General features: G+C 61.8%; 49 protein-coding genes and 1 pseudogene (1 of these 50 cut by a window edge). 32 read left to right on the top strand and 18 right to left on the bottom strand.

All coding sequences use genetic code 11. The annotated features are described in order from the left end of the window. Window position 1, top strand: partial view of a type I methionyl aminopeptidase gene (gene map, locus ABN482_RS14870; protein WP_349504713.1) — a 1-nt sliver only. It extends 794 nt beyond the left edge of the window; only 1 of the gene's 795 nt is visible here; its start codon lies off the left edge, out of view; only part of the stop codon is in view: it crosses the left edge, with 1 base visible at window position 1. Window positions 2–55: 54 nt separating this feature from the next. Here the strand turns inward: map and ABN482_RS14875 are convergent, their stop codons facing one another. Together ABN482_RS14875 and gltX are read right to left on the bottom strand one after the other, a co-directional pair. Next, window positions 56–964: a histone gene (locus ABN482_RS14875; protein WP_349504714.1), complete on the bottom strand. Its 909-nt coding sequence runs from the start codon at window positions 962–964 to the stop codon at window positions 56–58. A gap of 236 nt (window positions 965–1,200) precedes the next feature. Further along, the gene (gltX, locus tag ABN482_RS14880) at window positions 1,201–2,607 is read right to left on the bottom strand and encodes a glutamate--tRNA ligase (protein WP_349504715.1); all 1,407 of its coding nucleotides are present in this window, start codon (window positions 2,605–2,607) and stop codon (window positions 1,201–1,203) included. A 65-nt stretch (window positions 2,608–2,672) separates the two neighbouring features. On the opposite strand from gltX, the gene ABN482_RS14885 reads away from it, so the two are divergent. Then, window positions 2,673–5,183: a bifunctional acetate--CoA ligase family protein/GNAT family N-acetyltransferase gene (locus tag ABN482_RS14885; protein ID WP_349504716.1), complete on the top strand. Its 2,511-nt coding sequence runs from the start codon at window positions 2,673–2,675 to the stop codon at window positions 5,181–5,183. 6 nt (window positions 5,184–5,189) lie between these two features. On the opposite strand, the gene ABN482_RS14890 is transcribed toward ABN482_RS14885, so the two are convergent. Together ABN482_RS14890 and yjgA are read right to left on the bottom strand one after the other, a co-directional pair. After that, on the bottom strand, window positions 5,190–5,861 hold the full coding sequence (locus ABN482_RS14890) for an alpha/beta hydrolase (RefSeq protein ID WP_349504717.1): 672 nt from the start codon (window positions 5,859–5,861) through the stop codon (window positions 5,190–5,192). Beyond that, window positions 5,858–6,454 (bottom strand): ribosome biogenesis factor YjgA, encoded by a 597-nt coding sequence (gene yjgA / locus ABN482_RS14895; protein ID WP_349504718.1) that lies wholly within the window; start codon window positions 6,452–6,454, stop codon window positions 5,858–5,860. The genes ABN482_RS14890 and yjgA overlap by 4 nt, the downstream gene beginning before the upstream one ends. Window positions 6,455–6,533: 79 nt before the next feature. Here yjgA and pmbA point away from each other — a divergent pair, with 79 nt between their 5' ends. The 6 genes from pmbA to ABN482_RS14925 all read left to right on the top strand — a co-directional run bounded on the left by pmbA (window position 6,534) and on the right by ABN482_RS14925 (window position 11,637). Further along, window positions 6,534–7,943 (top strand): metalloprotease PmbA, encoded by a 1,410-nt coding sequence (gene pmbA / locus ABN482_RS14900; protein WP_349504719.1) that lies wholly within the window; start codon window positions 6,534–6,536, stop codon window positions 7,941–7,943. Between the two features lie 75 nt (window positions 7,944–8,018). Beyond that, entirely contained in the window at window positions 8,019–9,122 is a 1,104-nt protein-coding gene (locus ABN482_RS14905; protein ID WP_143857979.1) for a TRAP transporter substrate-binding protein, read from the top strand. Between the two features lie 194 nt (window positions 9,123–9,316). Further along, window positions 9,317–9,745 carry a 50S ribosomal protein L13 gene (gene rplM, locus ABN482_RS14910; protein ID WP_109060535.1) on the top strand — a complete coding sequence of 143 codons (429 nt, stop codon included), beginning with the start codon at window positions 9,317–9,319 and terminating at the stop codon, window positions 9,743–9,745. A gap of 12 nt (window positions 9,746–9,757) precedes the next feature. Then, the gene (gene rpsI / locus ABN482_RS14915) at window positions 9,758–10,150 is read left to right on the top strand and encodes a 30S ribosomal protein S9 (protein WP_349504720.1); all 393 of its coding nucleotides are present in this window, start codon (window positions 9,758–9,760) and stop codon (window positions 10,148–10,150) included. Between the two features lie 102 nt (window positions 10,151–10,252). Next, a complete protein-coding gene (locus ABN482_RS14920; protein ID WP_349504721.1) occupies window positions 10,253–11,092 on the top strand; it encodes a M23 family metallopeptidase in 840 nt (279 codons plus the stop codon). 143 nt (window positions 11,093–11,235) lie between these two features. Further along, entirely contained in the window at window positions 11,236–11,637 is a 402-nt protein-coding gene (locus ABN482_RS14925; protein WP_349504722.1) for a DUF4168 domain-containing protein, read from the top strand. A gap of 128 nt (window positions 11,638–11,765) precedes the next feature. On the opposite strand, the gene ABN482_RS14930 is transcribed toward ABN482_RS14925, so the two are convergent. After that, a complete protein-coding gene (locus ABN482_RS14930; protein WP_349504723.1) occupies window positions 11,766–12,410 on the bottom strand; it encodes a YitT family protein in 645 nt (214 codons plus the stop codon). Between the two features lie 293 nt (window positions 12,411–12,703). On the opposite strand from ABN482_RS14930, the gene icd reads away from it, so the two are divergent. Then, window positions 12,704–13,960 carry an NADP-dependent isocitrate dehydrogenase gene (gene icd, locus ABN482_RS14935; protein WP_349504724.1) on the top strand — a complete coding sequence of 419 codons (1,257 nt, stop codon included), beginning with the start codon at window positions 12,704–12,706 and terminating at the stop codon, window positions 13,958–13,960. A gap of 146 nt (window positions 13,961–14,106) precedes the next feature. On the opposite strand, the gene ABN482_RS14940 is transcribed toward icd, so the two are convergent. Next, on the bottom strand, window positions 14,107–14,445 hold the full coding sequence (locus ABN482_RS14940; RefSeq protein WP_349504725.1) for a TfoX/Sxy family protein: 339 nt from the start codon (window positions 14,443–14,445) through the stop codon (window positions 14,107–14,109). A gap of 102 nt (window positions 14,446–14,547) precedes the next feature. Here ABN482_RS14940 and ABN482_RS14945 point away from each other — a divergent pair, with 102 nt between their 5' ends. After that, window positions 14,548–15,513, top strand: coding sequence for an arsenic resistance protein (locus tag ABN482_RS14945; RefSeq protein WP_349504726.1), 966 nt, complete (start codon window positions 14,548–14,550; stop codon window positions 15,511–15,513). Here ABN482_RS14945 and ABN482_RS14950 read toward each other — a convergent pair. Further along, window positions 15,496–16,722 carry an MFS transporter gene (locus tag ABN482_RS14950; protein ID WP_349504727.1) on the bottom strand — a complete coding sequence of 409 codons (1,227 nt, stop codon included), beginning with the start codon at window positions 16,720–16,722 and terminating at the stop codon, window positions 15,496–15,498. The genes ABN482_RS14945 and ABN482_RS14950 overlap by 18 nt on opposite strands. A 226-nt stretch (window positions 16,723–16,948) precedes the next feature. Here ABN482_RS14950 and ABN482_RS16505 point away from each other — a divergent pair. Both ABN482_RS16505 and ABN482_RS16510 read left to right on the top strand, forming a co-directional pair. Continuing rightward, window positions 16,949–17,236 (top strand): annotated as a pseudogene (locus tag ABN482_RS16505) (response regulator); the annotation flags it as partial. A gap of 144 nt (window positions 17,237–17,380) precedes the next feature. Then, window positions 17,381–17,665 carry a winged helix-turn-helix domain-containing protein gene (locus ABN482_RS16510; protein WP_502877313.1) on the top strand — a complete coding sequence of 95 codons (285 nt, stop codon included), beginning with the start codon at window positions 17,381–17,383 and terminating at the stop codon, window positions 17,663–17,665. On the opposite strand, the gene ABN482_RS14960 is transcribed toward ABN482_RS16510, so the two are convergent. Then, window positions 17,632–20,544, bottom strand: a complete 2,913-nt coding sequence (locus ABN482_RS14960; RefSeq protein ID WP_349504729.1) for an ATP-binding protein — start codon at window positions 20,542–20,544, stop codon at window positions 17,632–17,634. The genes ABN482_RS16510 and ABN482_RS14960 overlap by 34 nt on opposite strands. A 51-nt stretch (window positions 20,545–20,595) precedes the next feature. Here ABN482_RS14960 and torT point away from each other — a divergent pair, with 51 nt between their 5' ends. Together torT and ABN482_RS14970 are read left to right on the top strand one after the other, a co-directional pair. Next, complete coding sequence (gene torT / locus ABN482_RS14965; protein WP_349504730.1) at window positions 20,596–21,774, top strand: TMAO reductase system periplasmic protein TorT; 1,179 nt, start codon at window positions 20,596–20,598, stop codon at window positions 21,772–21,774. 14 nt (window positions 21,775–21,788) lie between these two features. Continuing rightward, a complete protein-coding gene (locus ABN482_RS14970; RefSeq protein ID WP_349504731.1) occupies window positions 21,789–22,949 on the top strand; it encodes a hypothetical protein in 1,161 nt (386 codons plus the stop codon). Window positions 22,950–22,958: 9 nt separating this feature from the next. Here the strand turns inward: ABN482_RS14970 and ABN482_RS14975 are convergent, their stop codons facing one another. Then, on the bottom strand, window positions 22,959–23,261 hold the full coding sequence (locus tag ABN482_RS14975; RefSeq protein ID WP_109060547.1) for a helix-turn-helix domain-containing transcriptional regulator: 303 nt from the start codon (window positions 23,259–23,261) through the stop codon (window positions 22,959–22,961). Beyond that, a complete protein-coding gene (locus ABN482_RS14980) occupies window positions 23,242–23,592 on the bottom strand; it encodes a type II toxin-antitoxin system RelE/ParE family toxin (RefSeq protein ID WP_349504732.1) in 351 nt (116 codons plus the stop codon). The genes ABN482_RS14975 and ABN482_RS14980 overlap by 20 nt, the downstream gene beginning before the upstream one ends. Window positions 23,593–23,833: 241 nt before the next feature. Between ABN482_RS14980 and ABN482_RS14985 the strand changes: the two genes are divergently transcribed. Continuing rightward, window positions 23,834–26,500 (top strand): molybdopterin-dependent oxidoreductase, encoded by a 2,667-nt coding sequence (locus ABN482_RS14985; protein ID WP_349504733.1) that lies wholly within the window; start codon window positions 23,834–23,836, stop codon window positions 26,498–26,500. A 120-nt stretch (window positions 26,501–26,620) separates the two neighbouring features. Here the strand turns inward: ABN482_RS14985 and ABN482_RS14990 are convergent, their stop codons facing one another. From ABN482_RS14990 to ABN482_RS15005, 4 genes are all read right to left on the bottom strand, one after another. Then, a complete protein-coding gene (locus tag ABN482_RS14990; RefSeq protein ID WP_349504734.1) occupies window positions 26,621–26,911 on the bottom strand; it encodes a hypothetical protein in 291 nt (96 codons plus the stop codon). Between the two features lie 133 nt (window positions 26,912–27,044). Further along, on the bottom strand, window positions 27,045–27,431 hold the full coding sequence (locus ABN482_RS14995; RefSeq protein ID WP_143857994.1) for a HEAT repeat domain-containing protein: 387 nt from the start codon (window positions 27,429–27,431) through the stop codon (window positions 27,045–27,047). A gap of 164 nt (window positions 27,432–27,595) precedes the next feature. Continuing rightward, on the bottom strand, window positions 27,596–28,099 hold the full coding sequence (locus tag ABN482_RS15000) for a DUF411 domain-containing protein (protein WP_349504735.1): 504 nt from the start codon (window positions 28,097–28,099) through the stop codon (window positions 27,596–27,598). 14 nt (window positions 28,100–28,113) lie between these two features. Further along, window positions 28,114–29,484, bottom strand: a complete 1,371-nt coding sequence (locus ABN482_RS15005) for an amino acid permease (protein ID WP_349504736.1) — start codon at window positions 29,482–29,484, stop codon at window positions 28,114–28,116. A 227-nt stretch (window positions 29,485–29,711) separates the two neighbouring features. On the opposite strand from ABN482_RS15005, the gene ABN482_RS15010 reads away from it, so the two are divergent. The 6 genes from ABN482_RS15010 to ABN482_RS15035 all read left to right on the top strand — a co-directional run bounded on the left by ABN482_RS15010 (window position 29,712) and on the right by ABN482_RS15035 (window position 36,980). After that, complete coding sequence (locus ABN482_RS15010) at window positions 29,712–30,833, top strand: isochorismate synthase (RefSeq protein ID WP_349504737.1); 1,122 nt, start codon at window positions 29,712–29,714, stop codon at window positions 30,831–30,833. Next, a complete protein-coding gene (locus ABN482_RS15015) occupies window positions 30,830–31,468 on the top strand; it encodes an isochorismatase family protein (protein ID WP_349504738.1) in 639 nt (212 codons plus the stop codon). The genes ABN482_RS15010 and ABN482_RS15015 overlap by 4 nt, the downstream gene beginning before the upstream one ends. 87 nt (window positions 31,469–31,555) lie before the next feature. Further along, a complete protein-coding gene (locus tag ABN482_RS15020) occupies window positions 31,556–32,080 on the top strand; it encodes a sigma-70 family RNA polymerase sigma factor (RefSeq protein ID WP_109060555.1) in 525 nt (174 codons plus the stop codon). Between the two features lie 2 nt (window positions 32,081–32,082). After that, window positions 32,083–33,060 carry a FecR domain-containing protein gene (locus tag ABN482_RS15025; protein WP_349504739.1) on the top strand — a complete coding sequence of 326 codons (978 nt, stop codon included), beginning with the start codon at window positions 32,083–32,085 and terminating at the stop codon, window positions 33,058–33,060. Between the two features lie 93 nt (window positions 33,061–33,153). Next, window positions 33,154–35,601: a TonB-dependent siderophore receptor gene (locus ABN482_RS15030; protein ID WP_349504740.1), complete on the top strand. Its 2,448-nt coding sequence runs from the start codon at window positions 33,154–33,156 to the stop codon at window positions 35,599–35,601. Next, on the top strand, window positions 35,601–36,980 hold the full coding sequence (locus ABN482_RS15035; protein WP_349504741.1) for an alpha/beta hydrolase-fold protein: 1,380 nt from the start codon (window positions 35,601–35,603) through the stop codon (window positions 36,978–36,980). Before ABN482_RS15030 ends, ABN482_RS15035 begins: the two co-directional genes overlap by 1 nt. Before the next feature lie 72 nt (window positions 36,981–37,052). Here ABN482_RS15035 and ABN482_RS15040 read toward each other — a convergent pair whose 3' ends face one another. Beyond that, entirely contained in the window at window positions 37,053–37,460 is a 408-nt protein-coding gene (locus ABN482_RS15040) for a RidA family protein (RefSeq protein ID WP_109060559.1), read from the bottom strand. Between the two features lie 141 nt (window positions 37,461–37,601). Between ABN482_RS15040 and ABN482_RS15045 the strand changes: the two genes are divergently transcribed. From ABN482_RS15045 to ABN482_RS15055, 3 genes are all read left to right on the top strand, one after another. Then, window positions 37,602–38,525: a LysR family transcriptional regulator gene (locus ABN482_RS15045; protein WP_349504742.1), complete on the top strand. Its 924-nt coding sequence runs from the start codon at window positions 37,602–37,604 to the stop codon at window positions 38,523–38,525. A gap of 63 nt (window positions 38,526–38,588) precedes the next feature. Then, window positions 38,589–40,427, top strand: a complete 1,839-nt coding sequence (ilvD, locus tag ABN482_RS15050; RefSeq protein WP_349504743.1) for a dihydroxy-acid dehydratase — start codon at window positions 38,589–38,591, stop codon at window positions 40,425–40,427. Between the two features lie 29 nt (window positions 40,428–40,456). After that, complete coding sequence (locus tag ABN482_RS15055; RefSeq protein ID WP_349504744.1) at window positions 40,457–41,368, top strand: DMT family transporter; 912 nt, start codon at window positions 40,457–40,459, stop codon at window positions 41,366–41,368. Between the two features lie 15 nt (window positions 41,369–41,383). Here the strand turns inward: ABN482_RS15055 and ABN482_RS15060 are convergent, their stop codons facing one another. Beyond that, on the bottom strand, window positions 41,384–42,355 hold the full coding sequence (locus ABN482_RS15060) for a LysR substrate-binding domain-containing protein (RefSeq protein ID WP_349504745.1): 972 nt from the start codon (window positions 42,353–42,355) through the stop codon (window positions 41,384–41,386). 268 nt (window positions 42,356–42,623) lie between these two features. Between ABN482_RS15060 and ABN482_RS15065 the strand changes: the two genes are divergently transcribed. From ABN482_RS15065 to ABN482_RS15085, 5 genes are all read left to right on the top strand, one after another. Further along, window positions 42,624–43,907 carry an MFS transporter gene (locus ABN482_RS15065; protein ID WP_349504746.1) on the top strand — a complete coding sequence of 428 codons (1,284 nt, stop codon included), beginning with the start codon at window positions 42,624–42,626 and terminating at the stop codon, window positions 43,905–43,907. Between the two features lie 62 nt (window positions 43,908–43,969). Then, window positions 43,970–45,157: an L-rhamnonate dehydratase gene (gene rhmD / locus ABN482_RS15070; RefSeq protein WP_349504747.1), complete on the top strand. Its 1,188-nt coding sequence runs from the start codon at window positions 43,970–43,972 to the stop codon at window positions 45,155–45,157. A 19-nt stretch (window positions 45,158–45,176) separates the two neighbouring features. Then, complete coding sequence (locus tag ABN482_RS15075) at window positions 45,177–45,980, top strand: aldolase/citrate lyase family protein (protein ID WP_349504748.1); 804 nt, start codon at window positions 45,177–45,179, stop codon at window positions 45,978–45,980. Between the two features lie 43 nt (window positions 45,981–46,023). Next, on the top strand, window positions 46,024–47,457 hold the full coding sequence (aldA, locus tag ABN482_RS15080) for an aldehyde dehydrogenase (protein WP_349504749.1): 1,434 nt from the start codon (window positions 46,024–46,026) through the stop codon (window positions 47,455–47,457). 87 nt (window positions 47,458–47,544) lie between these two features. Next, the gene (locus ABN482_RS15085; RefSeq protein WP_349504750.1) at window positions 47,545–47,979 is read left to right on the top strand and encodes an immunity 26/phosphotriesterase HocA family protein; all 435 of its coding nucleotides are present in this window, start codon (window positions 47,545–47,547) and stop codon (window positions 47,977–47,979) included. On the opposite strand, the gene ABN482_RS15090 is transcribed toward ABN482_RS15085, so the two are convergent. Together ABN482_RS15090 and norR are read right to left on the bottom strand one after the other, a co-directional pair. Beyond that, window positions 47,965–48,264: a MafI2 family immunity protein gene (locus tag ABN482_RS15090; protein WP_349504751.1), complete on the bottom strand. Its 300-nt coding sequence runs from the start codon at window positions 48,262–48,264 to the stop codon at window positions 47,965–47,967. The two genes, ABN482_RS15085 and ABN482_RS15090, sit on opposite strands and share 15 nt — an antisense overlap. Window positions 48,265–48,271: 7 nt before the next feature. After that, the gene (gene norR / locus ABN482_RS15095) at window positions 48,272–49,855 is read right to left on the bottom strand and encodes a nitric oxide reductase transcriptional regulator NorR (protein WP_349504752.1); all 1,584 of its coding nucleotides are present in this window, start codon (window positions 49,853–49,855) and stop codon (window positions 48,272–48,274) included. Between norR and ABN482_RS15100 the strand changes: the two genes are divergently transcribed. The 3 genes from ABN482_RS15100 to ABN482_RS15110 all read left to right on the top strand — a co-directional run bounded on the left by ABN482_RS15100 (window position 49,854) and on the right by ABN482_RS15110 (window position 53,110). Continuing rightward, window positions 49,854–50,033: a hypothetical protein gene (locus ABN482_RS15100; RefSeq protein ID WP_349504753.1), complete on the top strand. Its 180-nt coding sequence runs from the start codon at window positions 49,854–49,856 to the stop codon at window positions 50,031–50,033. The genes norR and ABN482_RS15100 overlap by 2 nt on opposite strands. A 67-nt stretch (window positions 50,034–50,100) precedes the next feature. Then, the gene (gene ytfE / locus ABN482_RS15105; RefSeq protein WP_349504754.1) at window positions 50,101–50,787 is read left to right on the top strand and encodes an iron-sulfur cluster repair protein YtfE; all 687 of its coding nucleotides are present in this window, start codon (window positions 50,101–50,103) and stop codon (window positions 50,785–50,787) included. Further along, a complete protein-coding gene (locus ABN482_RS15110) occupies window positions 50,780–53,110 on the top strand; it encodes a nitric-oxide reductase large subunit (protein ID WP_349504755.1) in 2,331 nt (776 codons plus the stop codon). Before ytfE ends, ABN482_RS15110 begins: the two co-directional genes overlap by 8 nt. Window positions 53,111–53,234 lie beyond the last annotated feature (124 nt).

Here is a 53,234-nt window from a genome sequence, read left to right on the forward strand (position 1 = left end):
ATCAGACGATAAAAAAAGCCCGCTGGAAAGCGGGCTGATTTCGTGCCGTGCCCGATTACGGACGATTGCTGCTGGTCGGGAACGGCCAGGGCTTGGCACCGCTTGCGGGTTGGGCTGGTGCGGCATCCTTGGTGGCGGGCTTGGCCACCGGCTTCTTGGCTGCTGGCTTGGCTGCCGGAGTGGCTTTCTTGGCCGTCGGCTTGGCCGTGGTTGCCTTGGCGGCGGCTGCAGTTTTCCTGGCGGGTGCCTTGGCAGCGCTGGCTGCCGGTTTGGCTGCGGCAGCCACTGGCTTCTTGGCTGTAGCTGATGCCTTGGCTGTGGCGGCAGGCTTTGTGGCAGCAGCCGGCTTGGCCGCGGTCGTGGTTTTCTTGGCAGGTGCCTTGGCCGCAGCGCTGGCTGCTGGCTTTGCAGCAGCCACTGGTTTCTTGGCTGCTGCTGATGCCTTGGCTGTGGCGGCAGGCTTTGCAGCAGCAGCCGGCTTGGCAGCGGCCGTGGTTTTCTTGGCAGGTGCCTTGGCAACAGCGTTGGTTGCCGGCTTGGCAGCGGCAGCAACTGGCTTTTTGGCGGTAGCTGTGGCCTTGGCAGGCGCAGCCTTGGCCGTAGCGACAGGTTTGGCGGCAGGCTTGGTAGCGGTTGCGGTTTTCCTGGCAGGTGCCTTGGTGGTGCTGACTGCAGGTTTCACGGCGGTAGCGGCAGGTTTCTTGGCTGTAGCGGCTGCTTTGGCGGGAGCCGCCTTGGCTGGTGCGGCCTTGGTTGCTGCTGGCTTGGTTGCGGCAGTTTTCTTGGCGGGCGCGGATTTGGCAGGTGCAGCGGCGGCAACTGCTTTTTTGTCGGTTGCCGGCTTGGCAGGTTTGGGAGCGCTGGTGGCTTCAGTTTTCTTGCTGGCCTTGGCCGCTTTCTTGCTGGCCTTGTCGTCGGCAGCCTTGGCGGTTGCCTTTTTGGTCGCTTTTTTGGCTGTTGCCATCGTCATGCTCCTTGGAACCTGATTCTTAAATAATGCATTGGGGGGAAGAATGCAAGGATCAACAGTACATCTGTCATGCGCATTACGCAAGATTTACACCGCACTGTCATGTCGATCAGTGCGGGTTTGCATGGAAAATGCGGCTTTTATGCTGCCAATAACTGTATGGCGCGGTGGGTTGCAGATATTGCGGCGGCATTTCCATGGTTATTATTCTGGCCGCCGCAAGGATGGAATCAGAACTGTCGCAGGCGCGTCAGTACGGTTTCCTTGCCGATAATCTCGAGTACGGCATCGATCGATGGGGTCTGCGTCCTGCCGGTCACGGCCAGTCGCAGCGGAATGGCCAGCTGGGGCATTTTCAGGCCGTGAGCTTTCAGTACCTGCTTGATCAGGGCCGAAATGCTTTCCCTGGACCATTCGAGTGCATCCGCTTGGCTGGTGAAATCGGCCAGTGCCTGCCGTGCTGCCTCGGTCAGATGCTGCAGCAGCAGCTCTTCGCCGGGTTGCTCGGGCTTGCCGAAGAACAGCATGGCCGTGTCGGCCAGTTGTTCGAGGGTTTCCGCGCGATCCTTGACCAGTGCCACGACTGCCGGCAGCGAGGCCAGGGCCAGGTCGCCGCCGCGCGCAGTGATACGGGGAGCGACGCGCCGGGCAAGCTCATCGTCGCTCAGTTGGCGCATGTAGTGGGCGTTGACCCAGTTGAGTTTCTGCGGATCCCACTGTGCGGCCGACCGCGACAGGTTCTGGGCATCGAACCATGCCACGAATTCGGCGCGTCCGAACAGCTCGTCGTCTCCGTGGCTCCAGCCCAGTCGGGCCAGATAGTTGATCATGGCGTCGGGCAGGTAGCCCTGGCGGTCGTAATCCATGACGCTGACCGCACCGTGGCGCTTGGACAGTTTCTGTCCATCCGGACCGAGGATCATCGGCAGGTGGCCGTATTGTGGCAGCGGTGCGCCTAAGGCGCGCAGGATATTGATCTGGCGAGGCGTATTGTTGACGTGGTCGTCACCGCGCAGCACGTGGGTGATGCGCATGTCCCAGTCATCGACGACCACGCAGAAATTATAGGTTGGAGTGCCGTCCGGGCGGGCGATGATGAGGTCGTCGAGCTCTGTGTTGGAAAACACGATGGGACCCTTGATCAGATCGTTCCAGCCGGTGCTGCCTTCGGTCGGGTTGCGAAAGCGCACCACCGGCTTGCGGTCGGTCGGCACCGATGGCAGCACCTTGCCCGGTTCCGGGCGCCAGGTGCCGTCGTAGCGCGGCTTGAGGCCGGCGGCGCGGGCCTTTTCGCGCATGGCTTCGATTTCTTCGGGGCTGCTGTAGCAGTGATAGGCGTGTCCGGAGGCCAGCAGTTGCCCGACCACCTCGCGGTAGCGGTCCATGCGCTGCATCTGGTAGAAAGGGCCTTCATCCGCGTCCAGTCCCAGCCATGCCATGCCGTCGAGGATCGCCTGGACCGCCTCGGGCGTGGAGCGTTCGACGTCGGTGTCTTCGATTCGCAACACGAAGGTGCCTTTGTGATGGCGGGCGTAAGCCCACGAATACAGTGCGGTACGCGCGCCGCCCAGGTGGAGATAACCCGTCGGTGAGGGGGCAAACCGGGTGCGGACAGTGGCAGAGGATGCTTGGGTCATGGATAATGGCAACGCAGAGGTGGGTATACAACGGAAAACAACATTTTAGAGGAGTACAGCCTTCCATGTTGCGTCATGCGCTGGCCCCTTTGTTCGAACCGCGCTCGCTGGTGGTGATCAGCGACCAGGTTCTGCCGTACGACCAGTCACCGCCGATTCCCCTGCATGCCACCACTGTGCGCGTGCCGTGGTCGGCGCAGGGTGATCCCGACGATATCCGCAAGGCGCTGCAGGAAGCCGCCGCGGGACGAGGGCGTCCCGATCTGGCGCTGGTCTGCGTCGAGCCGACCCAACTGCCTCTCGTGCTCAATGCGCTGGCGGCCAACCCCGAGACGCTGCCTGGTGCCGTGATCCTGCAGCCGCACAACAGCCGCGATCCGGATCCGGCCGCAACCCGTGATTTTTCCCGTCTGTGGGCTCAGACCCATCCCTGCCTGTTGCTGGGACCCAATGCCTTCGGAGTGCAGCGTCCGCATGCTGGCTTCAATTTCAGCCAGCACCCGCACCTGGCACGCAGCGGCAAAGTGGCGCTGGTGGCCCAGTCGCGTTCGATCATGGCGGCCGTGATGGACTGGGCTGATGATGCCCATATCGGCCTGTCCACTGCGATCTCCCTGGGGGATGAGGTGGATCTGGGCATTCCCCAGGTGCTCGATTACCTGACCAGTGACTACCGTACCGACAGCATTGCGCTGTACATGGAAGAAACCGGCAATGCCCGTGAATTCATGAGTGCATTGCGTTCGGCTGCACGGGTCAAGCCGGTGGTCGTGCTCAAGGCCGGCCGCGCGCAGGATGGCAGCGGTGCCGATGCCGCCTTCGATGCGGCATTGCGGCGTGCCGGTGCGGTGCGTATCCGTTATTTTGTGCAGATGTTCTCGGCACTCAAGGTGCTGGGGTATGCACATCGCCCGCGTGGTCAGCGCGTGGCCATGCTGGCCAATGGCAATGGGCCGCCGCAACTGGCGCTGGACCTGGCCGGATCGCAGGCCCCCATCGTGCGAGCCGAACTGAGCGTGGCGACCTGCCGTGCCTTGCAGGCACTGCTGGAGCCTGATGCCGATATCCGCAATCCGGTCATCACGCGGGCACCGCTGACACCGGATATTATCCAGGAGGCGCTGAACCAGTTGCTGGCCGATGCCAATGTCGATGGCGTGCTGGTGCTTCTGACCCCGGATGCGCACACCAACATGAGCGAGGTTGCCAAGCGCCTGGCTGCCGTGACGCCGGCGGCTCGCAAGCCCGTGGTGACCTGTTTCATGGGCGACGCCGGCATGCGGCCCCTGCGGCGCATGCTCGACGATGCCGGCACACCGGCCTTCCGAACCCCGGAAACGGCCGCGGATGCGCTGGGCGTGCTGGCGACTCACCATTACAACCAGCAGTTGTTGCTGCAGATGCAGCCGCCGCTGCCTCCGCTTTATCCGCCCGATCGTGAGCAGGCACAGGCACTGATCGATCGCGCCCGAGAGGAGGGACGGACATGCCTGGCTGCAAGCGAGGTACAGGACATTCTGCAGGCGTTCTTTGCGCCCGTCGAGTGGCGCGACGATGATGACGCTGCCGATGGTCAGGTCGACGATGACAGCATTGCCCTGGCGATCCGGGTGGTACGCGATACCCGTTTCGGACCGGTGATCGGCTTTGGTGCAGGTGGGCGCCTGGCCCGGCTGGGTATGATCGGAGGTGGTGCTGGCGGCAGCCTGGATTTGCCACCACTCAACAGTTATCTGGCACATCAGATGATGGTGCGCAGCCGGATCTGGAAGCCGTTGCTGGCCAGTGAGTCCAGTCCGCAGGCGCTGGTCCGTCTGGAGCAGTTGCTGGTTCAGGTGTCCGAAGTGATTTCCGAATTGCCTGATATCGAATCACTGGTGCTCGACCCGATTCGTGTCGAGAATGATCATCTGCGTGTCGATGGCATGGAGATGCGCCTGAGTGCGCAGCCGGCAGGTTATACGCCGCTGTTGGGTGGGTATGCCCATATGGCGATTCATCCCTATCCTGCGCACCTGGTGCGCAACGAGGCTTTTGCGGATGGGCTGGCCTATACCATCCGCCCCATTCGACCAGAGGATGCCGAGGCCTTGCAGGACTTCGTCCGTGATCTGTCCGAGCAGTCACGCTATATGCGCTTCATCTCGGCCATGAAGGAACTGACGGACCGCATGCTGGCGCGCTATACCCAGGTCGATTATCACCGGGAGCTGGCGCTGGTGGCGACCATTCAGCAACCCAATCCGGCCCATCGCGGTCATCCTCACGATGTCATCATCGGTTTTGCGCATTATCTGCGTAATGCCGATGGGCGGGGGGCCGAGTATGCGCTGGTGATTGGTGATGACTGGCAGCGCCGCAAGCTGGGCTACTCGCTGATGCAAGGGCTGATCGAGGCCGCGCGACAGCAGGGGCTGGAATATATCGATGGCATGGTGCTGGCTGCAAATCGGCCCATGCTGACCCTGATGACCCGGCTCGGTTTTGTCAATGACCCGGATCCTGATGATCCCTCGATGCGGCGGGTCTGGCTGGATCTGGAGCCGCTGGCTCCAGTCCAAGATGGCAAGACCTGACCGCGTTCAGGCCAGAACGCGCTTGAGGAAAGTGCCGATCTCGGCGATTTCCTGGGCGCAGACCGAGTGCGGCATCGGGTAGGTGTGCCACTCGACGTGATAGCCCAGTTCTTCCAGCAGTGCACGCGATGTCTCGGCCCGCTGGATGGCGACGACAGGATCCTGGGTGCCGTGGGCCTGCAGGATGGGAACATCTGCGTTGGCCGGGCTGCGCTCTGCCGCCAGTGTCTGGCGCAGCGGCAGGTAACCGGACAGGGCGATCAGGCCGCCCAGGCGCTCGGCATGGCGCAGGCCGACCTGCAGGGTCATGGCGCAGCCTTGTGAAAAGCCTGCCAGCACGATGTGCCGGGCAGGGACGCCGCGCGCCTTTTCCTGTGCAATCAGCGCTTCAACAGCGGCCTGGGAATGGTGGATGCCGACGTCATCCTCGCGGGCCGTGCCATTGAATCCCAGAATGTCATACCAGGCACGCATGGCCATGCCATTGTTGATGGTGACAGGCATCACGCCCGCATGTGGAAAAATGAAGCGGATCGGTGGCATGTCCTCCAGGCCCAGTTCGGGCACGATGGGGGCAAAGTCGTGACCATCGGCCCCGAGGCCATGCAGCCAGATCACGGTGCGTTGCGGTACGGTGCCCGTATCGATGGTCACGGCATCAAGCAAACTCTGGGTCATGCTTCTTCCTCCTCGTCTTCGGCGGTGTCGGATGATGACGTGTCGCCCGGCTCCAGCTCTCGCAGTGCCTGGAACAGCGCGCGGTAGTGCTTGCGCTGGAGTTGCGAGCCTTCGGTCAGTGCGGCATTGCTGGCAGCCTCCTTGCGGGCGGCGCGGATCAGTGAACGCAGGTGCTGCACATCGGCACCCGGATACTGTGCCAGCAGGGTTGTCAGTGCTTCATCATCGGTCAGCAGGCGATCTCGCAGGCGCTCGGTGCGATGCAGCGAAGCGGTCGCTTCGCGCGAGCCATTGGCCCAGACATCGAGCTGCGTCCGGATTTCTTCGGCAGGTGCCCTGCGCATCAGCTTGCCGACATAGTGTGTCTGACGGCGCCGGCCTTCGCGGCTGGTGGTACGCTGTGCCAGCCGGATGGCTTCGTACAGCTTTTCTTCGAGTGGCAACTGGCGCAGCCGTTCTGGCGACAGGTCGATCAGATCCTTGCCAAGATCCAGCAAGGCCAGCATATCGCGTTTGACCTGGGATTTGCTGGGGCGGTCATAGACCGGGCCGGCATCCTGATCATCGTTGGGCGAGGGCGGAAATTCGTCCATAGGGGCAGCAGTAAGAATCTTATAGGGGTAAAGTTGGCTATCATACTCGCCTGTCCCAATTTTCCTGAAATCCATGAGCATGACTGATCAAGAGACGCCGCGCTCCCGCGCAGGCAAAAACCGGGTGCCAGCGGGCCTCCAGGGACTGGATATCGAGGCTGGCCAGGCTCGTTTCCGGGAGGCGGTCGAGACGGTGCTGGGATATGCGCGCGAGCTGGGTGCCAGCGATGCGGCTGCCGAAGTATCCGAAAGCTGCGGCCTCTCGGTATCGGTGCGTAAAGGCAGCATCGAAACCGTCGAGCAGGCGCTGGACCGATCTCTGGGGGTGACTGTCTATGCGGGGCGCAGCCGAGGGTCGGCATCGACTTCCGATCTGTCGCCTGCCGCATTGCGCCAGACTGTCGAGGCTGCCTGGCATATTGCCCGCCATACGGCGGATGATCCTGCCGCCGGGCTGCCAGAGGCAGATCAACTGGCCACGCAGTTTCTGGATCTGGATTTGCACCATCCCTGGAGAATCGATACGGATCAGGCCTGCGCACTGGCCTGCCGTGTCGAGCGGGCTGCGCTCGATACCGATACCCGCATTACCAATACCGAAGGAGCCAGCGTCAATACCTATGAAGGGCATTTCGTCATGGGAAATACGCATGGTTTCATGGCCGGCTATCCCTATTCGCGCCACAGCCTGTCGGTTGCGCCGATTGCCGGTCGTGGCAATCGCATGCAGCGCGATTACTGGTACAGCGCGCATCGTGCTGCGCAGGGGCTGGGGCAACCCGAGGCCATTGGTCGCTATGCGGCCGAGCGCACCCTGGCGCGGCTGTCGGCGCGCCGCATTCCCACAGGCCGTTTTCCTGTCCTGTTCGAGGCCCCGCTGGCGCTGGGCCTGATCGGTGCGCTGACGCAGGCGGTCAGTGGCGGTGCTCTCTATCGCAAGGCCAGTTTCCTGCTGGATGCGGCAGGTCGCCAGATATTGCCCGGGCATATCGACCTCGATGAAAATCCCTTCATTCCCCAGTCCATGGGCAGTGCGATGTTCGATGACGAGGGTGTGGCGACGCGTGTGCGTCAGGTCGTGTCGGGCGGGGTGCTCAATGGCTATTTCCTGTCCAGCTACACGGCGCGCAAACTGGGATTGCCGGGTACGGGTAATGCAGGTGGCTCGCACAACCTGATGCTGCGCTCGCGCCTGACCCGTCCCGAAGACGATTTCGAGGCGATGCTGCGCAAGATGGGCACAGGCCTGCTGGTGACCGAGCTGATCGGGCAGGGCGTCAATTATGTGACAGGCGATTATTCTCGCGGTGCGTTCGGCTACTGGGTGGAAAACGGCCGCATCCAGCATGCCGTGCAGGAAATCACCATCGCTGGCAATCTCCAGGATATGTTCCGCAATATCGTGGCGGTCGGGGCGGATCGCATCACGCGGGGAGCCAAGACATCGGGTTCGATCCTGATTGCGGAAATGTCGATAGCAGGCATATAGTGATCGGCCTGTAGAATATACAAATACATAAGTTTTTACATATACACCTGCATATAAGCTTGTGAAGGAGATTCCATGCAACGTCGTTCGTTTCTGAAAAAAGCGGGCCTGGGTGCCGTGGCTGGCAGTGCCGCCGTGGCTGCACCGGTTTTTGCCCAGGATGCCCCTACGCTCAACTGGCGCATGGCCTCCAGTTTTCCGCGCAGCCTCGATGCCCTGTATGGCACCGGTGAGATTTTCTGCAAGTATGTCAATGAGGCGACGGGTGGCAAGTTCACCATCCGCCACTTTCCGGGTGGGGAGATCGTGCCGGCACTGCAGGTGCTTGATGCGGTGCAGAACAATACGGTCGAGTGTGGCCATACGGTCAGTTATTACTATTATGGCAAGGACCCGGCCCTGTGCTTCGATGCCTGCGTGCCGTTCGGTCTCAATACCCGCCAGACCAATGCCTGGATGTTCGATGGCGATGGCATGCGCCTGACCCGTGACATGTTCAAGGCCTATAACATTATCAACTTCCCGATGGGCAATACCGGCACGCAGATGGGCGGCTGGTATCGCAACGAGATCAAGTCGCTCGAGGACCTGAAGGGCCTCAAGATGCGTACGGCCGGCTTTGCGGGCGAAGTCCTGTCGCGCCTGGGTGTGGTGCCGCAGCAACTGGCGGGTGGCGATGTCTACCCCGCACTGGAGCGTGGCACGCTGGATGCGGTCGAATTCGTCGGGCCGTATGACGATGAAAAGCTGGGCTTCAACAAGGTTGCCGGCTACTACTACTATCCGGGCTGGTGGGAGGGCGGTCCGCAGGTCTCGCTCTACCTGCATGATGCGGCCTGGGCTTCGCTGCCCAAGACCTACCAGACCATCGTCGAGGCGGCCAGCCGGGTTGCGCATGGTGCCATGACCTCGCGCTATGATGCACTCAACTCGCAGGCCCTGCGTCGCCTGATCGCCAGCGGCACCAAGCTGCGCCCGTTCCCGCGCGAAGTGATGGATGCTTCCTACGATGCGGCACAGACCGTCTACAAGGAATTCTGCGACAAGAATCCCCAGTTCAAGACGGTGTATGACAACTACATGGCCTTCCGCGACGAAGTGGTGCCATGGTTCCGGGTGGCCGAAGGCAGCTTCGACCAATATCTGGGCGTACGCCTGTCGGCGCGCAATCGTTCCTGATCTATGTTATGATCAGTGGCTATTTTCTTTTTGGATGAGCTGGCACGGGTGAATTCATAACACTCTGGCAGGGCACAAACTGAAAAAGCGGCCGGAAATGGCCTGCGGCATGAGTCTTCGTGCTGTGGTGTTTTCGGCCAGGCGCTCATGCCTGTATCGGGCATGAGCTTAATTTTTGAATGTTAGGAACCATCATGAAGACATTTGTGGCCAAGCCGCATGAAGTCAAGCGTGACTGGTTTGTGATTGACGCCAAGGGCAAAGTCCTGGGTCGTGTGGCCAGCGAAGTCGCACGCCGTCTGCGTGGCAAGCACAAACCTGAATTCACGCCGCACGTTGATACCGGCGATTATATCGTCATCATCAACGCAGCCGAAATCGCTGTCACCGGCAACAAGGCCGAAGGCAAGCGCTACTACCGCCACTCGGGTTACCCGGGCGGTGTCACCGAGACCACCTTCCTCGAAATGCAGCAGCGTTTCCCGGGCCGCGCCCTGGAAAAAGCCGTCAAGGGTATGCTGCCCAAGGGTCCGCTCGGCTACGCCATGATCAAGAAGCTCAAGGTCTACGCAGGCTCCGAGCATCCGCACTCGGCGCAACAGCCGCAACCGCTGGATATCTAAGAGGTCAAGGACATGATCGGTAACTGGAATTATGGCACCGGCCGTCGCAAGACCTCGGTGGCTCGCGTCTTCATGAAGAAGGGCACGGGCAAGATCGTCGTCAACGGCAAGCCTGTCGACGAGTTCTTCGCACGCGAAACCGGCCGCATGGTCGTTCGCCAGCCGCTCGAACTGACCGGCCACACTGAGTCGTTCGACATCAAGATCAACGTCAAGGGCGGCGGCGAAAGCGGCCAGGCCGGCGCTGTGCGCCACGGCATCACCCGCGCGCTGATCGACTACGACGAAACGCTCAAGCCCGCACTGTCGAAGGCTGGCTTCGTCACCCGCGACGCCCGCGAAGTCGAACGCAAGAAGGTCGGCTTCCACAAGGCACGTCGCCGCAAGCAGTTCAGCAAGCGCTAATTCTCGGCATTGCTGCGAAAAAGCCGCCTTCGGGCGGCTTTTTTTATTTTGGGACAGCTTCGCTACACTCTGTCCGTTTCATCTCTGCAAGGATTGCATGTTATGCCTGCGATTGTTTTCCCATCCCGCCGCCGTTTGTTGGGGGCCGTTGTTGCAGGCCTGGCATGGCCGGCCTGGGCCCAGGCCGATACGCGCGTGGTATTTCCCGGCACGGTACAGCAAGGGACGCTGGTAATCGGCAAGGTGCCGGCAGGCAGCACGGTCCGCTACGCGGGGCGCGAGCTGCGAGTGACGCCATATGGTTCGGTGGTATTGGGCATTGGCCGTGACGCGCAGGGCGAGGCGCGTGTCGATGTCGTATTGCCCAGTGGCGAACGGCAGTCGCCTGTGATCAGCATACAGCCACGCGACTGGCCCCTGCAGCACATCAACGGCGTGCCGCCAGCCACAGTCGAGCCGCCGCCCGCCATTGCCCGTCGCATCCAGGCCGAGCAGGCCCGTGTGGTAGCGGCGCGCGAGCGGGATGATGAGCGCGCTGATTTTGCCCAGGCCTTCATCTGGCCGGTACAGGGGCGCATCAGTGGACGCTTTGGCCGGGCGCGTGTCTATAACGGCAAGCCGGGTTCACCGCATTCCGGCATGGATATCGCGGCCCCCACCGGGACGCCGGTCAAAGCGCCTGCTGCCGGTATCATCACCTTTGTCGATCCCGATCTGTACCTGACTGGTGGCACCATCCTGCTGGACCATGGGCATGGTGTCAGTTCCAATTTTCTGCATCTTTCGCGTATCGATGTGACGGTCGGCCAGCGCATCAGCCAAGGCGACGTCATGGGTGCCGTCGGTTCGACAGGCCGCTCGACCGGCCCGCACCTGCACTGGGGAATGAACTGGTTCGATGTGCGAGTCGACCCCCAACTGGTGCTGGAACGGGCGCACTGAGCCCAGGCTGCGCTGGCGGCATGCCCTGGCTGTAGATGAGGTGCCTGTGGCATGCCGATACACGACCACACAGAGCGAAACTTGAACCGGGGCATGCTTTGGCCGCATCATGGAACCTCACCAACGACGTAAAGGAGAATCGTATGCAATCATCCTTGAAAGCGTTTCTTTTCGCTGCTGCCGTATCCTTCGGGCTGGCATCCCCTTATGCCATGGCCGAATCGAGACTTGAACCGGCCCGTGCTGAAACACCGGTACAGGCACCCGCAGCCATTGATCCGTCCGATGAGCAGCTTGAAAAATACGTGGGTGCCGCGCGCAAGATCGATGCGGTTGCTGCAGATTACCAGCCCAGGCTGGCAGGCGTGACCGATCCGGCAGAGCGGCAGGCCTTGCTGCGCGAGGCCGATGGCAAGATGATCGCGCTGGTCGAGCGTGACGGATTGAGCGTGGACGAATACAACGGCATCAGTGTGGCTGTCCAGCAGAATCCTGCCTTGCGCCAGCGGGTGGTGGACATGCTGGCGCGCAGCCAGGGAGGCTGAGCGGGCAGGGTGAATCGATTCTCGTGTCGGGGCCTTGCGGTCCTGGCGCATGAGGATCGGTTTTGCCTGTAGTCAGATTGTGCCGAGGCTGCCTGGGTGCCGTGCCATGCATTGTGCCGAAGGTGCGCTCAGCGCACACCGCCCATGTAGCGGCCCGGCCGATGGTTGATCCACAGAAACAGGCTCATGGCGATGGCACCCAGAATCGAATAGGCAACCCGTTCCGGCGGCACGACGAAAAAAGCCATGGCCACGATGGCGCAGTCGATGATCATGTGTACCTTGCCTGCCCGGATGCCGTGCGCCTGCTGTAGATAGAGCGAGACAATCGTGGCACCCCCCAGGCTGGCGCGGTGGCGCGCCAGGAACAGGCAGCCCGTGCCCAGCAGAAACCCACCCAGCAGGGCCGCATAGAGCGGATGCAGGTAATCGATGTGCATGACCTGTGGCGCGAAGTCGGTCAGCAGCGACAGCATGCCCACGGCGGCAAAGGTCTTGAGCGTGAATTCGCGCCCCATGCGCTGCCATGAAAACCAGTAGAACGGCAGGTTGATGACGAAAAAGATCAGACCGAATGGCCATCCGCTCAGATAATGCAGCAAAAAGGCGATGCCGGCTGTGCTGCCGGTGAGCAGGCCCGCCTGTGCATAGAGCACCATGGTCATGGAGACGAAAAGTGTGCCCGTGAACAGGGCCAGGACATCTTCTCCGGGGCCGTGATGCAGGGCGGAGACGGGCGCGACAGGGGTGACGGGCATGGCAGGGGTATGCATGGCAGTATGATGAGCCGTTCGCAAGGGTGGTGCGATGCGGGCCGGGTGCGCTCCATCGGGGCGCTGTATCGCTTGTGGCGACGGTGGCATTATGCCCGCGTCGCAGTCGATGCGCCAGAAGGGCGACTCCGGGTGTGCGAAAGCGCAACTTTTCCGTAATGATATCGACAGTCCAGCCATGCTTTGCGATGCAGTCTTATACAAGACATTCGCCAGAAATCGGGTAGAATGGAAAGCTGACTCCAATACCAAAACCGATTTTCAATCAAACCACCGACGCTACCGGAGTATCCATGTCCTACCAGCATATCAAGGTGCCCGCACAGGGCCAGAAGATCACGGTCAATGCCGACTTCTCGCTGAACGTGCCTGACCAACCTATCGTTCCCTTCATCGAGGGCGACGGCACGGGTGCCGACATCACCCCCGTGATGATCAAGGTTGTCGATGCCGCAGTCGAGAAGGCCTACGCCGGCAAGCGCAAGATCCAGTGGATGGAAGTCTTCGCAGGCGAGAAGTCCACCAAGGTGTACGGCCCTGACGTCTGGCTGCCCGAAGAGACGATGGAAGTCCTGCGCGACTACGTCGTCTCCATCAAGGGCCCCCTGACCACGCCCGTGGGCGGTGGCATCCGCTCGCTCAACGTCGCCCTGCGCCAGCAGCTCGACCTGTACGTCTGCCTGCGCCCGGTGCGCTACTTCAAGGGCGTGCCCTCGCCGGTGCGTGAGCCCGAGAAGACCGACATGGTGATCTTCCGCGAAAACTCCGAAGACATCTACGCCGGTATCGAATTCGAAGCCGAATCCGAAAAGGCCAAGCTGCTGATCGATTTCCTGCAGACCAAGCTCGGCGTCAACAAGATCCGCTTCCCGCAGACCTCCGGCATCGGCGTCAAGCCCGTGTCGCGCGAAGGTACCGAGCGTCTGGTGCGCAAGGCCATCCAGTACGCCATCGACAATGACAAGCCCAGCGTGACCCTGGTCCACAAGGGCAACATCATGAAGTTCACCGAAGGTGGCTTCCGTGACTGGGGCTACGGCCTGGCTGCCAACGAGTTCGGTGCCGAGCCCATCGACGGCGGCCCGTGGCTCAAGTTCAAGAATCCCAAGACCGGTCGCGACATCGTGATCAAGGATTCGATTGCCGACGCCTTCCTGCAACAGATCCTGCTGCGTCCGGCCGAGTATTCCGTGATTGCCACGCTCAACCTCAACGGCGACTATGTGTCCGACGCGCTGGCAGCACAGGTCGGTGGTATCGGTATCGCTCCGGGCGCCAACCTGTCGGATTCGGTGGCGATGTTCGAAGCCACCCACGGCACGGCTCCCAAGTACGCCGGCAAGGATTACGTGAACCCCGGTTCCGAAATCCTCTCGGCCGAAATGATGCTGCGTCACCTGGGCTGGACCGAAGCGGCCGACCTGATCATTTCCAGCATGGAAAAGTCGATCCTGTCCAAGAAGGTCACCTATGACTTCGCCCGCCTGCTCGAAGGTGCGACCCAGGTGTCGTGCTCGGGCTTCGGTGATGTGATGATCTCCAACATGTAATTCATGCGGTGGACGCTGGTCGTCCACCTGCAGTGAAGCAGGCCCCTGCAGTCATGCTGCAGGGGCTTTTTTTATCGTCCGGCTCTTGCATTAAAAGCATCCCATGAGAGTCGCACGGGCGCGCCACGACAAGCGTGGGACGTGTGTTATTGCTTGAAGTGATCCTTCTTGCGCGGTTTGGGGGGCGGTAAGGCTCGCTCGGTCGCCTCCAACAACGGTATCAGCCAGTGACGATCTTCCCAACTGTCTGCCGGGATCAGCAGGTGCGGCCGGGCACCGGGGTAGGGGAAACCTTCGGCGGCGTCAGGCGCAAGTTGCCTGCCGGCTGCGGTGATTTTCAGGTAGAACTCGTCGTTGCACACGAAACCGATGGGCTTGCCGGACAGGTAGATGCAGTACTCGCCGAACATTCTCCGGCTGGAGAGGTCCTCCAGGGCACAGAGCTGGTCGAGCAGGAAATCGATGGTGGAGCGGGATGTCGCCATGTCAGGGCCTGTCTTGATTGGATGTTGCGCGTGTGCTCATATATGTGACTGTACTCCTGCAGCCCAGGAGAAAATATCGGTTTTGCAGGCAGGGCAGGCGCAATGCAACTCAGGGCGGTACTGGAAAAATATCAGATCGGGCTTTATTTCCTGGCCGTGCTGGCAGGGGCCGGATTCGGGCGGCTGATGCCGTCCGCCGTGGACTGGGCTGCCGCCATTACGCCAGCCCTGGCCTGCATGCTGTACCTGACCTTCCTGCAGGTGCCGGTGGCGGAACTGGGCACGGCATTCAGGCAGCGGCGTTTCCTGGCTGTACTGCTGGTGGTCAATTTCATCCTGGTGCCGATTCTGGTAGCAGGTCTGCTGCACTGGGCTCCGGCCGATCCGTTGTTGCGCCTGGGGATGCTCTTCGTGCTGCTGACCCCCTGCATCGATTATGTCGTGACCTTTGCCCATCTGGGACGGGCGGATGCCCGCCTGCTGCTGGCGAGTACGCCAGTGCTGCTGCTGCTGCAGATGCTGGCCCTGCCGCTGTACCTGCGCCTGTTCCTGGGGGAGGAGGCTGCACAATGGGTGCGACCCGAACCGTTCGTGGATGCGTTTGTCTGGATGATTCTGGTGCCTGCCACACTGGCTGGCCTGACCCAGGCATTGGCACGGCGTCATCGCAGTGCCTCGGCCGTGGCCGACGGACTGGCGCTGCTGTGTGTCCCGGCGACGGCGCTGGTACTGCTGGTGGTGGTGGCGGCCGTGATGCCGTCGCTGCGCAGTATGCCGGCCACGGCCTGGTCGGTCGTGCCGCTTTATCTGCTGTATGCCCTGATCGCGCCAGTCGTGGGCTGGTGGCTGGCCCGATGGTGCGGCCTGAAGGCCATGGCCGGGCGGGCCGTGGCCTTCAGCGCCGGTACGCGAAATTCATTGGTGGTATTGCCGCTGGCGCTGTCAGTGCCGGGCGCGATGCCGCTGTTACCTGCGGTCATCGTGCTCCAGACGCTGGTAGAGTTGCTGGCCGAGCTGCTCTACATCCGTGTGTTGCCGCGCTGGGGCGTGTCAGGCAAGGCGGTGTGACGGCAGTTTCAGGAAAAATGAACCGGCCAGCGTCAGCAGGGCGAAAATGGCCCCTGCACTGAACGTGGCCACCGAACCCCAGCTATCCCACAGCAAACCCGCCAGCAGGTTGCCGACCAGTACGGCCAGCCCGGTGCTCAGGTTGAACAGCCCGAAAGCCGTGCCGCGCAGGTCGGCGGGGGCCACATCAGCCACCAGCGTCGCCAGCACACCCTGGGAAAAGCCCATGTGCAGGCCCCACAGGCCCAGGGCCAGCGCCAGCATCACGAGGTTGCCGGGCCAGAGCGCCAGCAGCACATTGGCGGCAGCCAGAAAGACCAGACTCAGTGGCAGCATGGCGCGTCGCCCCAGACGATCCGACAGGCGGCCGACAGGATAGGCCACGGCGCTGTAGACCAGGTGCATGCCCAGGATGACCAGCGGTGCCCAGGTCAGGGCAATGCCGCTTTCGTGGGCGCGCAGCAGCAAAAAGGCTTCGCTGAAGCGGGCCGCGCCCAGCAGGGCAGCCAGGGCGATCAGTGTCCAGAAGGCCTTTCCGAGCCTGCGCGCGGCATGCCAGTCGATTGGGGGCTTGCCCGGTTTATCCGGCGTGATGCGATCGGGTTCACGTACGCCCAGCAGCAGAACGCATACCGCCAGCGTCGCCGGAATGACGGCGAGCCAGAACAGCAGGCGGAAGTTGTCCTGGCTGGCGAACAGGACCAGCACGGCAATCAGCGGGCCAATGACGCCACCCAGGCTGTCCATCGATTTGCGCAGGCCGAAGCAGGCTCCCCGGATGGCAGCAGGCGAGGCATCGGCCAGCAATGCATCACGCGGTGCGCTGCGGATACCCTTGCCGATGCGATCCAGGAATTTGCCGCAGGCGATGCCGAAGATGCTTTCTGCCAGGGGAAAAAACAGTTTGGACAGGGCGGCCAGGCCATAGCCGAAGCTGACCAGCCCTTTGCGCGAGCGCCAGCGATCGGACAGGATGCCGGCTCCCAGGCGGACGACCATCGCGATGACCACCGATACGCCTTCCAGCAGTCCGATCAGGATGGCCGGTGCGCCCATGCTGCCCACCAGGAACAGGGGCAGCATGGTCTGGACCATTTCGCTGGAGATGTCCATGAGCAGGCTGACCCAGCCCAGCGCCCAGACGGTACGGGGTATGGACGGGCGTTCGGTGTTGGCACTGGTCGGGCGCGAGGGGGACGAAAAGGACATGGGTGGATGCGGGGAAAAAGGGGGGAGGCCGCCTCTGTGGGCATGCCATGTTGCCGTGACTGCCGATTGCAAGATGGATCTTGATGCGCCGCTAGTGTAGCGGTTGAATGGAAAGATATTGATTTTCCACAATGCTGGAAGGGGAATTCGGCCTAGAATATAAATCTGTCGGACAGCATGCGGAAGCAGGATCATGATTCACTATCCGTCTCCATCCTCCAGCCAGATGACGGGGGCTGGCACCATCCTGATCGTGGACGACGATCTGGTGATACAGCAGCGCCTGCTGGCCTATTTTTCTCAGGAAGGCTATCGCACGTTGCTGGCCGACGAAGGCGAGGCCATGTGGCGCATCCTGCAGGCCGAACCGGTATCCCTGGTGCTGCTCGATATCAACCTGCCCGGTCGCGATGGGATTTCGCTGGCTCGTGAATTGCGCGCACAGCATCCCGCCATCGGCATCATCCTGGTGACCGGCCGTACCGACGAGGTCGATACCATCGTCGGGCTGGAAGTCGGTGCCGACGATTACGTGACCAAGCCTTTCAATCCCCGGGTGCTGCTGGCGCGCGCCAAGAGCCTGTTGCGCCGTGCCTGTGGTCCGTTTGACGCGGCTGGGGATGCGCCTCGCATCTGCTTTGCCGGCTGGCAGCTCGATATGGTGCGGCGGCGACTCTATGCACACGATGGCAGCGAAGTGACCCTGACGCGTGGCGAGTTCGATCTGCTCAGTGCACTGGCACAGCATCCGGATGCGGTCATGGATCGCGAACGCCTGACGCGTGTCATCAGCGGCAGCGATTGGCATCCCGCCGATCGCACGGTGGATGTGCTGATACGCCGCCTGCGTGCCAAGCTCGATACGGCGGATGGGCAAACTTCGCTGATCGCGACAGTACGGGGCGAAGGCTACCGGCTGTCTGCCGAGGTCAGGCCCGTCTGAAGGCAGGCCTGATGCAGCGCCCGTCGGGCCTGCTGCATGGCGACCAGCAAGGTATGTACTGCAGTTGGCCAGTCCTGCGGTAGCAGGGCAGGCGGTTTCTGTTCGGTAAGCATGTTTTCTACCTGACGCGCATGGCGGGCAAGCTGCGCCAGTCCCAGGTTGCCGGCTGCGCTGCGCAGGCGATGGGCCAGTCGTGCACAGGCTGCAGGGTCCGTTGCGGCCAGAGCCTGTTCCAGGCTGGCGTGTAATTCACTGTCCTGCCGCTGGTAGGCAGCGACGATGGCCTGGACGGCAGCGGGACCGAGCAGGCTGCATTCTTCGGCAAGGAAAGCGCCGGGATCATCCTGTTTAGCCAGCGCTTCGATCAATGCCATCAATTGTCGGCGTTCAAAGGGTTTGGCCAGATAGGCATCGGCACCGGTCTGCAGCCACGCTGTACCGCCGTCCTGGCTGGCATGCGCGGACATCAGCGCTACGGGCAGGTTTTTCTGGCCGGGCAGGGTGCGCAGCCGATGCATCAACGTGTTGCCCTGGGTGTCGGGCAGATGGATATCGATCAATGCCATGTCCACGGGATGTGTGGAAAATGTCGCCAGCGCTTCGCCACCCGTGGCCGCAGCGGTGACCTGATGCCCCTGTCTGGACAGCATGTGTTGCAGCACCATGCGCGTGACGGCATCGTCTTCGACGACCAGGATACGGAGGGGCTCCGTCGCGGCACCAACGGCGGGCAAAGTGGATTCGGCCGTTTCTGCCTGGATCGCCATACCGGCCTCGAAATCCAGCAGGAACGTGACACAGGTGCCATGGCCTGGTTGGCTCTCGATCGAGATCTGACCGCCCATGGCTTGGACCAGACGGCGGCAGATCGACAGACCCAGGCCGGTACCGCCCTGGCGCTCGGGCAGATGGGCATGCGCCTGCACGAAGGGTTCGAATACACTTTCAATCTGTTCGGCAGGAATGCCGATGCCGCTGTCGCTGACCTGGAATTGCAGATGCTCGCGCTGTGAGCAGTCGGTGTCGGGTTGGCGACAGACGCTGATCTCGACGGCGCCTTCCTGGGTGAACTTGATGGCATTGCCCACCAGATTGAGCAGGACCTGGCTCAGCTTGCGGCGGTCGCCGTGCAACATGGGCCGGATATCGGCGGCGATATCCAGGGTCAGGGCCAGTCCCTGATTGCGTGCACGGCTGCCCTGCACGGCAAAGACATCGTCGATGCAGCGCCGCAGCGCAAAGGTTTCGGCATGCATGGCAGGGCGGCCGATGTCGAGCTGGGCGTACAGCAGCATGTCTTCCAGGGTATCCAGCAGCAGGGTAGCCGAGGTGCGTATCTGCCCTGCATATTGGGCCTGGGTCGTGGCAAGCGGCGTGTCCTGCAGCAGTTCCAGCGTGCCGAGAATGCCGCTCATGGGGGTGCGCAGTTCATGGCTGATGGTGCCGAGAAAGGCCGTCTTGGCGCGGCTGGCCTGTTCGGCCTGGATACGCGCCTGCCTGTGCTCTGCCGTTTCGTGCGCCAGGGCGAGATTGCTGGCGCGCAGCTCGGCCGTGCGTTCGCCGACCTGGCGTTCGAGCGTGGCGCGTTCGTGGCGCAGTTCAGTGGCCAGTTGATCCCGCTCGATCACCTTGTCACGCAGGGTGGACAGCGCCTGGGCCAGTTGTGCCAGGGCATCGTTGCCTTCGTGAGGGATGGGGGCCGAGTGCTGGCCATGTGCCAGGGCCAGCGTGGCGCTTTCGAGTTCGCGCAGGCGGGCGAAGGTGCGCTGCCGGCGTACCGCGTAGAGGCCGCCAATAGTCAACAACAGCAGGCAGGCAGCGGTGATGGCGAAGGCGGTCATGCCGGTGGCAGCGGCCTGGCGCGCCGAGTTGCCTGCGGCGATGGCCATTTCGCTGCCATGTTGCAGCAGGCGTCCGGCCAGATGATCCAGCCTGCCGGTCTGGGCGAGCATCTCCTGCTGCAGGGTGTCGGTCTGCCGGCGCAGGTCCAGTTCGCGGCGCATCAGTACGTACAGGCCGGTCGGGCCGGCGGCATCCTGGAGCGCGGTGGACAGACGGCCTGCCTGTGTATGGTCGGATGGATCGGCAATGTTTCGCTGGCGCTTGCGCAGCAAGGCCAGGCTGGCCGTGAAAGCCTGTCGGGATGTCTCCAGCGCCGTCTCGCTGTCGAGGCCTTCCACCTGTTCCAGCAGGGGAACAAGGCGATGGATGGCGAGTTGCATTTCCTGCATGCGCTCGAGCCGGTCCAGGTCGATGTCGATGATATGGTCGTACAGGTCGGCGACATTGCCGACCGGCGCGGGGCCGCCGTCGGCATGTTGCTGCAGGCCGGCCAGGATGGAGACCATGATGGCGACGGCGTTGTCGGTCTGGGCTCCGGCCAGCAGCCCCAGTTCCTGCAGCCGGGCCTGCACGCGTGCGCTGTGCTGCTGGCGCTCGGCGCGCAGCTCCAGCCTCTGGCTGACGACCCGGTGCATCTCCTGGCTGGCATGGGCCAGTGCGGCATAGGTCTGCTGCAACTCCGTCGCCAGGGTGCTGGCGATGTCGGCGGCATCCAGTGCTTCGATGCTGTTGCGCATTTGCGCCAGTTCGGTGGTGATGGCCGTATCGAGACGGGTGATTTCCTCGGCCGAACCGGCACGGGCAAGTTGTGGAGCCATCACGGCCAGGCGTGTGCTGCCCCGTACCAGTTCATGCAGGGCCAGGGTATCCGGCAGCACACGCTCGACGATGGCCTGCTGGCTGTTGACGACCCGCTGGAAACTGTTCCAGCCGATGAGCGCGACCAGTATCGTGCAGAGTGCGCTGGCGGCCAGGCCCAGGGCCAGCTTGCCGGGCAGGCTGCGATAGCGTTGCAGGAAAATCGGGCGTAGCGGCATGGATGAGGGCGTCTGGCCGTTGATGCGGTCGACGCGGTATGCTTGGCGACCATGAAACACAAAGACACGATGCGCACATTCTACCCGCGTGCATGGCGGCAGTACCTGGCATGGCCGGGCCAGCGATCACTGCGGCGAGGCCGACAGGGGTTGCTGGCAGCGCTGGTGGCATGCTGCGGCGGCATGTTGGCCCCCTGGGCTGTGGCGCTGGCGGCGGATACGGAGCAGGCAGAGGCGTGGCCGCTCAGGCGCTGGCAGGGACCGGAGCGCGACACGTCACCCGTGTTGCCGCAACGCCAGCCGGCCAGCCGGCCATGGCAGATCTGTGCCATCTATCCGCATCTCAAGGATGGCTACTGGCTGGCCGTCAATTACGGCATGATGGAGGAAGCGGCCCGGCTCGGTGTGGGGATTTCGGTGGCTGGTGCCGGTGGCTACAACGACCTGGCCATGCAGCGCCGCCAGGTAGAGGCCTGCGCGGCAGATTCGCAGATCGATGGCATGTTGCTTGGCACAGTGTCCTACGATGGGTTGGGCGATCTGTTGACATCTTATGCGGCCGCGCATCCTGTGGTGGCGCTGGTCAACGATGTCGGTGGGCAGGCTGTGCAGGGCCGGGTCGGCGTGCCGTGGTACGAGCTTGGCCGCGAAACCGGCCAGTGGCTGGCGCGGCGCCACCCTGCCGGCAGCGGCCCGGTGACGGTCGCCTGGTTTTTGGGGCCGCGCGATGCCGGCTGGGTTCTGTTCCTGGATGCGGGTTTTCGGGATGCCATTGCCGGCAGTGATGTGACACTGGCCACTGTGCAGTGGGGCGATACCGGCCGTTCCGTGCAGCGGCAACTGGTCGAGGACGCACTGGATACCCATCCCGATCTGCGTTATCTGGTCGGCAACGCCGTCATGGCCGAAGTGGCCGTCAGTGAGTTGCATCATCGCGGCTGGCAGGATCGCGTTGGCATCGTCTCTGCGTATATGACGCCCGGGGTCTATCGCAGCCTGGCGCGAGGCAGCATCCTGGCGGCCGCCACGGATTTCCCGGTGTTGCAGGGCCGGCTGGCCGTGCAACAGATCCTGGCGCGGCTCGAAGGCCGCCCGGCCGAACCTTATGTGGGGCCGGATGTGGCACTGCTGGAGCGAGACCAGATACAGCGTTTTCCTGCCCAGTGGACGGTGCCGCCTGCAGGATTCAACCCGGTTTTTCAGGTCGAGCCGATGTCAGGGCCGCAATGATGGATACAGGAAGTATGCAAGACTTGAATGTACAGAAACTCGATCACGCTTTTGTTGAACGCTTTGAGACTGATGCGTCTCTGAGGGCACAAGCCAGGGCCAGTGTGGTGAGCTGGCGCTGGGCGACGGAATCCATGGGGGTCGATATTCCATTCAGCCAGGCGCTTTATGGCGGGCCGCGTGCGCGCTGGCTACGTAATGAATCGGCCGATCCAGACAACCATGTGCATCATGGCCTGGATGCTGCGGGCCGCATCGTTCTGGAGTGCGAACGCAATCGAGCAGAAACGGTCTGGTTGTATGGGGAAAACAGCAGGACGGGGGTGTCGTGGTATCTCGGGGATGATTCCAGCAGTCTCAAGACCATCGATCTGTATCAATACCAGGATCAGCGCCTGATCTCAGCACAGGCCCATGTGTCGGGACGGCATACGTTGCGCAAGACATTCACCTGGCAGGATGGCCTGCTGGTGAAGTCTTTCTGCCAGACCGAGCCGGAGGCGGGCGAGCCATGGTGTTGCCAGCATCTTTTCATTCACGACCCGCATCGCGAACTGGAACGTATCGTACTGCAGTACACCGATGCTGACGGTGTGCCATCAGGGCAGGAGCGTCTGGAATATCTACGTCTGCCCAAGGGAGAGACGCTGGCAACGGTAGAGAAAAGGGTGGAAGCGCATTTTCTGGATGCCCTGCCCAGGGCGCTGGCTGCAGTGCCGCGTGACCAGCCCTTGTATTGCCTGTTGCTGTGCTACACCGCCGAGGATATGGCTTCGGCCTGGCCACCATTTCTCGTGTGGGGACAGGATGCCTACCGCCAGCAGATCGCTGCACAGGGCGAGGATATTTCGTACTACCTGTGGGCACCCGATGAAATACGCGAGCAGCAGGGGCGAGCGTACGAATATTGGTTCGATGCGCCGGAATTGAAAAATGCCTGCCTGCTGCATGCGCAACTGATGGGCATGAAGCAGAACCACGCATCGGCGACCAGGGTGTTGAAAAGACTCATGCCGGCCGTGGCCCGCATGGTGGCAGAGGCAGGCTTGCCCGTCACGGCAGATTTTGTGGTGAGCTATGCGGATAATTCAGGCTATGTCGATCCGCTCAAGGCCATCAAGGCGGGTGTTTCGCCTGAGCACTGGACGGCATTGAAGAAGCAGAAATTTGTTTAACGGGGGGTGCTAGGCCGGTTTATGGATCGGTTGCACTGCCAATCGCAGGCCCATTGCCTTGAGAATGGAAGACAGGCTACTTAAGGCCGGATTGCCATGTGGAGACAAGGTTCGATATAGCTGCGTCGGATTCAGTTGGGCCTGCTCGGCGATTGCCTTGACGCCACCAAAAGCCAATGTAAGCTGACGCAGCAATATCAGCAATTCGGCCTGATCGCCATCTTCCAGAATACTGTTGATCAGATCCAGCGCCAGAGCTGGATCGTTGCGATAAAGCTCAGCCATCGCCTCATCATGTCCTCTGCTTTTCATCCTCGTTTCTCCTTTTCCAGTCCTGCCAATAACTTACGGCTTTGATAATGTCGGCATGCTGCATGCGTTTATCCCCTCTGCAGAGCAGCAATACGATGCATGGCCCGGATTGGCCGTAATACACCCTGTATCCTGGCCCGACATCAATACGCAACTCCCAGACACCATCACGGCAGAATTTGTGGTCACCGAAGTTGCCTTGTTCTATCCGGTTTGTGCGTCGGATAATGGCTACCTTTGCCCGGCGATCACGCAAATGTTCAAGCCACTGTAGATAAGGTGCCTCTTGCTCCGGCTCGGTCAGATAGTGTTCGATCGTGTGTGGCTTCATTTTCGTTTATAAACGAATTTTGATCAATGGATTTGATTGTGTATTGCGTTAAAGACTTATCGAGATGGTGTCAGGAGATAAGAGGGGCCATGGCCTTGTGTGCTGTTTAAGTCCATGGGTTTGTTAACCCCATTAACTATCCCGCAGGATCGGTTTGCATTTCTCGGGCCAGGGTTAACGGTGGCTGCGCACAATGAGAGCAACGGGTCAGGGGACCCATGCTTTGCAGAAGGAGTGCGCCATGTCCATGTCACGCAGGGGATTTCTCAAGACCGGTATTGCCACGGCGGTTGCCGGCAGCGGCCTGCAACTGTTTTCACCGACCGAAGTCTTCGCCGCCGACACCATTACGATTCCCCATGCCTCGCACTACGGCCCGTTCAAGGCGGTGGTGCGCAATGGCGTGCTGATCGGTGTGCAGCCGTTGCCCGGTTACGACGCCATGCCGACCGAGATGCTGCTCGAAGGCATCATCAGCCGGACCTATCATCCGACCCGGGTCAAGTACCCGATGGTGCGCCGCTCCTACCTGGAAAATCCGCGTGGCGATACGCGCCCCGATCTGCGCGGCAAGGATCCCTTTGTGCGCGTGAGCTGGGAAGAAGCGCTGGGTCTGACGGCCGACGCCGTGATGCGCACCATCGAGGAACATGGCAATGAGGCCGTGTTCAGCTCGTCCTACGGTGGCTGGTCGCATGCCGGCGTGCTGCGTCCGCAGGTGCTGCAGGGGCGCTTGTTCAACCTGATTGGCGGCCAATCGGTGACGACCGGGGATTATTCTGCGGGTGCCTCGCAGGTCAGCCTGCCGCACATCATCGGCGACATGGAAGTCTATTCGCCGCAGACCGCCTGGGAAATGGTACGCAAGAACACCGAGGTGTTCGTGTTCGTGGGCTGCGATCCCTGGAAGAACAACCGCATCGAATTCACGGTGGCCGACCACCAGATGTATTCGCGCTGGAAGGCCATCCGCGAGGCGGGTGTCAAGTTCATTTCCATCAACCCGCAGTTCACCAGTTCCGACGAGGCGATGGGTTCGGAATGGGTCAAGATCGTGCCCAACACCGATACGGCGCTGTTCCTGTCGATGTGCTATCACGTCTACACCAACGGCAAGCACGACCAGGCCTATCTCGACCGCTATACCGTCGGTTTCGACAAGTTCCTGCCGTACCTGCTGGGGGAATCCGGCGATGGCTCGCCGGCCAAGACGCCGGAATGGGCCGCTTCGATCACCGGCCTGCCGGCAGAGCGGATTCGTGAGCTGGCTGACCTGTTCGCTTCCAAGCGCACGCAGTTTGCCGGTGCCTGGGCCTTGCAGCGTGCCCATCACGGCGAGATGACGCACTGGGCCATCATTGCTTTTGCCGCCCTGACGGGCAAGATCGGCCAGCCGGGGCAAGGTGTGGGCTTCAGTTGGCACTACGGCGGTGGCGGCATGCCGATGTCGGGCAAGCGTGGCCCCATCGGCCTGTCACAGGGCCGTAACCCGGTCAAGGCGCGGTGCCCGGCCTCGCGCATCTCGGAGATGCTGCTCAATCCGGGCAAGCCCTATACGCGGGATGGTGCGGAAATGGTGTTCCCGGACGTGCACATGATCTACAACGCCGGCAACAACTTCATGCACCACCAGCAGAACACCAACGAGCTGATCGCGGCCATGGCCCGCAAGGTGCATACCGTGATCAACCAGGACCCATGGTGGTGCGCCTCGTCGCGCTATGCCGACATCATCCTGCCGGCCAACACGCCGCTGGAGCGCAACGATATTTCGTCAGGCGGTACCTACAGCATGGACAAGGTCTATGCCATGCGTCAGGTGATCGAACCCTACGGCGAGAGCTTGGACGATTTCGAGATATTCCGTCGCCTGGCCGAGCTGTTCGGCGTGGAGTACGGCTTTACCGAAGGCAAGACGGTGATGGATGTGGTGCAGGATGCCTATGCCAACACCGACACCGAGATTTCGTTCGAGGAATTCTGGGAAAACGGCGTGGCCGACATGAGCGTGCCGGACGAGGCCAACAGTTGGGTGCGCCATGGCGATTTCTACAATGACCCGGACAAGAACCCGCTGCACACCGAGTCGGGCAAGATCGAGCTGTACTGCGACGCCTTTGCCCGCTTCGGCACCAAGGAGTGCCCGCCCGTGCCGACCTGGATGGAACCGGTCGAATACCTGGGCAATGCCCGGCCGGGGCAGGTACACGTGGTCAGCCCGCATCCGTTCATGCGGCTGCACTCGCAGATGGCCAATGCCGACATCAACAAGATCCTCAACGTACAGGGCCGCGAGTTCGTGCTGCTCAGCACCGAGGATGCGGCCGAGCGCGGCATCAAGGACGGCGACCTGGTCGAGGTCTACAACGACCGTGGCGCGCTGATCGTAGGCGCGCGGGTCTCGGATCGCATCATGAAGGGCGTGATCAGCATCTTTGAAGGGGCCTGGCTGTCGAAGGACAGCAAGGGCCGCTGCAACAGCGGGGCCATCAACGTGCTGACCACCAGCGTGCCGGCCTCCGACCTGAGCCAGGCCACCAGCGCCAATACCTGCCTGGCCTACATGCGCCGCTGCGACGATGCCGAAGGCCCCAACCAGGCCTACCAGCCACCGCACATCCTGGAGCGGGTCGATCCCACGCCTGCGGTCAGGCTGGAAGACCTGGCACTGGCAGAACGGGCCAGTGCGGCCGTATCGGCGGCGGTGGCGGAAATGCTTCCGGGCGAGAAACTCTTCTACCAGCGCTGCACGCTATGCCACGTGCCGCGTGAACCGGGCGACTACACCAAGCGCCAGTGGCACGGCATCACGGAAAGCATGTTCCCGCGTGCGGGGCTAACCGAGGATGAGCAGGCGCTGGTGATGGAGTTCTTGGAGGGGAATGCCAAGGATGCTGTGGTGAGGTAAGCGAGAAGGGGAAAGGGGCGGCTTTGAGGAGCCGCCCCTTTTTTGTGGAGGATGTTGCCTGACGGCCGGGAACGGTCATCCGACGATCGGAGCGGAAACCGATTCCCACGGCGAGGGCGTTCAGGCGGTCAGGAAGCGTGTGACTTCGGCCCAGTCGTTAGTCGACAGGGCGACGTCCTCGAAGTCGCCAGCTTCCTCGTCGTAGCGCGAAACGCAGAAGCGCTGGCTTCTGCCGGATTCGCGGTCGGCATAGTTGGCGTAGTCGACATACACTTTCAAGCCGCGCTCCTCGTTCTCGAATGAAGGCGCGGCATCGATGTAGCTCGACGCATCGAAAAACCCTTCGGGCAGGGTAGGCAAGGTTGTTATGTCGAAGTCGGGAAATTCGCGACGCAGTCGTTCAAGGTTCATAAGGGAAGCATGTGGAGGCTGGAGGCCTGACATTTTAACGTTGCTCAGTGTCAGTCGCCACGAGGTCCCCCGAAACAGTGTCTGGGTTGAATCTGCAACCCCTGGCAGTCCGTGCCACTCACGGGAGCAGATTTCAGGAGGAGACGAAAGGTATTGGCCACTTGCCCAAGCCTTCCCTTCCATATTCGCGCAAATGCGGGTCTGCATGCTGGGCTAGATGTTCCAGTGCTTCCCGAGATTCTGGCGTAGCGATTCGGGCAAGGGCGTACGCGCACTTGCGCTGAAACGCATGAAGGCTCTGCCATCGAACCATGTACTGGAAAGTTGTCTCAGCGGCCTTGGCGATCGCTGGCGTGGCGTCAGGGTCTCCGATAAGACCCAGGTCGAAAACGATGTCTTCATGACGCTCGTGGCCGTCAAGGGCCAAGAGTTGAATCATCAGTGACACCCGTGAGCTGTCATCTTCCGCGAGGGCGTCCAACGATGCGCAGAGCGCGGTGGCATCTAGAGAGCTGTTCATTGCGCGCACTCAATGTCTGTGTGCTGGCCGATATCAGTCATATTATGAATCGACAAGACTAACCAATAAATAGCTGGCTTGTTCTCTCCTGCAGATACACCCCGTCAAAAAAGCCGCAACTCACTAAAATCACGGCTTCCCCAATCAACCCACCAAAAACCCTCTCAACTAAAACTATCAAACACCACAGGCTGCCCCCACTTGCGCACCAGCAGCACATCATAAGGTTGCACCTGCCCCTGATACACAGGCCCATCCATTCCCGGCGAGCCAACCGGCATGCCCGGTACCACCAACCCAACCGCATCCGGCTTCTCTGCCAGCAGCCGTTGAATCGACGAGGCAGGCACATGCCCCTCCAGTGCATAGCCACCCACCAGCCCCGTATGGCAGGAGCCGAGTTCCTGAGCGATGCCCATGCGGCGGCGGATCGGGGCGGTGTCGTCTACCTCATGCACGCGCACGGTAAAACCGTTCTGCTCGACATGCTTGACCCAGTCGCCACAGCAGCCGCAGGTGCGGGTCTTCCACAGGTCGATCACGTTGGCCGGGCCGGCTTCGGCGCGTACGGCCAGCGGCACCAGCGTAGCCAGGGGCGCGAGCGCCAGGGCGGTCAGCAGCGTGCGGCGGCGGGCGTGCGGGGCTGGGGGGGTAGAGGTCGGGTACATGCTTGATTCTCCAGTCAGGATTGGGTGCTGCCTGCGCGCAGGGCCAGCCGGTTGCGGATCCGGTAGCCCAGGTAGAGGACCACCAGCCAGACCGGCAGCACCCAGACGGCGTTGCGCATGGAAGGCAACTGCGTCATCAGTACCAGGATCATCAGCAGAAAGCCCAGGCACAGGATGTTTGCATAAGGATAGAGTGGTGCCTTGAACGAGAGTTCCGTGCCGTTGTGCTGGTGCGCACGACGAAAGCGCAGGTGTACCAGTACGATCAGCGCCCAGGTGAGGGTGGCGGCGGCGGTGGCGACGGCCATCACCTGCATGAAGGCACCTTCCGGGATCAGGTAGTTCACGACCACCACCACCAGTGTGCAGGCCGAGGAAAAGAGCACGCCGACGTAGGGGATGTGGTTGCGGCTCAGTTTCAGGAAGATGCGTGGGGCGTTGCCCTGTTCGGCCAGGCCGTAGAGCATGCGGCCATTGCTGTAGACACCGCTGTTGTAGACCGAGATGGCGGCGGTCAGCACGACGAGGTTGAGGATATCCGGTGCGGCCGGCATGCCCAGGCGCGAAAAGATCATCACGAACGGGCTGCCTTCCATGCCGACCTGGTTCCAGGGGTACAGCATCATGAGCACGGTCAGGGCACCCACGTAGAAAATCAGGATGCGCCACATGACCTGTCGCACGGCGCGGGGAATGCTGCGCTTGGGGTCTTCGGCCTCGGCGGCGGTGATGCCGATGAGCTCGGTGCCGCCAAAGGAGAACATCACCACCACCAGCGACAGCAGCAGGCCATGCACGCCCATGGGCAGGAAGCCGCCATGCGCCCACAGGTTGTCGATGCCGGAGGTGGCGGGGGCCAGGTCGAAGCCGAGCAGTACGATGCCCAGTGCGATCATGCCGATCACGGCCAGTACCTTGACCAACGCGAACCAGAACTCGAACTCACCGAAAAAGCGCACGTTCACGAGGTTGACGCCGGTGATGGTGACCAGCACGATCAGGGCGGCCAGCCAGGCCGGGAAATCCGGTAGCCAGTAGGCTACGTAGATGCCGATGACCGAGAGTTCGGCCATGCTGACCAGCACATAGAGCAGCCAGTAGTTCCAGCCCGCCAGAAAGCCCGGAAACTGTCCCCAGTAGCGGTAGGCAAAATAGCTGAGCGCGCCGGCTACGGGTTCGTGGGTGACCATCTCGCCCAGCATGCGCATGATCAGGTACATGATCACGCCACCGATGACGTACGACAGGATGATGCCGGGGCCGACCAGCCCGATCGAGGCGGCCGAGCCGTAGAAGAGTCCAGTGCCGATGGCGCCGCCGAGGGCGATCATCTGGATGTGGCGGTTCTGCAGGGTACGAGACAGCTCGGTGGGTGGGGAAGACATGGGCGGCGGTTTCCGTAGGGCAGTGTGGTGCCACCGTATCGGCACCCTGTTTGTAACAGCGCATTGTAAGCGTTGTGGCGGCAGATGCCCGGCCTGTGAAGCGGACGTCAAGAAGCTATAAAACGGAAACTTAAAATCATTCTCGATTGTTATTGAGAGGATGATGCATCATGACGGTTGCATGCCACGCTTTCCACCCGGAAGCGGCGTCCGTAGCGGACGCTGACTTGTCCAATGATCTATTCTTTGCGGCAGCGGGCCGCTGGCTGCTGGCCCAGGGCGGCCAGGCGGTGCCGACGCAGGGGGGCACCCTGGGTGAACGGGTGCGGCAGGCACTGGCGGCCACGGGTGATCCTGATGCGGTGGTAGTCGGGGCAGTGCCGTTCGATGTGCGTCAGCCTGCGCAACTGTGGATACCGGCGCACTGCCAGCGCGGCGTGCTGGACGAGCCGACGCGTTTGCCCTTTGCTACCGGCCATGGCGGTGAAGTTGCGACGATGCGGGCCGGCACTGTCCGGCTGATGCCGGAACCGGCCATGTTCGAGGCGCTGGTGCAGCAGGCACTGGGGCGTCTGGAACAGGAAAATCTGCGCAAACTGGTGTTGGCACGCACGCTGTCGTTCGATCTGGATGCGCCGCTGGATCAGGCACGGCTGCTGGAGAAACTGCTGGCCCAGCATCCGCAGGGACATGTTTTTTCCGTGCCGCTTGATGCGGCCTCAGGCTGTGGTGTGTTGCTGGGGGCCAGTCCGGAGTTGCTGGTACGCCGCCAGGGACGGCGCATTACGCTCAATCCGCTGGCTGGATCGGCGGCGCGCCAGCACGATCCGGCGCAGGATCGCTGCGTGGCCGAAGCACTGCTGCGCAGCGACAAGGACCGGCGCGAGCATGCCATCGTGATCGAGGATATCGTCCGCATTCTCCAGCCTTATTGCCGAACGCTGACGGTGCCGGATGGCCCCGAGCTGCTGGCGACCGATACGCTCTGGCATCTGTCCAGCGTGCTGGAGGGAGAACTATACGATCTTGACATGACCTCGCTCGATCTGGCGCTGGCGCTGCATCCCACGCCGGCCGTGTGTGGCTGGCCGACGGCGCAGGCATTTGCGGCGATTGAGGATCTGGAGCCGTTCAGCCGTGATTTCTATGCCGGTTTCGTGGGCTGGTGCGCGGCGTCGGGCGATGGCGAATGGGCCGTGACCCTGCGCTGCGGCGTGTGCCATCCCGGTCAGGTGCGGCTCTATGCCGGTGCCGGGGTAGTGCCGGGCTCCGTCCCCGCCATGGAGCGGGCCGAAACCGGCGTCAAGTTTCAGACCATGCTCAACGGCCTGGGAGTGACGCTGCCATGACCATTCCACGTCTTCCTTCCTACGAGATGCCGGTCGGCCCAGTGGAGAACCGCGTCAACTGGCGGCCCGAGCCGGCCCGTGCCGCGCTGCTGATCCACGATATGCAGGCGTATTTTCTCAACAAGTTTGATCCGGCGCAGGCACCGGTGCCGGCCCTGGTGGCGAATATCCGGCAGATGCGCGCCGCCTGCGATGCCGCTGGCGTGCCGGTTTTCTATACCGCCCAGCCGGTCGAGCAGCCGCCGCAGGATCGGGCCTTGCTCAATGATTTCTGGGGGCCCGGGCTGACCCAGTCGCAGCACCATGCCGAACAGCCGGTGATTGCGGAACTGGCACCGCGTGCCGGCGATACCATACTGACCAAGTGGCGCTACAGTGCTTTTCAGCGCTCCGATCTGCGCGAGCAATTGCGCGCACAGGGGCGGGATCAACTGTTGATCTGCGGGATCTATGCGCATATCGGCTGCATGGCGACGGCGCTGGAAGCCTTCATGCAGGATGTGCAGCCGTTTTTCCTGTTCGATGCGGTGGCGGATTTTTCGCTGGAAGAGCACCTGATGGCGACACGCTATGTGTCGCGCCGTTGTGGCGTGAGCCTGACAGTGCAGGAGGTGGAACAGGCATTGCGGCGATGAGGTGTGCCATCCTGATGGGATTGTAGATTAAAATCATTCTCGATCATTGTTTCGGGATGGATGCGATCATGCACGCATCGTGCACACATGTCTGAGTTCGAGCAAACCTCGCGGCAGGCGCTCGGGCTGCTTTACCGCGAACACCATGGCTGGCTGCGCAACTGGATACTGCGCCGCGTTGACAGCAGCGCCGAGGCGGCCGACCTGGCCCAGGATACCTTCGTCAAGGTGCTGGCTTCGCCCGACAATCTGGGCCGGTTGGCAGAGCTGCGCCAGCCGCGCAGTTTCCTGGCCACCCTCGCGCAGCGTACCGTCGTCGATTACCTGCGCCGTCGTACGTTGGAGCGGGCCTGGCTGGAAACGCTGGCGCAGCAGCCTGAGGCGGTTGCCATTTCGCCGGAAACACGGCTGTTGCTGCTCGAAACCCTGATCGAGATCGATGCCATGCTGGATGGCCTGGGGCCGCGTGTCCGGCAGGCCTTTCTGTGGTCGCAACTCGAAGGGCTGGGCTATGCCGAGATCGCCACGCGATTGGGTGTGACCGTCAGTTCGGTCAAAAAATACATGGCCAAAGCGACCGAGCATTGCCTGCGCCTCATGCTGGTGTCCTGAAGATGCAGGGCGCTCGCGAACGGATTTTGAAGGAGGCTGCGCAGTGGTACGCCCGCCTGTGTGATGAGCAGGTGACGGAGGCAGACCGCCTGGCGCATGCCACCTGGCTGTCGGCCGATCCGGCCCATGCCGGCATGTGGCGGCGCGTCGAGCAGATGCGTGCGGCATTCCGGGCACCGGAAGAACAGCATGCCCACCTGCATGTCGAGGCGCTGAGGCGGGCCGAGGGGCTGCGGGCCGGTCGTCGCGGCTTGCTGCGCAAAGGTGCTGCGCTGGGCATGGTGCTGGGCGTGGCCGGCCTGGCGGGTTGGCAGCAGGCACTCTGGCGAGGCTGGGCGGCTGATTACCGTACCGGCGTGGGTGAGCGGCGTGAATTTACCCTGCCCGGCGGGACGGTAGTGCTGCTCGACAGCGACACGGCACTTGATCTGCGGCAGACGCCCGCAGGGCGCGACATCGTTTTGCATCAGGGGCGCATCATGGTCACGACTGGACACGAAGGTCCGGGCCGCGACAGGGTGCTTGGCCGCCACGCCACCATCGTGCCCCTGGGAACCCGCTTTGTGGTGAGTACCGACGCCGAGGCGGATTATGTCGGGGTGCTGTCGCATCGGGTTGAGGTGCTGCCGCATCGCGAGGGTGGGCAGGGGCAAATCCTTGAGGCCGGTGAACATGCCTGGGTGCGGCGCGATGGTGTCGTCGATACGAGCGCTGGTCGCCAGCGCGCTGCGCTTGATGACGGCTGGACGCGCGGCATGCTGGTGGTCGATGACTGGCGGCTGGGGGACTTCATCGACGAGCTGTCGCGCTATCGCAGCGGTGTGCTGCGCTGTGCGCCGGAGGCAGCCGGCCTGCGCATCTCCGGTGCATTCTCGCTGGATGATACCGACCGTACGCTGGCGGCCTTGCAGTGGGCCTTGCCGGTGGAGGTGCAGCGCATGACCCGTTACTGGGTCAGCGTGTCGCTGCGGGGACAATGATTTTTCGGCTGGCTGCGGTCGGGCGTTGTCCCTTTTCGTTTTTCGTACGACTTATGAGTGATCAATCCCGTTTTTCACTCACTCGGATCTCGTATGACACAGAACTATGCAACCCGTATGGGGCGTTTCAGGACTGCCCGGCTTTCCCAGGCCATAGGCATGGCGCTGGCCGGCATGATGGCCGTTTCGCTGGTGGGGGTGATGCCTCGCGTGGCCCTGGCCCAATCCCAGGAGGGCGGCGTAGCCGTGCGGGAATACCGGGTGGCGGCCGGACAACTGGGCAGTGCGCTGGGGCAGTTTGCCGCGCAGGCGGGCATCGTGCTGTCTTTCGATCCGGCTCTGACGCGGGGGCTGCATACGCAAGGGCTGAGCGGCAGCTATGACGTGCGCGGCGGGCTGGCCGCCTTGCTGGCAGGCAGCGGCCTCGAGGCAGTGGCACGGGAGGGCGGCAGCTATGGCCTGCGTGCGATCCCGGCCGGAGCGGTGTCCAAGTTGGATGCCGTGACGGTGGCGGGTCGCCGTGCGTCAGACCTGCCGCCGGGTTATGCCGGCGGGCAGGTGGCATCGGGTGCGCGTCTGGGCATGCTGGGCAATGCCGATCTCATGGACGCCCCCTTTACCATCAACGCCTATACGGCCGAGCATATCCAGAACATGCAGTCGTCCACGGTGGCACAGGTGCTGCAGAGTGATCCGAGCGTGCGTTTCACGACCTCGGCCGGGCATGTGTACGAGAACTTCACGATCCGGGGCCAGGATATCAACGCCAGCGACGTGGCCTTCGACGGGTTGTATGGACTGGCACCGGACGGGCACATTCCGACCGAGTTCCTGGAGCGTGTCGAAGTGCTGCGCGGCCCGTCGGCACTGCTGTCCGGCATGGCACCCGGCGGCAACGTGGCCGGCATGGTCAATATCGTGCCCAAGCGCGCCGGCGATGTGCCCGTGACCGATCTGACCGTGGACTATGTGTCCGACTCGAACATCGGCACGCATGTCGATATCGGTCGCCGCTTTGGCGACCAGGATCGTTTCGGGGTGCGCTTCAATGGTGCCTGGCGCGAGGGCGATACCGGCGTTGACGGGCAGTCCAAGCAGCGCGATCTGGCGGCCCTGTCGCTGGACTGGCGTGGCGATGGGGTGCGGCTGTCGCTGGATGCGTTCTACGACGAGGAAGAGACACGCGGGGGCAGTCCGATGATGGTGGGGCTGTCCAATATCCAGACGGTGGTGACGCCGCCCGACAACAAGACCAATATCCTGCGCGGCATTCATGCCCGCCAGCGTTCGGATGCGGTCATGGTGCGTGGTGAGTATGACCTGGGTGAGCGCTGGACGGCCTATGCGGCCTTCGGCAGCGCGCATTCCGATTATAGCGGCTATCTCAACGGTACCCGGGGCCGCCTGATCAATACGGCGGGGGATTATCGCGGGGAAACCTATCAGCAGCGAGGCGGGCGCACGGTCGGTTCGGGCGAGACGGGCCTGCGTGGCAGCTTCGAGACGGGTGCCGTGCGCCACGAGGTGGCCATGAGTGCCACGCTGCTGTCGATCAATTCGCGCAACCGCTCCACGACGGGGGCGGGCTATGACTCCAATATCTACGATCCGGTCGATCCCGTGCTGGCACCTCGTCCGGCAGATCCGCGCAAGACCGGCGATACCCGGCTGACCAGCCTGGCCCTGGCGGACACGCTGGCCTTTGCCGATGATGCCATCAGGCTGACCCTGGGAGCCAGGTTGCAGCGCGTGGAATCGCGCAGCTGGAACCAGAACAGCGGGGCTCTGACGGGCGATTACGACAAGCGCGCGCTGACACCCGCCATCGGGTTGGTCGTCAAGCCCTGGGGCCCGGATCTGGCGCTTTATGCCAATTTCATCGAGGGCCTCAGCCAGGGCGGGACGGTAACTGATACGGGGGCCAGCAATCATGGCCAGGTTTTCAAGCCGTTCCGTTCGCGCCAGATCGAGACGGGGGTGAAATGGGATATCGGCAGTTGGACGCAGACCCTGTCGCTGTATCAACTGGAACGCCCTTCGATGATCAAGGTGGATGAGGGCAGCAGCTATCACTATACGGATGATGGCGAACAGCGCAGCCGGGGCATCGAGTGGAATGTGTTTGGCGAGCTGACGCCTGCGTGGCGTGTGCTGGGTGGCGCGTCGTACAACCGTGTGCAACTGACGCGCACGGCCGACGGCGTGCTGGATGGCAATACCCGCTATGGCATGCCCAAGTGGAATGCCAATCTCGGTCTGGAGTGGGATATTCCCGGTATCCAGGGGCTGACGCTCAGCGGCCGCGTCGTGTACACGGGCCGGCAGTTCGTGGACAATGCCAACACCTACTCGTTGCCGAGCTGGACCCGCGTTGATGCCGGCCTGCGTTATGCCACCCGCATCGGTGGGCGTGATGTCACGCTGCGCGCAGCCGTCGAAAACGTGGCCGACCGCAGCTATTGGGAAGGTTCGTTCAACGAGGGGTTTGCGACGCTCAATGCGCCGCGTACGTTCAAACTGTCCGCAACCATAGGATTCTGATGACCCGGCATTTTTCTTTTCTGATGGCTGGCCTGTTGCCTGCGTTGCTCTCGCCTGCAGCGGCGTGGGCAGAAGCCGGCAGCCAGCCCGAACTGGATAGCCCTTTCCTGCAGCAAAGCCTGCCGCCGTTGTCGTCCGGGCAGGACAGCGACGCTTTCTGGCAGGCGGTGCGTGCGCAGGGCGGTGCGCCGCTGGTCGAGCCGGTAGACGGGGCTCAGGGCGAGCGCTGGGTGACCTTTCTCTGGCGTGGACAGGAAGGTGGCGTGCGCGTGGTCAGCAGTCCTTCGGGGGATCATGATCCCATGCTGCAGTGGGGCGACAGCGATATCTGGTATCGCAGCTATCGCCTGCCGGATCGTAGCCGGATGGCCTATCAGCTTGCGCCTGCCGTGGCGGGCCTGGACCCGGACAAGCCGGAGCAGCGCCAGGCCGCGATCCGGCAGACTGCCCAGACCGATCCGCTCAACCCGGTGCACTATGCCGGTCATACCGTCGTGGCGGCGCGACAGGCACCGCAACCGCGCTCGGCATTGATCCTGGCTGGCGCGCCGCCGCAGCCCTGGGTCGAACCGCGTGCGCAGGGGCCGGGTGGAGAAACGGACCGCCATGCGTTTGCCAGCGAGGTGCTGGGCAACACGCGCGAGATCACGCTATATCGCACCGCCGACTGGCGTCAGGGGCAGCCTGGACAGGCATTGCTGCTGGTGTTCGATGCGCATGCCTATGCCGGGATGGTGCCGACGATCCTGGACAACCTGCGGGCCGATGGCCTGATCCCGCCCATGGCGGCGGTGTTCATCGAGAATCCGGATATCCGCGCGCGGGGTCGTGAACTGCCGCCCAATCCCGAGTTCCAGGTGTTTCTGGCCCAGGAACTGATGCCCTGGCTGCGCGATACCCAGGGCGTCTGGACGGCAGCGGATGCGACCGTGATCTCCGGTTCCAGCTATGGCGGACTGGCATCGTTGTATGCCGGGTTGCAGCACCCTGAATGGTTCGGCAACGTGCTCAGCATGTCCGGTTCGTTCTGGTGGGCACCGCAGACACCCGCAGGCGAGGCGCAGCCCGAACCCGGCTGGATGATGCGGCTGGTCGAGGAGATGCCGGCGCAGCCTGTCCGCATCTATCACGATGCCGGGCTGTTCGAGCAAAGCAGCCGGCGACCGGCCGATATCCTGGGCACCAACCGGATCATGCAGCAGGCGCTGGTGGCCAAGGGCTATCGATCCCACTACAGCGAGTTTGCCGGCGGGCATGATTACCTGCAGTGGCAGGGGTCAATCGCCTGCGGATTGCTCAATCTGCTGGCCGATGCGGGCACGCCGCAGGCCGGTGAACAGGTGGCCGAGGCGTGGCAGCGCGCTTGCGCGGCGAGGTAGGCGAGGGGGGCAAGGTGGTTGCTGCTGCTGCTGCTGCTGCTGCGCCTGTGACAGGGGCGCATTCCTGTCGGCTCAGCGCGCTGCAACACCCTCTGGGGCTCTGGCGATCACCTTGATCTCGAAATCAAATCCATAAAGCCAGGTCACGCCGACGCCAGTCAGTGTCGGGTACGGTGCCTGTCCCCAGTATTCCGGCACGATCTTCCAGACGGTCTCGAATTTCGACGCAGGATCGACCATGAAGATGGTGACGTCGATAACGTCATCGAACGAGCTGCCTGCTGCCGCCAGGATGGCGTTCAGATTGTCGAATGCGCGACGCACCTGGGCTTCCAGATCCGGCTCGGGAGAGCCGTCTTCGCGGCTGCCGACCTGTCCCGACACAAACAGGAAACCATTGGAGCGGATCGCAGGCGAATAGCGGTTGCGTTCATAGAGCGCCTGACGACCAGAGGGAAAGACAACATCGCGTGCTTGCATGGCAATTCCTGTATTGAAGCGCCGACACCGGGCGGGCGTCGGCCATGAGAGGACTGTAAGCGCGCACCCGAGTGCCGATAAACAGGCAATCCTGCGCATCATTGTTTGTAGAATACGAATAATCCAAGGCGAGGAGCGCACATGGATCGTTTCGATGCGATGCAGGCATTTGCCCGGGTAGTGGAGACCGGCAGTTTCACCAAGGCCGCCCAAACGCTGCACATGAGCCGGACCAGCGTGACGCAGCTTGTACAGCAACTGGAGGCGCGTTTGCGGGTCAGGCTGCTCAATCGGACCACGCGCAAGGTCAACGTGACTGCCGATGGGGCCGCCTACTACGAGCGGGTGATTCGGGTACTGGCCGATATCGACGATGCCGAGACCAGCCTGTCGGGCGCATCGGCCTCGCCGCGAGGGCGGTTGCGGATTGATGTGCCCAGCCCGTTCGCACGCCTGATTCTGATACCGGCACTGCCGGCATTTCATGCCCGCTTTCCCGAGATCCAGCTTGATATGGGCGTCAGCGACCGCATGGTGGACCTGATCGGTGAAAACGTGGACTGTGTCGTGCGAGGGGGCGAACTGACTGATCAGTCGCTGATGGCGCGGCACGTGGGTGATCTGCAACTGGGGGTCTATGCTGCGCCGGATTATCTGGCGCGTACCGGTCAGCCCTTGCACCCGCAGGAACTGGAAAATACGCAGCATCGCATCGTGGGCTTTCGCTGGGCACGAACCGGCAAGCTCTTTCCGTACCTGATGCACCGTGAAGGTGAACACCTTCAGGTACAAGGCCGTTATAGCGTGGCGGTCGATGACGGCAATGCCTATCTTGCTGCCGGGCTGGCGGGCCTGGGGGTGCTGTGGCTGCCGGACTACATGGCCAGGGCACATCTGGCCAGCGGCGAGCTGTTGCCGCTGTTCGGGGATTGGCATCTTGATCCGATGCCGATGTATGTCGCGTTTCCGCCCAACCGGCATGTCAGTGCCAAACTGCGCGTGTTCATCGAGTGGGTTGTCGAGATCATGGCACTGCAGATGCCTGTTTCTCCAAGACAGGGTTGACCCCTCGATGGATGGCGTAGAATGTACGCTTTCCGTTTCAGCCCTACTTGCCACGCGATCATCATGCCTGACTATCGTTCCAAGACTTCGACCCACGGCCGCAACATGGCCGGTGCGCGTGCCCTGTGGCGTGCCACTGGCATGAAAGATGGCGATTTCAACAAGCCCATCATTGCCATCGCCAATTCCTTTACCCAGTTCGTGCCTGGCCATGTCCACCTCAAGGACCTGGGGCAACTGGTAGCACGCGAGATCGAAAAGGCAGGGGGCGTCGCCAAGGAATTCAATACCATTGCGGTCGATGACGGCATCGCCATGGGCCATGACGGCATGCTGTACTCGCTGCCCAGCCGTGAAATCATCGCCGATTCGGTCGAATACATGGTCAATGCGCACTGTGCCGACGCGCTGGTCTGTATCTCCAATTGCGACAAGATCACCCCGGGCATGCTGATGGCCGCGCTGCGCCTCAATATCCCGGTGGTGTTCGTTTCGGGCGGGCCGATGGAAGCCGGCAAGAGCCGGCTGTCCGAGCACCGCCTGGATCTGGTCGATGCCATGGTGATCGCTGCCGAAAGCTCGGCCTCCGACGAGACTGTGGCCGAGTATGAGCGCAGTGCCTGTCCGACCTGCGGCAGTTGCTCGGGCATGTTCACCGCCAACTCCATGAACTGCCTGGTCGAAGCTCTGGGCCTGGCGCTGCCGGGCAACGGTTCCACGCTGGCAACGCACGCCGATCGTGAACAACTGTTCCTGCGTGCGGGTCGCCTGGCGGTGGAACTGTGCCGCCGCTACTACGAGCAGGGCGATGAATCCGTCCTGCCGCGCAACGTTGCCGGGCGCAAGGCGTTCGAGAATGCAATGACGCTGGATATCGCCATGGGCGGATCCACCAATACCATTTTGCACCTGTTGGCTGCCGCACAGGAAGCCGAGCTGGATTTCGACCTGCATGCCATCGATGCGCTCTCGCGCAAGGTGCCGCAGCTTTGCAAGGTGGCTCCCAACACGCCCAAGTACCACATGGAAGACGTGCACCGTGCCGGCGGCATTTTCTCCATCCTGGGTGAACTGGCGCGTGGTGGCCTGCTGCACACCGATGTGCCGACGGTGCACAGTGCCACGCTGGCCGACGGCATTGCCGCCTGGGATATCACCCAGACGCAGGACGAGGCTGTGCATACCTTCTTCAAGGCGGGCCCGGCCGGGATTCCGTCACAGGTCGCTTTCAGCCAGTCCACGCGCTGGCCCACGCTGGATCTGGACCGCGCGGGTGGCTGTATCCGCGACGTGGCACATGCCTTCTCCTCCGAAGGCGGTCTGGCCGTGCTGTACGGCAATATCGCCCTCGATGGCTGCGTGGTCAAGACGGCCGGCGTGGACGAGTCCATCCTGGTGTTCGAAGGCAATGCCCGCATCTTCGAAAGTCAGGACGCGGCGGTCAAGGGTATCCTGGCCGACGAGATCAAGGCCGGCGATATCGTGGTGATCCGCTACGAAGGCCCCAAGGGTGGCCCCGGCATGCAGGAAATGCTGTATCCCACCAGCTACCTCAAGTCCAAGGGACTGGGCAAGCAATGCGCATTGCTGACCGATGGCCGTTTTTCGGGCGGTACCTCGGGCCTGTCCATAGGTCATGTGTCGCCGGAGGCAGCGGCAGGCGGTGCCATCGGGCTGGTGCAGGAAGGCGACCGTATTCTGATCGACATCCCGCAGCGCCGTATCGAACTGCTGCTGGATGATGCCGAACTGGCGCAGCGCCGGGCCGCGCAGGATGCCAGGGGCTGGAAGCCCGCCGAGCCGCGCCCACGCAAGGTGAGCACGGCCCTGAAGGCCTATGCGCTGCTGGCGACCAGTGCCGACAAGGGTGGCGTGCGTGACAAGGCGATGCTGGGCGATTGAGCAGGATAGGGCCAGGCATTGCCGAATCGATGAGTATCAATATACGCGGCACCCTGGAGATGACATCAGCGATGGTGATCTCCGGGACCATAGGCTGGTTGGTGGTGCTGTCCGGACGCCCGGTGACCGAAGTGGTTTTCTGGCGATGTCTGTTCGGCGCTGCGACGTTGATACCGGTATGCGCAGCAATGGGATTGCTGCGGCGTGGGCAGATGACGCGCCGTCAGTTATTGCTGGCGATACTGGGTGGTGTTGCCATTGTCGCGAATTGGCTGTTGCTGTTTGCGGCCTATTCGCGTGCTTCGATTTCGATCGCAACGGCTGTATACAACACGCAGCCTTTCATGCTGGTCGGGCTGGGGGCGTTATTCCTGCGTGAAAGATTGACCTGGTCCAAGCTTGGCTGGCTGGTGCTGTCTTTTGTTGGCGTGGTGCTGATTGTCCAGGCGCGTTCTGATGCGGGTGTAGGTGGCAGTGACTATCTGACTGGCATTTTGATGGCATTGGGCGCAGCGTTCTTTTATGCCATTGCGGCACTCATTACCAAAGGGTTGAAAGGCGTACCGCCGCATCTGATCGCGCTGGTTCAGGTGCTGGTAGGGGCGGTGCTGATGTTGCCCGCTGCCTTGCAAAACACGGACAGCATAGCGCCCGGGAGTTGGGCATTATTGGTGACACTGGGCATTGTGCATACGGGGTTTATGTATATCCTGCTGTATGGCGCAATCCAGAAGTTGCCGACACACCTGACCGGCGCACTGTCTTTCATATATCCTGCTGTTGCTTTTTTGGTAGACGCCCTGGCCTTCGGGCATCACCTGCATCTGGTTCAGATTGTAGGCGTGGCGGCAATTTTGGTCGCTGCTGCCGGTATGGTGCTGGGATTTTCATGGTCGTCATTGGGATGGATAAAAGGATTCGGCAGGAAAAGATCTGCCTGATCGCTTTGATTCATGTCATTCCTGACGATCGGCCTGCTGGCGCAGCAGGTCGATGAAGTGCTTCTGCTCCTGCGTGGGGGCCTCATGGGCCCGGGTCAGGATGCCGAACGGTGCCATGGGAATATCCAGCCGGATCGGCAAGGCCTTGACCAGCCCCATGCGCAAGTAGTCTTTCAGGGCAGACTCCGACAGCAGCATGATGGCGTCGGTCAGCTGGATCAGTTGCTGCATCGAATAGACCGAGCTGCATTCGGTGATGTCTGACGGGACGGGCAGGCTGAGATGATCCAGATGCTGGTCCAGCGCGATCCGGGCCGGGCTGGCGGTGGGCTGCAGGATCCAGGGCCAGTCGCTGACCAGTTCCTGCCACTGGATCCTGCGTCTGCGTGCCAGCGGATGCCCGCTGCGCACCACCAGTACCAGTCGCTCGTTGCCCAGTTCCTCGAAAACGTATGGGTCTTCGCCTGAAAAATAGTTGCGGCGGGCAATGGCCAGGTCGATGCGGCGTTGCTCGAGCAGTTTCAGCAACTGGTCACTGGTGTCACCCATGATGCGCAGGCGCAATTGCGGGTTGTCGGCCTTGATCCTGGCGACCGTCGTCATCACCAGATCGGGAGCGGCTCCCATGATGGTGCCTATCGAGAGGTAGCCGTAGCCGCCTTTCTGGCGCATGGCAAGGTCTTCTGCGCAACGGTCCAATCCATTGAGCGATGCTTCTGCAAACTTGACCAGTTGACGCCCCAGGGCAGTCGGGCGCATGCCGCGTGGCAGGCGCTCGAACAGGTGGCAGCCGAACATGTCTTCGATTTCCCTCAGCATGCGGGTTGCCGCAGGCTGTGACATGCTGAGCGTCAGCGAGGCACGATGCAGGTTCTGGCTCGAGCCAAGCACCGCCAGCAGGTGCAGGTGCTTGTAGCGCAAGCGGTTGAGCAGGCTGCGCTGCGAGGCCAGCTCGGGTGTGTCCTGAGGTATTTTATTGATAACCATAAGGTATCGGATATGGCTAAATTCTGATTTGCCAAGTATCGCTCATACCCATAAAGTCTGTCATGCATACCAAGTAAAAAAATACCAAGGAGACATCACATGAACACACTTACCCAGTTCGGTCACGGCTGATGCGGCCTCGCCGGTCCTGCTCATGCGGCAGGGCTGGCGGGGTGTATCGCCGCATTCATTTTCCTCATCTGTCTGTCATTATGCGCGACTGACTCCGGTCGGCGCGTGTGGGGCTTCTTTTGCCTAAGGAATTGTCGTGACTATTGCAAACAAACTTCCCGCACCCTTGTTGGCCAAGATTTCCTGGCGCTTGCTGCCGTTCCTGCTGCTCATGTACATCATGGCCTTCCTGGATCGCGCCAACGTCGGTTTTGCGAAGGTGGCCTACCAGGCCGATACCGGTATCAGTGATGCCGCCTTTGCCCTGGGAGCCGGTATTTTCTTCCTCGGTTACGCCCTGCTGGAGGTACCCAGCAACCTCATCATGCACCGGGTGGGGGCCCGCATGTGGATGTGCCGCATCATGGTCAGCTGGGGCCTGATCTCCGCTGCGATGATGTTCGCGCATAACGAAACGATCTTCTATGTTCTGCGTTTTGCATTGGGTGTGGCCGAAGCCGGCTTTTTCCCCGGCGTCATCTTGTATCTGACGTACTGGTTCCCGGCTGCGCATCGGGCGCAGGCCATGGGGTTCTTCTATTTCGGTGCGCCGCTGGCGTTTATCTTCGGCAGTCCGCTGTCGGGGCTGCTGCTGGATCTCAACGGTGCGGGAGGCTTGCACGGCTGGCAATGGATGTTCATGGTCGAGGGGCTGATGGCCACGGTGGTCGGCATCTGGGCCTATTTCTACCTGACCAATCATCCCAGGGATGCAGCCTGGCTGACGCAGGCCGAGCGTGATCTGGTCAGCAACATGATCGCTGCAGAAAACAGCAGCAAGGGGCAGCATGGTCACAATCTGCTGGCGGCCATGACCCAGCCGCGTGTGCTGTACCTGGCGCTGGTCTACCTGCTGATCCAGGCCAGTGTGTATGGCGTGGTCTTTTATCTGCCGTCCCAGGTGGCAGGGTTGCTGGGCACCAAGGTGGGCCTGACGGTGGGGATCGTATCCGCCATTCCGTGGGTATGCGCACTGCTGGCTGCCTGGCTGATTCCGGGCTGGGCCGACCGCACCCAGCGTCATGCCAGGATCGCCAGCCTGACCCTGGTGATGTCGGCTCTCGGCATGGCAGCCTCGGTGAGTGTCAGCAGCCCGGCCCTGGCCATTATTGCGCTGTGCTTTGCTGCAGCGGGTTTCATCGCGGTGCAGCCGGTGTTCTGGACATTCCCGTCGAACATGCTGGCCGGCACGGCGGCAGCGGGCGGTATTGCACTGATCAATTCGTTTGGCGCCGTGGGGGGCTTTGTGGCACCTATCGTCAAGAACTGGACCGAAACGGTCTTTCAGTCCCAGGCTGCCGGTCTGTACCTGCTGGCAGGGACGACGGTGCTCGCTGCCTTTCTGGTGCTGCGGGTGCGTGCGCACCGCACTGTCGCCTGATGGGTGATGGCCCGACCGCAGCAGGCTTACGTTGAAAAATATATTTGTACGGAGAATAGACCATGAAGAATGTGCCCACCATCAAACATGTCCGCGCCTTTACGCTCAAGGGCGGGGGGGCCGACTATCACGACCAGTCCGACGGGCACTGGATCGACGATCACATCGCCACACCGATGAGCAAGTACCCGGCCTACCGGCAGAGCCGCCGCAGCTTCGGCATCAATGTGCTGGGCACGCTGGTCGTGGAGATCGAGGCATCCGATGGTAGCGTGGGGTTTGCCGTGACCACGGGGGGCGAGCCGGCGGCCTATATCGTTGAAAAGCATCTGGCCCGTTTCCTGGAAGGGGCCAGGGTGACGGATATCGAGCGGATCTGGGAGCAGATGTATCTGTCCACGCTCTACTATGGACGCAAAGGGCTGGTCATCAATACCATTTCCGGTGTGGATCTGGCGTTGTGGGATCTGCTGGGCAAGGTACGCCAGGAGCCGGTACACCAGTTGCTGGGCGGTGCCGTGCGTGATGAACTGCAGTTCTATGCGACTGGCGCACGCCCCGACCTGGCCCAGAAAATGGGGTTCATCGGCGGCAAGCTGCCGCTGCATCATGGTCCCAGCGAAGGCGAGGAAGGCCTGCGCAAGAACCTGGAAGAGCTACGCGTGATGCGTGAGCGGGTCGGGCCGGATTTCTGGCTGATGTTCGACTGCTGGATGAGCCTGGATCTGAACTACGCCACGCGCCTGGCTCAGGGGGCGCAGGAATATGGCCTGAAATGGATCGAAGAGGCACTGTCGCCCGATGACTACTGGGGCTATGCGGCGTTGCGCCAGAACGTCCCCAAGGGCATGCTGGTGACCACGGGCGAGCACGAGGCAACCCGCTGGGGCTTTCGGATGCTGCTGGAAATGGGCTGCTGCGACATTATCCAACCCGACGTGGGCTGGTGTGGTGGCGTGACCGAGCTGTTGAAGATTTCGGCGTTGGCCGATGCGCATGGTGCCCTGGTGATTCCGCACGGCTCCAGCGTCTACAGCTACCATTTCGTGGCGACGCGACACAACAGTCCGTTTGCCGAATTCCTGATGATGGCCCCGAAGGCGGATGAGGTGCTGCCGATGTTCCATCCCCAGTTGCTGGGCGAACCGGTGCCGGTGAATGGCCGCATGCGGATTTCCGAACTGGACAAGCCCGGCTTTGGCGTGGATCTCAATCCCGAGTGCCAACTGCATCGACCCTATACCCACTGACCCGACAGGAGCACCTGCAATGCAACTTCCTCGCAATATTTTCAAGCAGGCCCTGGCGGGTCCGGACACGCTCTATGGCATCTGGGCCGGACTGACGACGCCCTATGCCGCCGAGATCGTGGCAACCACAGGCTATGACTGGATGCTGCTCGACGGTGAGCATGCGCCCAATACCGTGCCGACCTTGCTGGGGCAACTGCAGGCGGTGGCACCTTACTCGACCCAGCCCATTGTGCGGGCGGTCAATGGTGATGCCACGCTCATCAAGCAACTGCTGGATATCGGCACCCAGACGCTGATGGTGCCCATGGTAGAGACAGCCGCCCAGGCCACGGCGCTGGTACAGGCCACGCGCTATCCTCCCTTCGGTATCCGGGGCGTGGGTGGCGGCCTGGCCCGTGCGACGCGCTGGGATGCCGTGCCGGACTATATCCGGACAGCCCATGAACAACTGTGCCTGATCGTGCAGATCGAATCCCGACTGGGTGTCGAGAATGCCGCCGCCATTGCCGCAGTGGAGGGGGTGGATGCGGTATTCATCGGGCCGGCCGACCTGTCTACCGGGATGGGGCATGCCGGCGATGCCAGCCACCCCGAGGTGCAGGCCACCATCCGCCAGACCATTGATGCCGTGCTGACGCAGGGCAAGGCCTGCGGCATTCTGGCACCCAATGTGGATGATGCCGGGCGCTATGCCGAATGGGGCTGCAAGTTTGTGGCGGTGGGCATTGACATTAGTCTATTGCGCCTGGCTGCCATGACCAATCTGGCCAGCCACAAGGGACAGTCTGTGGAGGCAGCGCCGGTATCGCGTGTATATTAAAAAACATCAGGTTGATAACCAAAGTAGACAAGGAGACAAGACAATGACTTCCCCAACGGTTCTGCGCAATTACATCAATGGTCAGTTTGTCGACAGCAGTGATTTCCATGAGGTGACGAACCCTGCAACGGGCGCGCTGCTGGCCCGCTCGCCACTCTCCACGCCTGCCGATGTGGATCAGGCCATTGCCGCCGCGCGCGCTGCCCAGAAAGGCTGGGCACGCAAGCCTGCCATCGAGCGGGTACAGTATCTGCATCGCATCGCCGGCAAGCTGCGCGAGAACGCGTCGCACATTGCCCGCATCATCACCCAGGAGCAGGGCAAGATCCTGGGGCTGGCAGAGGTCGAGGTGAACTTCACGGCGGATTATCTCGATTACATGGCTGGTTGGGCACGTCGTATCGAAGGGGAAGTGCTGACCAGTGACCGCCCGAATGAAAGCATTTTTCTGCTGCGCAAGCCGCTGGGTGTGGTGGCTGGCATTCTGCCGTGGAATTTTCCGTTTTTCCTGATTGCCCGCAAGATGGCCCCGGCTTTGGTGACGGGCAATACCATTGTCATCAAGCCCAGCGAAGAAACGCCGATCAACTGCCATGCCTTCACCGAGCTGCTGGCACAGGTGGATCTGCCGGCCGGCGTCTTCAATGTGGTGTACGGGCAGGGCGCGACGGGAGGCGTGCTGTCCGCGCACAGCGGTATCGACATGATCAGCTTTACCGGCAGTGTCGCCACGGGGGCCCGCATCCAGGCCGCTTCGGCAGACAACATCACCAAGCTGAACCTGGAACTGGGCGGCAAGGCACCTGCCATCGTGCTGGCCGATGCCAACCTGGATCTGGCGGTCAAGGCCATTCGCGACTCGCGCATCATCAATACCGGGCAGGTCTGCAACTGCGCGGAACGTGTCTATGTGGAGCGCAAGATTGCCGATGCCTTCATCGAGCGCATCAGCAAGGCCATGACAGCCACGCGTTATGGCGATCCCCTGGCCCAGCCCGATGTGGATATGGGGCCGCTCATCAATCAGAAAGGCCTGGACAGTGTGGCGGCCAAGGTGCGTCAGGCAGTGGCCGATGGTGCGCAGGTCGTGACCGGCGGCGCAGTGGCCGATCTGGGGCAGGGATTCCATTATCAGCCGACGGTGCTGGCCAACTGCCGCGCCGACATGGATATCATGCGCAAGGAGATCTTCGGCCCGGTCCTGCCGATCCAGATCGTCGAAGACCTGGACGAGGCCATCGCACTGGCCAATGATTGCGAATACGGCCTGACCTCTTCGCTCTACACGCAGGATCTGTCAAAAGCCATGCAGGCCATGCGTGAAATCGATTTTGGCGAAACCTATATCAACCGGGAGAACTTCGAAGCCATGCAGGGTTACCATGCAGGCGTACGCAAGTCCGGCGTGGGCGGTGCCGATGGCAAGCATGGACTCTACGAATATACGCACACCCAGGTGGTGTATCTGCAGGGGTAAGCGAATGTATTGGGCTGGGGCCGCGAGGTTCCCAGCCACAAATCTGGCGCCGACCGTGCGATATCGTTCAGTTTTTTGCTATGGATTATGGCGATCAAATACAAAGAAGGCGATATTTTCGCCATTCAAACACGGGACGGGCGCTATGCCATCTGCCAAGTCGTGTGTGCGTTCAAGGGCGATTTCCGAAAGGCGGTTTCTTTCGGTGTGTTGTGTGTTTCTGATACGAAAGAAATACCTGCTGATAGCGATTTTCTTGACTTTGATGACTACCGCGGCAGTTTCAAAATCATCTTTGCATCTTCGACGAACATCAAGCGCGGAGATTGGGAAGTCCTGGGGCATATCCCGCTTTCTACAGAGAAGCAGGCCTTCAGGATTTATCAATGCGCAGGGCATTTGTATCGCGGCGATGAGTATGTTAAGCATCTCGACATCGCCGAATATCGAGACTACATCACGCTGTCAGTAGCCGGTAATGAGTTGGTTCAGAATTATCTGGATCAACTAGGCAGTGCTTAATTCCCCATATCTTAAATACATAAGGTGTTCTCCGCTGTCAATTTTCCACGGCTGTGCGCTGTTGCACTCGATGTTTTCATGGACTGAAAGATGCGCGGGGCAGTTGGTCATGACTTCTGTCAGCACGCGATGTGCAGATTCAATATGATCTTCAGAGGCGTCGTCAGTAAAAACAGCATGGAAGTTCAATTGCTGGCCGATCAGTGAGACATACAGGAAACGCAGGGTGTGGGGAACTTCACCCAGCATGGCAAGTTGCACGACTCGGGATAGATGGATGCTCATGCGTGCTTCACGCCTTCAGCCCCAGTCGTCGCGCCAGCTTGTGCAGATTGCTCGCATCCACGTCGAGTTGGCGCGCTGCCTGCGTCCAGTTGCCCTGGGCTGCCTGCAGCGCATGTTCGATGCAGCGTCGCTGGCAGTCATCCATCACATCCCGCAGGGGTCGTACGGCCGAGGTCAGGCCCGGTAATACGGGCAGCGCCATTGGTGCGGTTGGGTGTTCCGATGATGCTGCGGCGTGTTGTGCTGCTGGCTCTGTAGCCAGTCCATTCAGATCCAGATCCAGCAGTTCGGCACCCAGCGTCACGATATCGCTGCGTTGCGCGCCCTTGCTGATAATCTTGATGGCGGCACGACTGACCACATGCTCCAGTTCGCGGATATTGCCGGGCCAGCGATAGGCCAGCAGTGCCTGCTCGGCCTCGGGTGAAAGCCGCAGACTGCGCAGGCCTAGCCGGGTACGGTTGAGCTCCAGGAAGTGGCCTGCCAGCAGCAGCACATCATGATCGCGCTCGCGCAGCGGCGGGATCGGCACCGGGTAGACCGACAAACGATGATAGAGGTCGGCCCGGAAGTGACCGGCGCTGACCTCCGCCTGCAGTTGCCGGTTGGTGGCGGCGATGATGCGCACATCGACCCGGCGCGGGTGATCGGCACCCAGGCGCTGGATTTCGCCGTTCTGCAGAGCGCGCAATAGCTTGGCCTGTACCGACAGTGGCAACTCGCCGACTTCGTCCAGGAACAGGGTGCCGCCATCGGCGGCCTCGAAGCGGCCGGGCCGTTCAGCCGTCGCGCCCGAGAAGGCACCCTTGGCATGGCCGAACAGCTCGCTTTCGGCCAGAGATTCGGGCAGTGCCGCGCAGTTGACGTGAATCAGCGGGTGGTTGCGCCGTGGTGATACGCGATGCAGACGACGTGCAAACAATTCCTTGCCGACACCGGTTTCGCCCAGCAACAGGACAGGCAGGCTGGAGTCGGCCACGACATCCAGCTCCTGCAACAAGGCGGTCAGGGCACCGCTCTGGCCGATGATTTCTGCATCCGCACCACTGTCTGTGGCCTTGCCGGGAACCGGATCGGCCTGGCGGTTGAGCCGCAGGGCATGTATCTGCTGCTCGATGCGGGTGACGCGGATGGCGGCTTCGACCACGGCAGTACAGCGCCGTACCGCGTCGCGGGCAGGCTGGTCGAAGGTATTGATCTGCAGGGCATCGAGCGTCAGTACCCCCCAGAGCCGACTTTCCACATACAGGCTGATCCCCATGCAGTCATGAACCGGCATGGGCGCACCCGCATGGTTTTCCAGCAGGCCGTCGTAGGGGTCGGGCAGGGTGCTGTCATGGGAAAAGCTGGTCAGGTCACGCCGGGCCAGGATGGCGGCCAGGCGGGGGTGCTGGGCCACGATGAAACGCCGTCCCAATGCTTCGCGCACCAGGCCGCAGGCAGCGACCGGCCGCAGGGCGTCTTCTTCCAGTTGAAGCAGGACGACGGCACCGCAATGGAATTCGGCCTGCAGGGCGGAAACCAGTCTTTGCAGGCGAACAGCCTTGGGCAGTTCAACGGTCAGGTCAGTCAGGAGCAGGTCTTCGATCATGCAGCAGATACAGGCGTCAGGACAAACGGGAAGCTGGGCGGCGGCGTACGGCGGCGCATCGCACTGGGCCGACAGGATACAGGATGACGCACATGGTACGGTATTTTTTACCTATAAGGGTTTTTACTACCCTGAGTCTGGAGTGGTGAAAAATACCTGTTTGTTTTTATCTGTTTGATATTAAAGAGAAATATTTGTTGGCACGGATCTTGCTTTGAAGAAAATGATTTTTCAGGAGTATCTAAATGGATATGTTGAACACGTCGCTGGGTGCGCTGGCTCGCACCATACCGGGAGCGACCAGGATCTTTCATCAGTACGGACTGGATTTCTGTTGTGCCGGCAAGCGCACCCTGCAGGAAGCGGCCAGTGCGCTGAGCATCGATCCGCAGGACGTCGCTCGCCAGCTCCAGGCGCAGGCGTCCGAGCCGGGAGGGCATGACTGGACTCAGGCCGAGCCGGCCGAGCTCATCGATCACATCCTGGTTCGCTATCACGCCGTGCATCGCGAACAGTTGCCCGAACTGCGCCGTCTGGCACAGCGCGTGGAGGAGGTGCATCAGGACAGTCCTGATTGCCCGCATGGCCTGGCCGCATTGCTGGAAGACATCCAGCATGAACTGGACAGTCACATGCGCAAGGAAGAAATGATTCTGTTCCCCATCCTGCGCCGCAATGCCGCTGCGCCGGTCGGGGGGCCGATCATGGTCATGCGAATGGAGCATGACCAGCATGGCGCCGAACTTGAGCGGCTGGATGCACTGACGCACGGCATTACGTTGCCGGCGGGTGCCTGCAATACCTGGCGTGCGCTTTATTTGGGATTGCGTACTTTTAAGGAGGACCTGATGGAACATATCCATCTTGAGAACAACATACTTTTCGAGAACGCCGAACAGGCGTTGATGTCTGGCGAGGTGCAGCATGGGTGAGTACCGCAAATTATGGTTTACGCTGATCGGCGTATTGATCGTGACATTTTCCCTGCTGGGATACTACGGGGCCGAGGTCTATCGCGTCGCGCCGCCGATCCCGCAGCAGTACGTCGTGGAAGGCAGCGGTGATACGCTCTATACCCACGACACCGTGCTCGACGGCCAGACTGCCTGGCAATCGGCAGGCGGCATGCAGGTCGGCTCGATCTGGGGGCACGGTGCCTACCAGGCTCCTGACTGGACGGCAGACTGGCTGCACCGCGAACTGGTTGCCTGGATGGAACTGGCTTCGGTAGAGGAATACGGCAAGCCGGTCGCGCAACTGTCCGATAGCGAAAAGGCCGTGCTGGAAGCCAAGCTCAAGGCCGAATATCGTCGCAACACCTGGAACGAAGACAGCGGTACGGTGCTGCTGTCGGCACGTCGTGCCAAGGCCATCGAACAGACCGCCGAGTACTACAGCCGCCTGTTCGGCAACGATCCCGAGTTCCAGAGCACGCGCAGCAACTATGCCATGAAGGAAAACACCCTGCCCAGCGCCGAGCGTCGCGAGCAGATGGCTGCGTTCTTCTTCTGGACGGCATGGGCGGCTGCCACGCAGCGTCCCGGTTCGGAAGCGACCTATACCAACAACTGGCCGCACGAACCCCTGATCGGCAACAAGCCGACGCCTGAAAACGTCATGTGGTCCATCCTCAGCGTCGTGATCATGATGGCGGGTGTGGGCTTCCTGGTGTGGGGCTGGGCCTTCCTGCGCAAGGAAGACCATGCCGAGCCGGAAGCGCCCAAGCGTGATCCGCTCACGTTGGTGCCGCTGACCCCGTCGCAACGCGCACTGGGCAAGTACCTGTTCCTGGTGGTGGCACTGTTCACGTTCCAGGTGTTCCTGGGCGGTGCGACTGCGCACTATACGGTCGAAGGCCAGGGTTTCTATGGCATCGAGCTGTCGCGCTGGTTCCCGTACTCGCTGCTGCGTACCTGGCACATCCAGAGCGCGCTGTTCTGGATCGCCACGGGCTTCCTGGCTGCCGGCCTGTTCCTGGCCCCGCTGATCAATGGCGGCAAGGACCCGAAGTACCAGAAGCTGGGCGTGGATATCCTGTTCTGGGCGCTGGTCGTGGTGGTGGTGGGTTCCTATACGGGTAACTACCTGGCGATTGCCCACATCATGCCCCAGGAATGGAATTTCTTGCTGGGTCACCAGGGCTATGAGTATGTGGAACTTGGTCGCCTGTGGCAGATCGGCAAGTTCCTGGGTGTGGTGTTCTGGCTGGTCCTGATGGCGCGTGGTATTGCGCCCGCCTTCAAGCAAAAGGATGGCGACAAGAACCTGCTGGCCCTGCTGACCGCTTCGGTTGTGGCAATCGGCCTGTTCTACGGTGCCGGCCTGATGTACGGTGAGCGCACTCACCTGTCGGTGATGGAATACTGGCGCTGGTGGGTGGTGCACCTCTGGGTGGAAGGCTTCTTCGAAGTGTTCGCCACGACGGCGCTGGCCTTCATCTTCTCGACCCTGGGTCTGGTGTCGTACCGCATGGCAACGGCTGCCAGCCTGGCCTCGGCTTCGCTGTTCATGCTGGGTGGTGTGCCCGGTACGTTCCACCACCTGTACTTCTCGGGTACGACCACGCCTGTGATGGCCGTGGGTGCCAGCTTCAGTGCGCTCGAAGTGGTGCCGCTGGTGGTGCTGGGTCACGAGGCATGGGAAAACTGGCGCCTGAAGTTCCGCGCCCCGTGGATGGACAAGGTCAAGTGGCCCCTGATGTTCTTCGTGGCCGTGGCCTTCTGGAACATGCTCGGTGCCGGTGTCTTCGGCTTCATGATCAACCCGCCCATTTCGCTGTACTACATCCAGGGCCTGAACACCACGGCAGTGCACGCACACGCAGCATTGTTCGGCGTCTATGGTTTCCTGGCACTGGGCTTTACCTTGCTGGTACTGCGCTACATCCGTCCGCAGATGGTCTTCAATGACAGCCTGATGAAGCGCGCCTTCTGGTGGCTCAATATCGGTCTGGCACTGATGATGTTCACCAGCCTGCTGCCGATCGGCCTGATCCAGTTCCACGCCAGCGTGGGTGAAGGCATGTGGTTTGCCCGCAGCGAAGCCTTCCTGCAACAGGACATCCTGCAGACGCTGCGCTGGGTGCGGACTTTCGGTGACATGGTGTTCATCGTGGGTGCGCTGTCGGTCACCTGGCAGGTCATCAGCGGCCTGCTCAGCACCCGTGCTCCGGCACATGGCGTGGCTGCCGCATCGCTCGAAGGCAAGAGCGGCGCACATGCCAGCGGCGGTTGCTGCGGGAGTTGCTCGGAGTAAGCACACGAGCTTGCCCTGAGTGTGGATAGAGGGTCGGGTGCATGACATGCCCGGCCTGATCCCCCCGAAAGCCTGCCGTCCGGATTCGACGGCAGGCTTTTTTGATTTTTATGCATGGAGAAAC

The organism is Corticimicrobacter sp. (assembly GCF_040137905.1).
Lineage (GTDB): Bacteria > Pseudomonadota > Gammaproteobacteria > Burkholderiales > Burkholderiaceae_B > Corticimicrobacter.

What these genes read in the sequence shown, in the direction of transcription:
- ABN482_RS14875 (WP_349504714.1), bottom strand. Translation starts at nt 964, where the DNA reads ATGGCAACAGCCAAAAAAGCGACCAAAAAGGCAACCGCCAAGGCTGCC.
- gltX (WP_349504715.1), bottom strand. Translation starts at nt 2,607, where the DNA reads ATGACCCAAGCATCCTCTGCCACTGTCCGCACCCGGTTTGCCCCCTCA.
- ABN482_RS14885 (WP_349504716.1), top strand. Translation starts at nt 2,673, where the DNA reads ATGTTGCGTCATGCGCTGGCCCCTTTGTTCGAACCGCGCTCGCTGGTG.
- ABN482_RS14890 (WP_349504717.1), bottom strand. Translation starts at nt 5,861, where the DNA reads ATGACCCAGAGTTTGCTTGATGCCGTGACCATCGATACGGGCACCGTA.
- yjgA (WP_349504718.1), bottom strand. Translation starts at nt 6,454, where the DNA reads ATGGACGAATTTCCGCCCTCGCCCAACGATGATCAGGATGCCGGCCCG.
- pmbA (WP_349504719.1), top strand. Translation starts at nt 6,534, where the DNA reads ATGACTGATCAAGAGACGCCGCGCTCCCGCGCAGGCAAAAACCGGGTG.
- ABN482_RS14905 (WP_143857979.1), top strand. Translation starts at nt 8,019, where the DNA reads ATGCAACGTCGTTCGTTTCTGAAAAAAGCGGGCCTGGGTGCCGTGGCT.
- rplM (WP_109060535.1), top strand. Translation starts at nt 9,317, where the DNA reads ATGAAGACATTTGTGGCCAAGCCGCATGAAGTCAAGCGTGACTGGTTT.
- rpsI (WP_349504720.1), top strand. Translation starts at nt 9,758, where the DNA reads ATGATCGGTAACTGGAATTATGGCACCGGCCGTCGCAAGACCTCGGTG.
- ABN482_RS14920 (WP_349504721.1), top strand. Translation starts at nt 10,253, where the DNA reads ATGCCTGCGATTGTTTTCCCATCCCGCCGCCGTTTGTTGGGGGCCGTT.
- ABN482_RS14925 (WP_349504722.1), top strand. Translation starts at nt 11,236, where the DNA reads ATGCAATCATCCTTGAAAGCGTTTCTTTTCGCTGCTGCCGTATCCTTC.
- ABN482_RS14930 (WP_349504723.1), bottom strand. Translation starts at nt 12,410, where the DNA reads ATGCATACCCCTGCCATGCCCGTCACCCCTGTCGCGCCCGTCTCCGCC.
- icd (WP_349504724.1), top strand. Translation starts at nt 12,704, where the DNA reads ATGTCCTACCAGCATATCAAGGTGCCCGCACAGGGCCAGAAGATCACG.
- ABN482_RS14940 (WP_349504725.1), bottom strand. Translation starts at nt 14,445, where the DNA reads ATGGCGACATCCCGCTCCACCATCGATTTCCTGCTCGACCAGCTCTGT.
- ABN482_RS14945 (WP_349504726.1), top strand. Translation starts at nt 14,548, where the DNA reads ATGCAACTCAGGGCGGTACTGGAAAAATATCAGATCGGGCTTTATTTC.
- ABN482_RS14950 (WP_349504727.1), bottom strand. Translation starts at nt 16,722, where the DNA reads ATGTCCTTTTCGTCCCCCTCGCGCCCGACCAGTGCCAACACCGAACGC.
- ABN482_RS16510 (WP_502877313.1), top strand. Translation starts at nt 17,381, where the DNA reads ATGGTGCGGCGGCGACTCTATGCACACGATGGCAGCGAAGTGACCCTG.
- ABN482_RS14960 (WP_349504729.1), bottom strand. Translation starts at nt 20,544, where the DNA reads ATGCCGCTACGCCCGATTTTCCTGCAACGCTATCGCAGCCTGCCCGGC.
- torT (WP_349504730.1), top strand. Translation starts at nt 20,596, where the DNA reads ATGAAACACAAAGACACGATGCGCACATTCTACCCGCGTGCATGGCGG.
- ABN482_RS14970 (WP_349504731.1), top strand. Translation starts at nt 21,789, where the DNA reads ATGCAAGACTTGAATGTACAGAAACTCGATCACGCTTTTGTTGAACGC.
- ABN482_RS14975 (WP_109060547.1), bottom strand. Translation starts at nt 23,261, where the DNA reads ATGAAAAGCAGAGGACATGATGAGGCGATGGCTGAGCTTTATCGCAAC.
- ABN482_RS14980 (WP_349504732.1), bottom strand. Translation starts at nt 23,592, where the DNA reads ATGAAGCCACACACGATCGAACACTATCTGACCGAGCCGGAGCAAGAG.
- ABN482_RS14985 (WP_349504733.1), top strand. Translation starts at nt 23,834, where the DNA reads ATGTCCATGTCACGCAGGGGATTTCTCAAGACCGGTATTGCCACGGCG.
- ABN482_RS14990 (WP_349504734.1), bottom strand. Translation starts at nt 26,911, where the DNA reads ATGAACCTTGAACGACTGCGTCGCGAATTTCCCGACTTCGACATAACA.
- ABN482_RS14995 (WP_143857994.1), bottom strand. Translation starts at nt 27,431, where the DNA reads ATGAACAGCTCTCTAGATGCCACCGCGCTCTGCGCATCGTTGGACGCC.
- ABN482_RS15000 (WP_349504735.1), bottom strand. Translation starts at nt 28,099, where the DNA reads ATGTACCCGACCTCTACCCCCCCAGCCCCGCACGCCCGCCGCCGCACG.
- ABN482_RS15005 (WP_349504736.1), bottom strand. Translation starts at nt 29,484, where the DNA reads ATGTCTTCCCCACCCACCGAGCTGTCTCGTACCCTGCAGAACCGCCAC.
- ABN482_RS15015 (WP_349504738.1), top strand. Translation starts at nt 30,830, where the DNA reads ATGACCATTCCACGTCTTCCTTCCTACGAGATGCCGGTCGGCCCAGTG.
- ABN482_RS15020 (WP_109060555.1), top strand. Translation starts at nt 31,556, where the DNA reads ATGTCTGAGTTCGAGCAAACCTCGCGGCAGGCGCTCGGGCTGCTTTAC.
- ABN482_RS15025 (WP_349504739.1), top strand. Translation starts at nt 32,083, where the DNA reads ATGCAGGGCGCTCGCGAACGGATTTTGAAGGAGGCTGCGCAGTGGTAC.
- ABN482_RS15030 (WP_349504740.1), top strand. Translation starts at nt 33,154, where the DNA reads ATGACACAGAACTATGCAACCCGTATGGGGCGTTTCAGGACTGCCCGG.
- ABN482_RS15035 (WP_349504741.1), top strand. Translation starts at nt 35,601, where the DNA reads ATGACCCGGCATTTTTCTTTTCTGATGGCTGGCCTGTTGCCTGCGTTG.
- ABN482_RS15040 (WP_109060559.1), bottom strand. Translation starts at nt 37,460, where the DNA reads ATGCAAGCACGCGATGTTGTCTTTCCCTCTGGTCGTCAGGCGCTCTAT.
- ABN482_RS15045 (WP_349504742.1), top strand. Translation starts at nt 37,602, where the DNA reads ATGGATCGTTTCGATGCGATGCAGGCATTTGCCCGGGTAGTGGAGACC.
- ilvD (WP_349504743.1), top strand. Translation starts at nt 38,589, where the DNA reads ATGCCTGACTATCGTTCCAAGACTTCGACCCACGGCCGCAACATGGCC.
- ABN482_RS15055 (WP_349504744.1), top strand. Translation starts at nt 40,457, where the DNA reads ATGAGTATCAATATACGCGGCACCCTGGAGATGACATCAGCGATGGTG.
- ABN482_RS15060 (WP_349504745.1), bottom strand. Translation starts at nt 42,355, where the DNA reads ATGGTTATCAATAAAATACCTCAGGACACACCCGAGCTGGCCTCGCAG.
- rhmD (WP_349504747.1), top strand. Translation starts at nt 43,970, where the DNA reads ATGAAGAATGTGCCCACCATCAAACATGTCCGCGCCTTTACGCTCAAG.
- ABN482_RS15075 (WP_349504748.1), top strand. Translation starts at nt 45,177, where the DNA reads ATGCAACTTCCTCGCAATATTTTCAAGCAGGCCCTGGCGGGTCCGGAC.
- aldA (WP_349504749.1), top strand. Translation starts at nt 46,024, where the DNA reads ATGACTTCCCCAACGGTTCTGCGCAATTACATCAATGGTCAGTTTGTC.
- ABN482_RS15085 (WP_349504750.1), top strand. Translation starts at nt 47,545, where the DNA reads ATGGCGATCAAATACAAAGAAGGCGATATTTTCGCCATTCAAACACGG.
- ABN482_RS15090 (WP_349504751.1), bottom strand. Translation starts at nt 48,264, where the DNA reads ATGAGCATCCATCTATCCCGAGTCGTGCAACTTGCCATGCTGGGTGAA.
- ABN482_RS15100 (WP_349504753.1), top strand. Translation starts at nt 49,854, where the DNA reads ATGCAGCAGATACAGGCGTCAGGACAAACGGGAAGCTGGGCGGCGGCG.
- norR (WP_349504752.1), bottom strand. Translation starts at nt 49,855, where the DNA reads ATGATCGAAGACCTGCTCCTGACTGACCTGACCGTTGAACTGCCCAAG.
- ytfE (WP_349504754.1), top strand. Translation starts at nt 50,101, where the DNA reads ATGGATATGTTGAACACGTCGCTGGGTGCGCTGGCTCGCACCATACCG.
- ABN482_RS15110 (WP_349504755.1), top strand. Translation starts at nt 50,780, where the DNA reads ATGGGTGAGTACCGCAAATTATGGTTTACGCTGATCGGCGTATTGATC.